The sequence below is a fragment of the Sinomonas halotolerans genome (assembly GCF_039615075.1).
GTDB lineage: Bacteria > Actinomycetota > Actinomycetes > Actinomycetales > Micrococcaceae > Sinomonas > Sinomonas halotolerans.
Genome location: NZ_JBDFRB010000014.1, coordinates 1 through 57,671, shown reverse-complemented (window position 1 = coordinate 57,671; position 57,671 = coordinate 1). Strand labels below are relative to the sequence as shown.

47 protein-coding genes and 2 tRNA genes (1 of these 49 running past the window's edge) are annotated in these 57,671 nt (G+C 70.4%); 20 read left to right on the top strand and 29 right to left on the bottom strand.

The window, feature by feature from the left end:
* From ABCQ75_RS13575 to rpsF, 5 genes are all read right to left on the bottom strand, one after another.
* On the bottom strand, nt 1-338 hold the beginning of the coding sequence (locus ABCQ75_RS13575) for a CE1759 family FMN reductase (RefSeq protein WP_345886004.1). Its footprint begins 343 nt before the window's first position; the window shows 338 of its 681 coding nt (coding positions 1-338); its start codon is at nt 336-338; its stop codon lies off the left edge, out of view.
* A gap of 179 nt (nt 339-517) precedes the next feature.
* Nucleotides 518-970 carry a 50S ribosomal protein L9 gene (gene rplI, locus ABCQ75_RS13570; RefSeq protein ID WP_345886002.1) on the bottom strand — a complete coding sequence of 151 codons (453 nt, stop codon included), beginning with the start codon at nt 968-970 and terminating at the stop codon, nt 518-520.
* An 18-nt stretch (nt 971-988) separates the two neighbouring features.
* Nucleotides 989-1,228: a 30S ribosomal protein S18 gene (rpsR, locus tag ABCQ75_RS13565; protein WP_010144869.1), complete on the bottom strand. Its 240-nt coding sequence runs from the start codon at nt 1,226-1,228 to the stop codon at nt 989-991.
* Nucleotides 1,229-1,292: 64 nt separating this feature from the next.
* Entirely contained in the window at nt 1,293-1,910 is a 618-nt protein-coding gene (locus ABCQ75_RS13560; RefSeq protein WP_345885992.1) for a single-stranded DNA-binding protein, read from the bottom strand.
* 66 nt (nt 1,911-1,976) lie between these two features.
* The gene (rpsF, locus tag ABCQ75_RS13555) at nt 1,977-2,282 is read right to left on the bottom strand and encodes a 30S ribosomal protein S6 (protein ID WP_345885990.1); all 306 of its coding nucleotides are present in this window, start codon (nt 2,280-2,282) and stop codon (nt 1,977-1,979) included.
* Nucleotides 2,283-2,546: 264 nt separating this feature from the next.
* On the opposite strand from rpsF, the gene ABCQ75_RS13550 reads away from it, so the two are divergent.
* On the top strand, nt 2,547-2,876 hold the full coding sequence (locus ABCQ75_RS13550; RefSeq protein ID WP_427916107.1) for a YnfA family protein: 330 nt from the start codon (nt 2,547-2,549) through the stop codon (nt 2,874-2,876).
* A gap of 82 nt (nt 2,877-2,958) precedes the next feature.
* Here ABCQ75_RS13550 and ABCQ75_RS13545 read toward each other — a convergent pair whose 3' ends face one another.
* The 6 genes from ABCQ75_RS13545 to ABCQ75_RS13520 form a co-directional block, all read right to left on the bottom strand.
* Nucleotides 2,959-4,230, bottom strand: coding sequence for a M18 family aminopeptidase (locus tag ABCQ75_RS13545; protein WP_345885987.1), 1,272 nt, complete (start codon nt 4,228-4,230; stop codon nt 2,959-2,961).
* Between the two features lie 10 nt (nt 4,231-4,240).
* Nucleotides 4,241-4,972, bottom strand: coding sequence for a glutamine amidotransferase (locus tag ABCQ75_RS13540; RefSeq protein ID WP_345885986.1), 732 nt, complete (start codon nt 4,970-4,972; stop codon nt 4,241-4,243).
* A gap of 44 nt (nt 4,973-5,016) precedes the next feature.
* Nucleotides 5,017-5,880, bottom strand: a complete 864-nt coding sequence (locus ABCQ75_RS13535) for an ABC transporter permease (protein WP_345885985.1) — start codon at nt 5,878-5,880, stop codon at nt 5,017-5,019.
* 12 nt (nt 5,881-5,892) lie between these two features.
* On the bottom strand, nt 5,893-6,831 hold the full coding sequence (locus ABCQ75_RS13530; RefSeq protein ID WP_345885983.1) for an ABC transporter ATP-binding protein: 939 nt from the start codon (nt 6,829-6,831) through the stop codon (nt 5,893-5,895).
* 27 nt (nt 6,832-6,858) lie between these two features.
* Complete coding sequence (locus ABCQ75_RS13525; protein WP_345885981.1) at nt 6,859-8,337, bottom strand: bifunctional phosphatase PAP2/diacylglycerol kinase family protein; 1,479 nt, start codon at nt 8,335-8,337, stop codon at nt 6,859-6,861.
* A 77-nt stretch (nt 8,338-8,414) separates the two neighbouring features.
* Nucleotides 8,415-9,758 carry an MFS transporter gene (locus ABCQ75_RS13520; RefSeq protein ID WP_345885980.1) on the bottom strand — a complete coding sequence of 448 codons (1,344 nt, stop codon included), beginning with the start codon at nt 9,756-9,758 and terminating at the stop codon, nt 8,415-8,417.
* A 136-nt stretch (nt 9,759-9,894) separates the two neighbouring features.
* On the opposite strand from ABCQ75_RS13520, the gene ABCQ75_RS13515 reads away from it, so the two are divergent.
* Nucleotides 9,895-10,722, top strand: coding sequence for a CPBP family glutamic-type intramembrane protease (locus ABCQ75_RS13515; protein WP_345885978.1), 828 nt, complete (start codon nt 9,895-9,897; stop codon nt 10,720-10,722).
* Between the two features lie 88 nt (nt 10,723-10,810).
* On the opposite strand, the gene ABCQ75_RS13510 is transcribed toward ABCQ75_RS13515, so the two are convergent.
* Complete coding sequence (locus ABCQ75_RS13510) at nt 10,811-12,817, bottom strand: penicillin-binding transpeptidase domain-containing protein (protein WP_345885976.1); 2,007 nt, start codon at nt 12,815-12,817, stop codon at nt 10,811-10,813.
* Nucleotides 12,818-12,985: 168 nt separating this feature from the next.
* Here ABCQ75_RS13510 and ABCQ75_RS13505 point away from each other — a divergent pair, with 168 nt between their 5' ends.
* Nucleotides 12,986-13,639, top strand: coding sequence for an aspartate/glutamate racemase family protein (locus tag ABCQ75_RS13505; protein WP_345885974.1), 654 nt, complete (start codon nt 12,986-12,988; stop codon nt 13,637-13,639).
* 102 nt (nt 13,640-13,741) lie between these two features.
* Here ABCQ75_RS13505 and ABCQ75_RS13500 read toward each other — a convergent pair whose 3' ends face one another.
* From ABCQ75_RS13500 to ABCQ75_RS13460, 9 genes are all read right to left on the bottom strand, one after another.
* A complete protein-coding gene (locus tag ABCQ75_RS13500; protein WP_345885973.1) occupies nt 13,742-15,424 on the bottom strand; it encodes an ATP-binding cassette domain-containing protein in 1,683 nt (560 codons plus the stop codon).
* Nucleotides 15,425-15,567: 143 nt separating this feature from the next.
* The gene (locus ABCQ75_RS13495) at nt 15,568-15,978 is read right to left on the bottom strand and encodes a DUF302 domain-containing protein (RefSeq protein WP_345885971.1); all 411 of its coding nucleotides are present in this window, start codon (nt 15,976-15,978) and stop codon (nt 15,568-15,570) included.
* Between the two features lie 46 nt (nt 15,979-16,024).
* Nucleotides 16,025-18,814, bottom strand: a complete 2,790-nt coding sequence (gene hrpB, locus ABCQ75_RS13490) for an ATP-dependent helicase HrpB (RefSeq protein ID WP_345885969.1) — start codon at nt 18,812-18,814, stop codon at nt 16,025-16,027.
* Entirely contained in the window at nt 18,811-20,274 is a 1,464-nt protein-coding gene (locus ABCQ75_RS13485) for a glycosyltransferase family 87 protein (protein WP_345885968.1), read from the bottom strand. Before ABCQ75_RS13485 ends, hrpB begins: the two co-directional genes overlap by 4 nt.
* Before the next feature lie 41 nt (nt 20,275-20,315).
* Complete coding sequence (locus ABCQ75_RS13480; RefSeq protein WP_345885967.1) at nt 20,316-20,597, bottom strand: hypothetical protein; 282 nt, start codon at nt 20,595-20,597, stop codon at nt 20,316-20,318.
* 186 nt (nt 20,598-20,783) lie between these two features.
* Complete coding sequence (locus tag ABCQ75_RS13475) at nt 20,784-21,635, bottom strand: trypsin-like serine protease (protein WP_345885966.1); 852 nt, start codon at nt 21,633-21,635, stop codon at nt 20,784-20,786.
* A 116-nt stretch (nt 21,636-21,751) separates the two neighbouring features.
* On the bottom strand, nt 21,752-21,973 hold the full coding sequence (locus ABCQ75_RS13470; protein WP_345885964.1) for a hypothetical protein: 222 nt from the start codon (nt 21,971-21,973) through the stop codon (nt 21,752-21,754).
* A gap of 746 nt (nt 21,974-22,719) precedes the next feature.
* Nucleotides 22,720-23,319, bottom strand: coding sequence for a histidine phosphatase family protein (locus ABCQ75_RS13465; protein ID WP_345885963.1), 600 nt, complete (start codon nt 23,317-23,319; stop codon nt 22,720-22,722).
* The gene (locus ABCQ75_RS13460; RefSeq protein WP_345885962.1) at nt 23,316-24,821 is read right to left on the bottom strand and encodes a CCA tRNA nucleotidyltransferase; all 1,506 of its coding nucleotides are present in this window, start codon (nt 24,819-24,821) and stop codon (nt 23,316-23,318) included. The genes ABCQ75_RS13465 and ABCQ75_RS13460 overlap by 4 nt, the downstream gene beginning before the upstream one ends.
* A 139-nt stretch (nt 24,822-24,960) precedes the next feature.
* On the opposite strand from ABCQ75_RS13460, the gene ABCQ75_RS13455 reads away from it, so the two are divergent.
* The 5 genes from ABCQ75_RS13455 to trxA all read left to right on the top strand — a co-directional run bounded on the left by ABCQ75_RS13455 (nt 24,961) and on the right by trxA (nt 30,771).
* Entirely contained in the window at nt 24,961-25,467 is a 507-nt protein-coding gene (locus ABCQ75_RS13455) for an NUDIX hydrolase (protein WP_345886024.1), read from the top strand.
* A gap of 10 nt (nt 25,468-25,477) precedes the next feature.
* Nucleotides 25,478-27,397, top strand: a complete 1,920-nt coding sequence (gene murJ, locus ABCQ75_RS13450; RefSeq protein WP_345885961.1) for a murein biosynthesis integral membrane protein MurJ — start codon at nt 25,478-25,480, stop codon at nt 27,395-27,397.
* 130 nt (nt 27,398-27,527) lie between these two features.
* A complete protein-coding gene (locus ABCQ75_RS13445) occupies nt 27,528-29,195 on the top strand; it encodes an ABC transporter substrate-binding protein (protein WP_345885960.1) in 1,668 nt (555 codons plus the stop codon).
* A 252-nt stretch (nt 29,196-29,447) separates the two neighbouring features.
* On the top strand, nt 29,448-30,413 hold the full coding sequence (trxB, locus tag ABCQ75_RS13440; RefSeq protein ID WP_345885959.1) for a thioredoxin-disulfide reductase: 966 nt from the start codon (nt 29,448-29,450) through the stop codon (nt 30,411-30,413).
* A gap of 28 nt (nt 30,414-30,441) precedes the next feature.
* Nucleotides 30,442-30,771 carry a thioredoxin gene (gene trxA, locus ABCQ75_RS13435; RefSeq protein WP_345885957.1) on the top strand — a complete coding sequence of 110 codons (330 nt, stop codon included), beginning with the start codon at nt 30,442-30,444 and terminating at the stop codon, nt 30,769-30,771.
* Nucleotides 30,772-36,084: 5,313 nt separating this feature from the next.
* Here the strand turns inward: trxA and ABCQ75_RS13430 are convergent.
* The 8 genes from ABCQ75_RS13430 to rpmH all read right to left on the bottom strand — a co-directional run bounded on the left by ABCQ75_RS13430 (nt 36,085) and on the right by rpmH (nt 41,835).
* A complete protein-coding gene (locus ABCQ75_RS13430; protein ID WP_345885956.1) occupies nt 36,085-37,347 on the bottom strand; it encodes a ParB/RepB/Spo0J family partition protein in 1,263 nt (420 codons plus the stop codon).
* 80 nt (nt 37,348-37,427) lie between these two features.
* Nucleotides 37,428-38,312, bottom strand: coding sequence for a ParA family protein (locus tag ABCQ75_RS13425; protein WP_427916104.1), 885 nt, complete (start codon nt 38,310-38,312; stop codon nt 37,428-37,430).
* Nucleotides 38,313-38,548: 236 nt separating this feature from the next.
* Nucleotides 38,549-39,256, bottom strand: a complete 708-nt coding sequence (gene rsmG / locus ABCQ75_RS13420; RefSeq protein WP_345885954.1) for a 16S rRNA (guanine(527)-N(7))-methyltransferase RsmG — start codon at nt 39,254-39,256, stop codon at nt 38,549-38,551.
* Between the two features lie 4 nt (nt 39,257-39,260).
* Nucleotides 39,261-39,860 carry a Jag family protein gene (locus ABCQ75_RS13415; protein ID WP_345885953.1) on the bottom strand — a complete coding sequence of 200 codons (600 nt, stop codon included), beginning with the start codon at nt 39,858-39,860 and terminating at the stop codon, nt 39,261-39,263.
* Nucleotides 39,857-40,822, bottom strand: coding sequence for a membrane protein insertase YidC (gene yidC, locus ABCQ75_RS13410; RefSeq protein WP_345885952.1), 966 nt, complete (start codon nt 40,820-40,822; stop codon nt 39,857-39,859). The genes ABCQ75_RS13415 and yidC overlap by 4 nt, the downstream gene beginning before the upstream one ends.
* Nucleotides 40,823-40,831: 9 nt before the next feature.
* Complete coding sequence (gene yidD / locus ABCQ75_RS13405) at nt 40,832-41,254, bottom strand: membrane protein insertion efficiency factor YidD (RefSeq protein WP_345885950.1); 423 nt, start codon at nt 41,252-41,254, stop codon at nt 40,832-40,834.
* Nucleotides 41,238-41,654, bottom strand: coding sequence for a ribonuclease P protein component (gene rnpA, locus ABCQ75_RS13400; RefSeq protein ID WP_345885949.1), 417 nt, complete (start codon nt 41,652-41,654; stop codon nt 41,238-41,240). Before rnpA ends, yidD begins: the two co-directional genes overlap by 17 nt.
* A 43-nt stretch (nt 41,655-41,697) precedes the next feature.
* Complete coding sequence (rpmH, locus tag ABCQ75_RS13395; RefSeq protein ID WP_084249685.1) at nt 41,698-41,835, bottom strand: 50S ribosomal protein L34; 138 nt, start codon at nt 41,833-41,835, stop codon at nt 41,698-41,700.
* A gap of 576 nt (nt 41,836-42,411) precedes the next feature.
* On the opposite strand from rpmH, the gene dnaA reads away from it, so the two are divergent.
* From dnaA to ABCQ75_RS13335, 12 genes are all read left to right on the top strand, one after another.
* Nucleotides 42,412-43,824 (top strand): chromosomal replication initiator protein DnaA, encoded by a 1,413-nt coding sequence (gene dnaA, locus ABCQ75_RS13390; protein WP_345885946.1) that lies wholly within the window; start codon nt 42,412-42,414, stop codon nt 43,822-43,824.
* A 541-nt stretch (nt 43,825-44,365) separates the two neighbouring features.
* Nucleotides 44,366-45,490 (top strand): DNA polymerase III subunit beta, encoded by a 1,125-nt coding sequence (gene dnaN, locus ABCQ75_RS13385; protein ID WP_345885945.1) that lies wholly within the window; start codon nt 44,366-44,368, stop codon nt 45,488-45,490.
* Between the two features lie 40 nt (nt 45,491-45,530).
* Complete coding sequence (gnd, locus tag ABCQ75_RS13380; RefSeq protein WP_345886023.1) at nt 45,531-46,463, top strand: phosphogluconate dehydrogenase (NAD(+)-dependent, decarboxylating); 933 nt, start codon at nt 45,531-45,533, stop codon at nt 46,461-46,463.
* 22 nt (nt 46,464-46,485) lie between these two features.
* The gene (gene recF / locus ABCQ75_RS13375) at nt 46,486-47,754 is read left to right on the top strand and encodes a DNA replication/repair protein RecF (protein ID WP_345885944.1); all 1,269 of its coding nucleotides are present in this window, start codon (nt 46,486-46,488) and stop codon (nt 47,752-47,754) included.
* Nucleotides 47,744-48,325 (top strand): DciA family protein, encoded by a 582-nt coding sequence (locus tag ABCQ75_RS13370; RefSeq protein ID WP_345885942.1) that lies wholly within the window; start codon nt 47,744-47,746, stop codon nt 48,323-48,325. Before recF ends, ABCQ75_RS13370 begins: the two co-directional genes overlap by 11 nt.
* A gap of 214 nt (nt 48,326-48,539) precedes the next feature.
* Nucleotides 48,540-50,615, top strand: a complete 2,076-nt coding sequence (gyrB, locus tag ABCQ75_RS13365) for a DNA topoisomerase (ATP-hydrolyzing) subunit B (RefSeq protein ID WP_427916106.1) — start codon at nt 48,540-48,542, stop codon at nt 50,613-50,615.
* A gap of 34 nt (nt 50,616-50,649) precedes the next feature.
* Nucleotides 50,650-53,241: a DNA gyrase subunit A gene (gene gyrA, locus ABCQ75_RS13360; RefSeq protein ID WP_427916103.1), complete on the top strand. Its 2,592-nt coding sequence runs from the start codon at nt 50,650-50,652 to the stop codon at nt 53,239-53,241.
* Nucleotides 53,238-53,867 (top strand): DUF3566 domain-containing protein, encoded by a 630-nt coding sequence (locus ABCQ75_RS13355; protein WP_345885940.1) that lies wholly within the window; start codon nt 53,238-53,240, stop codon nt 53,865-53,867. The genes gyrA and ABCQ75_RS13355 overlap by 4 nt, the downstream gene beginning before the upstream one ends.
* Nucleotides 53,868-53,941: 74 nt before the next feature.
* Nucleotides 53,942-54,015 (top strand) — tRNA-Ile (locus ABCQ75_RS13350).
* 31 nt (nt 54,016-54,046) lie between these two features.
* Complete coding sequence (locus tag ABCQ75_RS13345; RefSeq protein WP_345885939.1) at nt 54,047-54,166, top strand: DLW-39 family protein; 120 nt, start codon at nt 54,047-54,049, stop codon at nt 54,164-54,166.
* Nucleotides 54,167-54,189: 23 nt separating this feature from the next.
* Nucleotides 54,190-54,262: transfer RNA gene (locus ABCQ75_RS13340), tRNA-Ala, on the top strand.
* A 332-nt stretch (nt 54,263-54,594) separates the two neighbouring features.
* Nucleotides 54,595-57,671 (top strand): DUF6531 domain-containing protein (locus ABCQ75_RS13335; RefSeq protein WP_345885937.1); only part of this gene is annotated, 3,077 nt, incomplete at its 3' end.

Here is a 57,671-nt window from a genome sequence, read left to right as displayed (position 1 = left end):
TCGAGCGACTTGGGGTCGAGGAGGTCGATGAACGACTTGAAGAGGCCGCTGTAGGAGGCGCTGAAGACCGGGCTCACGGCGATCACGGCATCGGCGCTCTCGACAGCGCTGATCGCCTCCGCGAGGGACGGCGCCGCGTAGCCCGTGACGAAGTTGTTGGCGATGTCCACGGCGAGCTCCCGCAGCTCGAAGACCCTCACCGCAGGCTCGAGTCCCGCCTCGCTCGCGTACCGGACGGCGGCCGCGGAGAGCTGGTCCGCGAGGAGGCGGCTCGAGGAGGGCACTCCGAGGCCTGCGGAGAGGACGACGATGGCGGGGGCTTCGGGCGTGGCTTCCATGGTTCCTCGCTTCGGGGTAGGCCGCTGACTGCACGGTTCATGCGTTTGCATCTACCTGCCCAACGTCCCGGCGCCCAAGGCTATTCCCCGCAGTTCCAGGGCATGCAGAAGGGCCCCCACCGCAGTGCAGTAGGGGCCCTTCACGTCCAGCACCCCGCCGAGCGGGGCATCGCAGAGGACTACTTCGCGGCGACGACCTCGAGGGCCACCACAGCGGAGACGTCCTCGTGCAGGCGCACGGAGACCTCGTACTTGCCCGTGGTCTTGATCTGACCGGGCAGGGCGACGTTGCGCTTGTCGATGGCACCGAGGCCAGCGGCCTCGACAGCACCGGCAACAGCCTCGGCACGGACGGTGCCGAAGAGGCGACCCTCCTTGCCGGCCTTCACCTCGAGCCGAACCGGCTTCTCGGAGAGGGCAGCAGCCTGGGCCTGAGCGGCCTCGAGCGACTTGTGGGCGCGGGCCGCACGGGCGGCGCGGATCTGCTCGACCTGCTTCTCGCCACCCTTGGTCCAGAGCAGCGCGAAGCCGCGCGGCAGCAGGTAGTTGCGTGCGTAGCCGTCCTTGACCTCGACAACGTCACCGGCAGCGCCGAGACCCGAGACCTCGTTCGTCAGAATGAGCTTTGCCATGGTTTATTGCTTCCCTTCTCAGCCGCGGCCAGCGCCGGAGTAGGGGAGCAGGGCAACCTCACGGGCGTTCTTGATCGCCTGGGCGATCTTGCGCTGCTCCTGCACGGTCACGCCGGTCACACGACGGGCGCGGATCTTGCCGCGGTCCGAGATGAACTTGCGCAGCAGGGCGACGTCCTTGTAGTCGATGACGGTGATGTCAGCGGCCTTCAAGGGGTTGGACTTTGGTTTGGGCTTGCGGATTTCAGCCTTGGCCATCGTGGAGCTCCTTAGAGTCGTGGAGCCCGTGGTCTATGCCACGGGATGGTGGATTGAGTGTGGATCAGAAAGGCGGTTCGGAGTCGGAGCCGTTGCCCCAGCCTCCGGAGCTGCTGACGCCCGGGGTCGCCCACGGGTCGTCCTGCTGCTGCTGGGCGCCGCCGCCGGACCAGTTGCCGCCGGAGCCGCCGCCCTGGTTCTGGGAACCCTGGCCGCCGCCCCAGTTGCCGCCGGCGTTGCCGCCGCCGTACTGGCCGCCGCCACCGAAGTTGCCCCCGCCGCCACCGCCGAAGTTGCCCCCGCCCTGACCGCCGGAGCGCTGGGTGCGGTTGACCTTCGCGGATGCGTAGCGGAGGCTCGGGCCGATCTCGTCGACCTCGAGCTCGATGACGGTGCGCTTCTCGCCTTCCTTGGTTTCGTACGAACGGCTCTTGAGCCGGCCCGAGACGATCACGCGCATGCCCTTGGTGAGGGACTCGGCGACGTTCTCGGCGGCCTCGCGCCAGATGGACGCGCGGAGGAACAGGGTCTCCCCGTCCTTCCACTCGTTGCTCTGGCGGTCGAACGTGCGCGGCGTGGAGGCCACGGTGAAGTTGGCGACGGCCGAACCCGACGGGGTGAACCGAAGTTCGGGATCGTTCGTCAGATTGCCGATGACCGTGATGGTCGTCTCGCCTGCCATGCTTCCTCCTGGTTCCGCGCCTGCGTACTGCGAATCGTCGTACTGGATGAGGGGATCACGCCAAGACTACTCGGCGGACACCTTCTGGTCCTCGGGACGGATGATCTTGGTGCGCAGGATCGTCTCGTTGAGGTTGAGCTGGCGGTCCAGCTCCTGGGCCGTGGCCGGCTCAGAGGTGAAGTTGACGACCGCGTACACGGCCTCGTTCTTCTTCTTGATGTCGTACGCGAGGCGACGACGGCCCCAGATGTCCACCTTGTCGACGGTTCCACCGTCGGTGGTGATCACCGAGAGGAACTTCTCCAGCGAGGACTGGACCGAGCGCTCGTCGACCTCGGGGTCAATGAGAACCATCAGTTCGTAAGGACGCATAAGTGAACCCACCTCCTTTGGGCTAAGCGGTTGCGGTATCTCCGCAACAGGAGGTTCATGTGCGTGTGCCCGTGCATCCAGTGCCGCACCCGAAGGTCCGGCCTCTGGAACACAGACTGCACTATCCTACCGGATCGCGGCGAGCCGCCACGACCCGTATGTGGAGGACTCGCGCCAGCGGGTGCCTGTGGAGGACAAGTGCCGGGCAGCCGGCCGGCGCAGAAGGCCCGACCTGCGCACGGGCCTAGGCTGGCGGCTGTGAAGATCCTCGTCTCCTCCGCCCTCTTCGCCCTCGCCGCCGTCGCCGAGATCGGCGGCGCGTGGCTCGTGTGGCAGGCCGTGCGCGAGGGCCGGCCGTGGTGGTGGGCCGGGCTCGGCGTCATGGCGCTGGGAGCCTACGGGTTCGTCGCGGCCTACCAGCCGGATCCGCACTTCGGCCGGGTCCTCGCCGCGTACGGGGGCGTCTTCATCATCGGCTCCCTCGCGTGGGGCGTGGTGGTGGACGGCTTCCGGCCGGACCGCTGGGACCTCGCGGGCGCCGCGATCTGCCTGCTCGGGGTCGCGCTCATCATGTTCGCCCCGCGCGAAGGGTGAGAACCGGCCACGCGAGAAGTGAGAACTGGCCACGCGAGGGGTGAGATCTGGCCACGCGAGGGGTGAGATCTGGCCACGCGATTCAGCCGGCGAAGAAGCGCTCCGCAACCTTCGCCAGGCGCCACGGGTCCTGCACCCCGGCCAGCTCCCGCGCCGAGTGCATCGACAGGAGCGGGATGCCGACGTCGACCGTCCGGATGCCCAGCCGCGTCGCCGTGAGCGGGCCGATCGTGGAGCCGCACGGGAGGTCGTTGTTGGAGACGAACTCCTGGTACGGCACCTCGGCCTCGGCACACAGCCGCGCGAACAGCGCCGCGCCCGGGGCGTCCGTCGCGTAGCGCTGGTTCGCGTTGATCTTCAGGAGCGGACCGCCGTTGAGCACGGGGTGGTTCGCGGGGTCGTGCCGCTCGGCGTAGTTGGGATGGACAGCGTGGCCCGCGTCCGCGGAGAGGTGCCAGGAGGCGGCCAGCGCACGACGCCGGTCCCCCGCCGTCGCGCCGAGGGCGTCGCCGATGCGGGCCAGGACGTCCTCGAGGAACGGCCCGGAAGCGCCCGAGCGGGACGCCGAGCCGACCTCCTCGTGGTCGAACGCGGCGAGGACCGCGATCGAGTCCCCGGCGCCCTGCGACCCCGCGAGTGCCGTGAGGCCGGCATGCACCGAGGAGAGGTTGTCGAGGCGGCCGGAGGCGAAGAACTCCCCCTCGGCCCCGAATACTGCGGACTCCTGCGCGTCCGCCACGACGATGTCGAACCCGCCCACCTCACGGGCGTCCACCCCGGCAGCGTCCGCGAGGAGGCCGAGGAGGTCCGCCGAGCCCGGGTCGCCGAGCCCCCAGACCGGGTTCATGTGCTGCTGCCTTCCGAGGGCGAGCCCCTCGTTCACGTTGCGGTCCAGGTGGATCGCGAGCTGGGGGAAGCGCAGGAGGGGACCGGTCGCGACAAGGTGCGTGGCGCCGTCGAGCATCACGAGGCGGCCGGCGAGGCGGAGCTCCCGGTCCAGCCATGAGTTCAGCAGCGGCCCGCCGTAGACCTCCACCCCCGCCTGGAGCCAGCCGAGGCGGCCCGTGGTCGGCTTGGGCTTGAGCTTGAACGAGGGCGAGTCCGTGTGGGCGCCGAGGATGCGGAGCGGCGTGAGCGGGCCCGCACCGTCCGGCACGGACCAGGCGATGAGCGCGCCGTCCCGCACCACCGCGTAGCCGCCCGGCGCGGTGGGCCAGTCTTCTTCCTCGGAGAGCAGCCGGAACCCGGCGTCCCCGAGCCGGCGCGCTCCCTCCGCCGCGGCGTGGAAGCTCGAGGGCGAGGCCGTGACGAAGCGGCCGAGGTCCAGGGCGTGCAGGTGCGCGGCGGTAGGCATGGCCACCACTCTAGCCAGCGTGGATCCGCACAAAATTGCGCAGGACCTTCTGCGGCTCCGTGACCGAGGCGCCGCGGGCGCGCTCCTTGACGGCCTCCGCCTCCCGCGGCGGGAAGTACCCGGAATGCCGGTACGCGTCCACGCGCCGCTCGATCCCGGCCAGGTCCAGCTCCGGATGGAACTGCGTCGCGTAGAGGTTGCAGCGGAACCGGAACATCTGCACAGGGCACGTGTCCGAGCCTGCAAGCAGGACCGCGTCCGGCGGGAGCCGGCGCACGGCCTCCTTGTGCCCGACGTACGCGTCGAAGACCGGGTCGATGCCCGCGCACAGCGGGTCCGCGAGGCCCGCGGCGCTCAGCCGGACCTTGACCGGGCCCACGGCCTCGCCGAAGTTCCGGTCGACGACCGCGCCCCGGTGCGTGCCGAGGAGGCCGACGCCGTAGCAGGCTCCGAGGAACGGGAAGTCCTCGGCGACGATCCGGTCCAGAAGTGCCGAGATCTCGGCCTCGACGCGCCGTTGGACCCCGCCCTTGGACTCGTGCGGATCCGACGCCGTGAACGGGCTCCCGCCGAGCATCACGCCGGCGTAGTCCTCGAGCCGGATCTCCGGCAGGGGGCCGGCCTCGGCGCGCACGCGGTGCAGCTGCTCGGGCCCGAGGCCCGAGTACTCGCAGAAGGCGCGGTATTCGTCATCGGCCACGACATCGTGCTCGCGCGAGGCCAGGAGCAGGAAGGGCCTCATACGGCCATTGTGCGCCACAGCGGGCAGGAGTGGCACGAAGCCGGCTACACGTCCCGCTTTGCTAGGCTCACGAATGCCCCCGCCAGGAGCACGGCGACGTAGGCGGCGAGGACGAGCGCGCCCTGACCGGGCTCGAGCAGCCCCTCCGCCGGAACGTCCCTGCCCGCCTGCAGCATCGCGTTCGCAGCCGAGGTGGGCAGGTACTTGCGGGCCTCCTCGAAGAAGTCCCCCGGGATGAGCTGGGCGATGATCGGCAGGACGAACAGCGCCGCGACAAGCGTCACGATGGCCCCGGCGGAGTTGCGCAGGAGAGCGCCGAGGGCCAGCCCCATCGCCGCCACGGCGGCCACGAACGCGCCGTTGAGGAGGATGTCCCGCTGGACGCCCCACGAGGCGAGGTCGACCTGCACGTCGTAGGCCGCCATGATCGGCGTGGCCGCGAGGCCGCCGACGAGGGCCCCGGCGTAGGTCACGGCGAAGGCGAGCACGACGACGATGAGCAGCTTCGCGGCGAGGACCGGCAGGCGCCGGGGCACCGCGGCGAAGGTGGCCCGGGACAGGCCCGTGGTGAACTCCCCCGCGATGAGGATCACGGCGAGGGAGCCGACGATGAGCTGGCTGAAGGACACGCCGGCGGCGGGGACGGAGAGGAAGACGTCCGGGCCCTGCTGCGCGAAGGCAGCCGCGGCCTCCGGATCGGACTCGGCGGCCTGCTTGAACTGGCCCAGCCCCCACGCCTGCAGGGCCGCGAAGCCGACCATGAGGCCGGCGGCGCTGGCCAGGAGGACCGGGGTGGAGAGGACGGTGCGGGCCTTGAGGGCTTCCGCGGCGAGGACGCGGGGGAAGCTCGGGCCGATGAGCTGGCGGTCCGGTGCCGCCGGGGCCGGTTCGGTGCTGGTGGCGCTCACGGTGCGTCTCCCCTACTCTTCTGCGGACGACGGCGCGGGTGCGGCGTGGGCTTGGGACTGGTACTCGACGTCGTCCTTCGTCAGCTCGAGATAGGCCTCCTCGAGGCTGGCCCGCAGGGGCGTCAGCTCGTAGACGAGGACGCCGGCGCCCAGGGCGGTGCGGGCGATCTCGCGCGGCTCGAGGCCGGTGACCTCGAGGAGCTCGTGGTCGGGACTCTGCACGGCCACACCGTCGCGGGCCAGGAGCGCCGCGAGCTCCGCGGGGCGGTCGGTGCGGACCCGTGTCCGCGCCCGGCCCTGGCCGTCGAGGATCTCCTGGATGGGGGCATCGGCGATGATGCGCCCGCGGCCGATCACGATGAGGTGGTCCGCAGTCTGGGCCATCTCGCTCATGAGGTGGCTCGAGAGGAACACCGTGCGGCCCTCGGCGGCCAAGTGCCGGACGAGGTTGCGGACCCACAGCACGCCCTCGGGGTCCAGGCCGTTGACCGGCTCGTCGAGGACCACCACCTGCGGATCGCCGAGCAGCGCGGCGGCGATACCGAGCCGTTGGCCCATGCCCAGCGAGAAGCCGCGGACCTTCTTCCGGGCGGCGGCCCCGAGCCCGGTCAGCTCGATGACCTCGTCCACGCGCCGTGTCGGAATCGCGTGCGTGGCCGCGAGGGCGCGGAGGTGGTGGTAGGCGCTCCGGCCCGGGTGCACCGCCCGCGCCTCGAGCAGCGCGCCGATCTCGCGCAGCGGCGCCCGGTGCTGGGCGTAGGGTGCGCCGTTCACCGTGACGGTGCCCCGCGTGGGGGCGTCGAGGCCCATGATCATCCGCATCGTGGTGGACTTCCCGGCACCGTTCGGCCCGAGGAAGCCGGTCACGCGCCCGGGCTGGACCGTGAACGTCACCCCGTCCACGGCCGTCTTGGCCCCGTAGGCCTTGGCCAGGTCCTGCGCCTGGATCATCGCTCCCCCTTCGGCTGGATCCCGAGACTACTCTGCCAGCTCCGGCGCGAGCGGCGAGTACACCGTGAGGGCGCCCGGCTCCGTCCACAGCGCCGCGCGGCCCACCCCGGCGACCAGTTCGCCGTCGACCGCCAGCACGAGCGCACCGTCCCGCGCGGCGACGTCCACGCGCCGCGCCTCCCGCGTGGCCACCACGGGGCTGCGGGAGGTGGTGCCCGTGACCAGGGCGGCGACGAGCCGCAGCCGGGCGAGGGGCGGGTCCGCGCTGATCGAGCGGATGTCGAGGACGCCGTCGTCGAGGATCGGCCGCTCGAGCGGGGCGAGGTCCCGCGGCCAGTACCGGCCGCGGCCCACGTAGAGGGTCCAGAGGCGGTGCGGTGCGGAGTCTACGTCGAGGCGCGTGGGCTCCGCCCCGGCGAAGGTCCGCAGCGCGGCGACAGCGGCGGCCCCGCGCTTGCGCAGGAGCGGGACACGGCGCAGGAGGCGGTCGCGGCGGCGCACGAAGTCCGGGTACATGCCCACGCTCGCCGTGTTGAGCATGACCGCCGCGCTCTCCTGCTCCTCGGCACCGCGACCGCGGACCGCGAGCACGCGCCCGAGGTCGCAGCGGAGCGCGCGGCCCTCCTCGACCGCCTTGCCGACGTCCACGGGCTCGAGGGCGCCCACGTCCCGCGCGAAGTGGTTGAACGTCCCGCCCGGGAGCACCGCGAGCGGCAGGCCGGCGTCGGCGCAGGCTCCCGCGACAGGTCCCACTGTCCCGTCCCCGCCCCACACCCCGAGCGCGCGGACGCCTTCCCGCTGTGCGAGCGCGGCGGCCACCGCGGCGACGTTCTCGCCGAGGGCCAGCTCGCGCACGGCGGCTTCGGGGAAGAGGCGGGCAAGCGCGGCGCGCACGTCCTCCTGCGCCTCGCCGCTGAGCGGATTGACGACGACGGCGAGTCCCCGGCCGCGGGGCAGCGGCGGCGCGGGCGCGGTGGCCGGCTCCTGGGACGGGGGCTGCTCGGTGCGCGGCCACCACGAGCGGGTCACGAGCGCTGCGCCGGCGCCGAGGGCCGAGCCGAGGGCCACGTCGCTGGGCCAGTGCGCCCCGGTGTGGACCCGCGAGTACGCTACGGCGGCCGCCACGGGCGCCAGGGCGAGCCCGAGCGGCGGGCTCACCATGCCGACCCCGGTGGCAAAAGCCACGGCCGAGGCGGAGTGGCCGCTCGGGAGGGACGAGCTCGTGGGCTGCGGGTGCAGGAAGCGGTGCACGGGCAGGTGGTGCGGCTCGGGGCGGGCCCGGGGCAGGAGCGTCTTGAACACGAGGTTCACGCCCGCCGAGGCCACGGCCAGGGCCAGGAGCCCGTGCGCGGCGGCCCGACGCGGGGAGCCCTTGCGGAGGGCGAGCATGGCGGCCACAGCCATCCAGAGCCTGGCCTTGGTCGCCGCGCGCGTGAGCCAGGACAGGGCGGGATCCCACGGCCCGCGCGGCAGGGCGGCGACCCTCCGCACGATGGCCCGGTCCATGCCCGCCACGGCATGGAAGGGCCTCCCCGGCGGGCGGAGCCTACGGCGGGGACGGGGCGCTGTCATGGCGCACACCGCTAGGGCGTCCGCCCGGACGGGCTGTCCGGAGGCAGAGGCGCGGGCTGGCCGGGACTGGCGGGCATGACGGGGGTGCCGGGCTCGTCGGGACTGGCAGCGCGGTCCGGGGCTTCCTTCCGGGTGACGCCTGCGAGGAGGAGGGCCAGCGCGATGGGCGCGAGGATGGCCAGCAGGGCAAGGCGGAGGCCCACGTGGTCGCCGAGGAATCCGAGGAAGGGCGGGCCGGCGAGGAACGCGATGTACCCGATCGTGGAGACCACCGAGACGCGGTTGGCGGCGTGGCGGGGATCGTCCGCGGCGGCGGACATGCCGAGCGGGAAGGCCAGCGCGGCGCCGAGCCCCCAGAGCACGGCGCCGACAGCCGAGAGCCAGTAAGTGCCTGCAAGGGAATATGCCGTGAGGCCGATGAGTGCGGAGACCATGCTGATCCGCAGGGCGGCCACGCGGCCGATCCTGTCGATGATCCCCCCGCCGAACCAGCGGGCCAGGGTCATGGCCCCCACGAACACGCCGAACAGCAGCGCGCCAGCGGACTCGCTCGCCCTGAGCCCGTCCACGATCCCCTTGGAGATCCAGTCGTTCCCGGCGCCCTCCGTGAGGGTCGCACCGAGCACCACCACCCCGATCAGGAGCGTCCGGGGATGGCGCCATGCCGCGAGGGCCCCGCCCCGGCGGCCAGCGCCCGTGCCCTCAGGGCCCTGGGGTGCGGCGGAAGCGGGCGGCGAGGGGTCGGCGTCGTGCGCGAGGAACCAGCCCGGCACCACGACCACGACCGCGAGCACCACTGCGACGATCGCGAAGAGGTGCACGGGAAGCGCGATGTCCGCGGCGCTGAGTCCCGCCCCGACCATGGCCCCGAGGAATGCGCCGCCGCTGAACGCCGCATGGAACTGGGGCATGATGGTTCGCGCGAGCCGGTGCTCGACGTCTGCGCCCGCGATGTTCTGGGCCACGTCCCACAGCGCGACGCCCACGCCGAAGAGGGCCAGGCCCGCCGCGACCACGGGCACCGAGGCCATGAGCAGCCCGACGGCGATGACGGACCCGGCGACCGCCGCGACGAAGCCCCCGAGCCGGACGGTGTTGGCCAGGCCGATCCGCTCCGCGATGGTCCCCGTGAGCGGCATCGCCACGAGGGAGCCGACGGCGATGACAAGCAGGAGCGCGCCCATCTGGCCGGTGCTGAGGGCAAGGATGTCCGTGACCGAGGGGATGCGCGCGGCCCAGCTCGCGAAGACGAAGCCGTTGGTCGCGAAGACCGCGAACACCGCGAGGGCCGCCGCGCGCACCGCGTCCCGGCCCGAGGCCTCGCGCACCGCCATGGGTGGAACCGGTTCGCTCATAGCCGTGACAACCCCCATGTGCCGATGGGCAGCCGTGCCGGCGGGCGCGGCTGCAGCGCCGTCAGGACGGGCCTCCCGGCCCGCGGTCCTGCCGGAACACGCCCATGCTCTCACGCCCGTGGGTAGGCTGGGGGCCATGGTGCGCGCCAAGGTCCGCGAGGTCCCCGCCCCCACCCGGGTGGGCCCGCTGGGAACCGCCGCCGCCGCGCTCGTGGTGGGCTCCGCCGTCGTGCTCTACGTGTTCCGCGAACCGCTGCCCGGCTACGCCGTCATGGCCGCCGGGCTCGTGCTGGCCCTCGGCGTGGACCGGGCGCTGCTGCGCAGCCTCGCGCTCATCGCGGCGGGGCTCGTGATCGTCTCGACCATCTCGGTGGAGGCGGACATCTCCTACCCGAACATGGCGCTCATGGGCACCGTGCTCTCACTCGCCGTGGCCGTGCCGTACCTCGTGTCACGGTACGTCTTCCGGGAGCGGGCGGTCTCCTTCCCCTGGCGGGCCGGGCACCGGTGGAGCCGCGTGCAGTGGGCCTACCTCGTGTTCGTCATCGCCGCGGCGTGGCTCATCCTGCCGTTCTACTTCATCACATCCGGCGCCTACCGGAACTGGCCCGCGGTGGCGGCCCCGGACGAGATCGCGCGGCTGTTCGTGGGGGTCAACGCCGTGGGGATCTGGGACGAGCTCTTCTTCGTGTGCACTGTCTACGTCCTGCTGCGGCGGCACTTCCCGGACTGGCTCGCCAACGTGCTCATGTCCGTCGCGTTCGTCGCGTTCCTGTGGGAGCTCGGGTACCGCGAGTGGGGGCCCGCGCTGACCATCCCGTTCGCCCTCCTGCAGGCCTTCACGTTCTCCATCACGCGCTCGCTCGCGTACGTCGTGACGGTGCACCTGCTGTTCGACCTCGTGGTGTTCCTCGTGATCGTCCACGCCCACCACCCCGAGGCCCTGCCCATCTTCCTCGTCTGAGCCCCCGGGTTATCCGCAATTGTTGGGTTGAACAGGGTCGGGACGCCGTGCACCCTGCTCAACTCAACAATTCGCGGAGAAGGGGCGGTCAGCGTGCCGCGGTGAGGAAGCGGTCCAGGAGGGGCCCCGAGACGGTCGCGCCGAGCCCGCCCTCCTCGACGAACACCGCGACTGCGAGGTCCCCGTGCGTCCCGATGATCCACGCGTGCGTCTTGGGCGGGTCCGCGGACCCGAACTCCGCTGTGCCTGTCTTCGCGCCCACCGGCGCGCCCGGCACGTCGGCGAGGAAGCCGGCGTGCCCGCTCGTCACGACGGCGCGCATGAGGTCCCGGAGCACGCCCGCCTCGGCGCCGGTCAGCGGTGGGCCGGGCTCCGCCGCTGGGCTCGCGGTGGGTGCCGGCGTGGTGGGGCCCGACGACGGCGACCCGGCCGCCCCCGTCGGGCCGCCCGCCGTCGTGCTCCCCTGGGTCCCGCTCCCGACCGGGGCGAGGACGAGCCGGGCGGCGACCGGGGCGCCCTTGGCGACCGAGCCGGCCATGACCGCGGCCGCGAGGGGAGAGAAGAGGACCCGGCCCTGCCCGATCATCGACGCCGCGTGCTCGGTCCCCTCCGCGCTGCCGGGGACGGAGCCGAGGAACGCCGCAGCGCCGAGCCCGGGGTGGTCCACGGCCACGCCGAGGGAGGTCGCCGCGGATTCGAGCTGGCCCTGTGAGACCGTCTCCCGCTGCGCGATGAACGCGGTGTTGCACGAGTGCGCGTAGGCGTCCCGCAGTGTGATGTCCCCGAGTGAGGCCGCAGGATAGCCCGGGGCGTTGCGGAACGTCCGCCCCTCCACGGTGAGGGCCTCGGTGCACTCCACGCGGGTGGCGGCGGTCGCGCCGTTGCGGACCATGGCGAGCGCGTCCACGGTCTTGAAGATCGAGCCGGGGGCGTACTGGCCCAGCATCGCGGTGTTGTAGCCGTCGCTGCCCGGGCCGGACGCGGCGGCGAGGACGGCTCCGTCCGATGGGCGCAGCGCGACGATGGCCGACGCCGGGCCCACACCCGCGAGGGTGTCCTCCGCGAGCTTCTGGAGGGCAGGGTCGAGGGTCGTGCGCAGGGGCGTGCCCGCGACCGGCGCGGCCTCGAAGAGCGTGCGCCGCGCGTCCGGCGCAGCGCTGAGCTGCTCCGCGGTGAGGCCGGCGGGCTGCGCGTACACGGTCACGCCGTCCTTGCCGCGCAGCTGGGAGTCGTACTGGGCCTGGAGCCCGCCCACGCCGGTCTCGTCCCCGGCCTGGAGGGTGCCGTCCGAGGCCTCGATCTGCTCCGCCGTCGCCTGGCCCACCGTGCCGAGCAGCGCGCGGGCGAACGTGCGCGTGGGCGCGAGGGCCAAGGTGTCCTTGACGGTGATGGCACCGGGGACTGCTGCGATCTGCCCGTCCGTGGGGGTCCGGCCGGGCGCGTCCCGCAGCACGATCGCCTCGACGAACGCCTTCTCGCCAGCGGCCGCCGCCTGCTGCGCGTACGCGGCCGCGTCGATGCCCACGAGCTTCGCGAGCGCCCTCGCCGCCGCGTCGAGCCTGTCCGCGGTCACCTTCGCCTTGTCGATCCCCACGCGCAGCACCGGCCGCGCGGTCACGAGCTTCGCGTCACCCGCGCCGAGGATGTCTGCACGCTCGGGCGCCGTGGCGGCGAGGACGAGGACCTCGTCGGTGCCCAGCTGGGGCGCGAGGGCCTCCGGCCGCCACAGCGTGCGCCACTCGTCGCCCTCCCGGGCGAGCTGCGCCGTCGTGCGGTATTTCCATTCGTGGCCGCCGAGGGTCCACGTGTAGTCGAGGTCGACGTCGGCACTGTCGCCGTCCAGCCGCGGCTCGCCGGCGCTCACGGCCGGGGTGGCATCGCCCAGCCCCTCGACGGCGGCCGCCAGCTGCTCCTGTGCCGTGGAAGGCTCGACGCCCTGCAGGGGCACGGCCCCGACGTCGAGCGCCGAGACCGCGGCGGCGAGCCGGCGGGCGGCCTCCCGGGCCGCGTCCTGGCGGCCGTCGTCGCACGAGGCGAGCGCCGCGGCCGCCAGGGCGGACGCGAGCAGGACCGAGACCACGCGAAATCTCCCCATGGCGCCCAGCCTACGGCGGCGCCCGGCCTGGGGCGCTGCGCGTCGCGTGGCGGGTGGGCGCGATCGCAGCAGACGACCGTTGGCGGCGATCGTTACTGGCGCGTCACGGCGACGAAACGCGGCGCGCCTAGCGTGGGCGGTGAAGCACCACATCGACGAGGGGGAACCATGCGAGTCGCGCTCATCCGCGCCCTGACCACATCCGATCCGAGGCTGCGCCACGCGCAGGCCCATGCGCTCGAGCAGGCCTACGGGCTCACGGTGGTCTCCCGGGCCATCGCCGACCAGCCGACCGGCGTCCACGACGGCTGCACACTCGCCCGGGCCGCGCCGAAGGTCCTCGCGCTCGCGCGGGAGATGGAGGCCGGAGTGGATGCCGTGCTCATCAGCTGCACCGCGGACCCCGGGCTCGCCGAGGCGCGGAAGGCCCTGGGCGTTCCCGTGGTGGGGGCCGGCTCCGCCGGTGCGGCGTCCGCGCGCGCCCTCGGCGGGACCGTCGGGGTGCTCGGCGTGGAGGGAACCATCCCGGCCGCTGTCCTCGACGGGCTCGCGGGGCATCCCTCACTCACCGCGACCGTCCAGGGCGTGACGGACCCGAGCGGGTTCCACTCGCCGTCCGGCGCGCTCGAGGCGGCCGAGGAGGCCCGGCGGCTGCGGGACGCGGGGGCGGACGTGATCCTGCTGGCCTCCGCCGCGCTCACGAGCATCGGCCTCGCCGACCACCTGCGGGCCGCCCTCGGCGTGCCGGTGGTGGATCCCGTGGTCGCGGCTGGGGCGGCGCTCGTCGCGGCCGTCGCCGCTCGGGGGTCTGCGGCTGCGTGAGGGGGACGCGTGCCCAACTGCACAACCCAGGGCGGCCGCAGGGCCTGAACGGCCCGTGAGGCGCCATTGTTGTGCAGTTGGGGACGCAGTACGGCCCGAGGCCTACCGCTCCCGCTCCACCCGGCCCTCGTCCCACACGGGCTCGGAGGCCTCGCGCACGGCGCCGTCCGCGCCGAAGACGAGGAACCGGTCGAAGGACTTCGCGAACCAGCGGTCGTGCGTCACGGCGAGGACGGTGCCCTCGAACGCGTCGATGGCCCGCTCGAGCGCCTCGCCCGAGTGCAGGTCGAGGTTGTCCGTCGGCTCATCGAGGAGCAGGAGCGTCGCGCCGGAGAGCTGGAGCAGGAGGATCTGGAACCGGGCCTGCTGGCCGCCGGAGAGGGACTCGTACTTCTGCTCCGACGCGCCGGCCAGGCCGTAGCCGTCCAGGGCCCCGGCGGCGGCCTCGCGGGCCAGGCCCGAACGGTGCTCGTCGCCGCGGTGCAGGATCTCCAGCAGGGTCCGGCCCGCGAGGTCCGGGCGCGAATGCGTCTGGGCGAAGTATCCGGGCCGGATCCGGGCCCCGAGCTTCACGGTGCCCTCGTGCGGGACGGGAGCGATCTGGACATCCGAGACGGGCAGGTGCTCGCGCTCGGGGTCGGTGCCGCCCAGGGCGAGCAGGCGCAGGAAGTGGCTCTTGCCCGAGCCGTTGGACCCGAGCACGGCGACCCGGTCGCCGAACCAGATCTCGGCGTCGAAGGGCTTCATGAGCCCGGTCAGGCCGAGCCTCTCAGCGACCACAGCCCGCTTCGCCGTGCGCCCGCCGCGCAGCCGCATGCGCACGTTCTGCTCGACCGGCAGGGCCTCGGGCGGGCCGGCGGCGAGGAACTTCTCGAGCCGGGTCGTGGCCGCGTGGTACCGGTTGGCCATGTCGGAGCGGAACGCGGCCTTCGTCTTGTACATCGTCACGAGCTCCTTGAGCTTCGTGTGCTCCTCGTCCCAGCGCTTGCGCAGCTCCTCGAAGCGCGCGTTCCGCTCGGCCCGGGCGTCCACGTAGGAACCGAACCCGCCGCCGTGGATCCAGGCGCTCGCGCCGTTGATCCCCGGCTCGAGCGTGACGATGCGCTCGGCGGCGTTGTCGAGCAGCTCGCGGTCGTGGCTGATGAAGAAGACGGTCTTGCGGGAGTCGGCCAGCTTGGCCTCGAGCCACCGCTTGCCCGGGACGTCGAGGTAGTTGTCCGGCTCGTCGAGCAGGAGAAGGTCGTCGGGGCCGGCGAAGAGGGCCTCGAGGACCAGCCGCTTCTGCTCGCCGCCCGAGAGGGTCGACGCCGCGCGGTGCTGGGCGCGCTCGTACGGCACCCCGAGTGCCGCCATCGTGACCTCGTCCCAGACGGTCTCCCATTCGTAGCCTCCGGCGTCCCCCCACTCGGCGATCGCGTGGGCGTACGTCATCTGGGTGGGCTCGCCGTCGTCCTCCATCATGGCGAGCTCGGCGGCGTCGAGTGCGCGGCCTGCGGCGGCGAGGTCCGACGGCGCGGCCCCCAGGAGCAGGTCCCGCACCGTCGAGTCGTCCCGGACGTGCCCGATGAACTGGCGCATGACTCCCATGGAGCCCGAGCGGCCCACGGTGCCCTCGTCCGGGACGAGGTCCCCGGCGATGATCTTGAACAGCGTGGTCTTCCCCGTCCCGTTGGGGCCGATGAGCGCGGTCTTGGACCCGTCGGGGACCTTGAAGGACACACCGTTGAGCAGCTGGGTGCCGTCGGAGAGGAAGTAGTCGATGCCGGAGAGGTCGAGGTGGGCCACCGGGCAAGTCTAGGGCGGACCTGTCTCCCACCCCCCACGCGTGGCCACCTTTCGCCCAACACGCGGCCACCTCCCGCCCAACAAGCGGCCACCTTTCGCCCAACACGCGGCCACCTCCCGCCCAACAAGCGGCCACCTCCTGCCTACCGGGACGAGACGGCAGCGAGGGCGGCGCGGAGGCGAGTGCCGGCGTCGTCCGCAACCTCCTGGACGTGCCCGCTCGAGCTGAGCTGGACCATGGTCTGCGGGTCGATCGCCTCGATGGTCGTCGCCTCGGCACCGGGCGCGCGGCGCACGACGACGTTGCACGGCAGCAGCGCGCCCATCTCCGGCTCCGCGGCGAGGGCGCGGCTTGCGAGGCTCGGGTTGCAGGCGCCGAGGATGATGTAGTCGCCCACGGCGTCGCCGGCCTCCGGGCCGAGCTTCTGGTTGAAGGTTGCGCGGACGTCGATCTCGGTAAGGATGCCGAAGCCCTGGTCGGAGAGGGCGGCGCGGACGGCCTCGATCGCGTCCGTGTAGGGCAGGGGAACCTGGGTGCTGAGGGTGTAGGCCATGCCGCTACGCTGCCAGCTGCGCCGGGGACGGGACAAGGGGCGCCGGCTACATCCGCCGCTTCGTCTTCGCGGTCGCGACCGCCGTCCACGGGTCCTCGGGCCAGGGGTGCTTCGGGTACCGGCCGCGCATCTCTGCGCGGACCTGCGCGTAGGGTCCGGACCAGAACGAGGCGAGGTCTGCGGTCACCGCGAGCGGCCGCCCGGCCGGGGAGAGGAGGTGGAACAGCACGGGCACGCGGCCGTCCACGAGGCGCGGCGTCTCCGCCCAGCCGAAGCACTCCTGGAGCTTGACGGCCACGACCGGCGCCGGCCCGTTGCCCTCCTCTCGCGTGGCCACATCCCGCCCCTCGCGTGGCCACATCCCGCCGCGCTCCTCGACCGGCGGGTACTCGATCCGCACGCGCGAGCCGCTCGGCACCTCGAGCCGTTCCGGCACGAGCTCGTCGAAGCGCGCCGCGTCGGGCCACGGGAGGAGGCGGCGCAGCGGATCCGCGAGGTCGACGGCGCGTGCCGGGGTTCCGTCCGCGAGGGCATCGATCTCCGGCGCGAGCCACTCGTCGAGGCGTGCGAGCAGGGCCGGCTCCGCGACGTCCGGCCACGGATCGCCCAGCTGCCCGCGCACTAGTGCGAGCCGGCGGCGCAGCCCGTCCGCCGCATCCGACCACCCGATCACCCCCAGCCCCTCGGCCGTGAGGGCGCGCACGACGGCGGCGTGCCCCTCCCCGCGCCCGGCCCGCACCGGCGTCGACTCGAGCTGGATCGCGCCGAGCCGCCTTTCCCTCCGCGCCACGACCTTCCCGCTCTCGAACCGCGCCTCGACCCGGTCCGTGAGCAGGTGTGCGGCCACGGCCTCGGCGGTCTCCCGGCTGATCGGCGCGGCGGCACGCACGACGGCGCCCGTCCCCGCCGCGTCGCGTCCCGCCGCCCGCGCGGCGTCGGCGATGGCGAGCCACTCACGCCCGGCAAGGGGGCTTCCGGCCGGGAGGCCCGCGCGGGTGCCGGAGGCGAGGAGGTACTGCTCGCGGTCGCCGGGGACGCGCCGGGCCACCATGGCGGGGAAGGCGAGCCCGACGACGATCCCCACCGTATCCGCTGCGCTGGCCACGCGCGGGGTGGGATCTGGCCACGCGTCGGGCGAGACCTGGCCAGGCGTGGGGTGAGAGGTGGCCACGCGCGGGGTGGGATCTGGCCATGCGTCGGGGGTGCGGGCTGCGGCGAGGCGCTCGAACCGCCGGACATCGTCGGCCCACGCCCGGGCCTGCGGGCTGCGGCCGGAGCGGGCGCCGCGCCGGAGCTCGGCCAGCAGGCGCTCGAGGTCCGCGCCGGGCGGCCGGAGGTCGCGGGCCACCATCGCCACGGTCTCGGCCGCCGCCCGCGGACCCACGAGCGCGGCACCCTCGAGGAGCGCCCGGGCGAGCCGCGGATCCGCCGGGATGCGCGCGAGGGAACGTCCGAGCGGGGTCGCGCGGCCGGCATCGTCCACGGCTCCGATCCACGCGAGCGTGCGCACCGCGTCCGCCAGCGCTGCTGTGGGAGGCGCGTCGGGGAGCGCGAGCCCGGCCCCGCCCGGCGCGCCCCAGCAAGCGAGCACGAGGGCCGCCTCGGTGAGGTCCGCGGAGGCGATCTCCGGCGTCGACTGGGCGGGGAAGGCCGCGAACGCGCGCTCGTCGTAGCAGCGCACCACCCGGCCCGGGCCCTGCCGCGCCGCGCGTCCCGCGCGCTGCTCCGCCGAGGCACGCGAGCACGAGACGGTCACGAGGCCGGACATCCCCCGCGATGCGTCCCGCCGCGGCTCCCGCGCGAGCCCCGAATCGACCACGAGCCGCACCCCGGGGACCGTGAGCGAGGACTCGGCCAGCGCGGTCGAGACGACGATCCGCGGCGGGTCCCCCGGCCGCCGTCCCGACACGGCGCGGTCCTGCTCCGCGGGAGGGGCCTGACCGTGGAGCTCGAGGATCTCGGTGCCGGCGGCGCGGGCGCGGAGCCTCCCGGCAACGTGGTACACCTCCCGGGCCCCAGGCACGAAGACGAGCGCGTCGACGTCGCGACCACGCGCGCGCTCGGCCGTGGACTCGGCCAGGGCCACGTCCGCGACGTGGTCGAGGAACGCTCCCGTCACCCCGCGCTCGTCCAGCCGCGGCGCCCTCGACGCCGCCCAGCCCACCTCGAGCGGGTGCAGGGCGGAGGGGCAGTCGACGACGGGGGCCGGGCCGCCGCCGTCGCCCTCCCCGGTCGCCGGGCCGCCGAGCAAGGCGGCGAAGCGGGCGGCGTCCAGAGTTGCGGACATCGCCACGAGCGTGAGGTCGCCGCGGAGTGCGCGGACCTCGGCGAGCATGCCCACGAGGAGGTCGGTCTCGAGGCCGCGCTCGTGGACCTCGTCGAGCACCACGGCCGCGACGCCGTCGAGGCCCGGGTCCGCGAGCAGCCGGCGCAGGAGGACGCCGGGGGTGACGAACTCGACGAGCGTCTCCGGGCCCGTGTGCCGCTCGCCGCGGACCGTGTAGCCGACACGTTCGCCCAGACGGGTGCCGTCCAGCGTGGCGAGGCGCTTCGCGGCCGCGCGCACGGCGACGCGCCGCGGCTGGGTCACGACGACGCGCGGCGGGGGCCCGGCGTCGTGCTCAGCCGATGCCCGACGCGCCGATGCCAGGGCGAGGTTGGCCGCGAGCGGCGGGACGAGCGTGGTCTTGCCCGAGCCGGGCGGGGCCTGCACCACGGCAGCCGGTCCGCCGCCCGCGACCGCGTCGTGGAGCACCGCCTCGAGCTGCCCGAGCGCCTGCGCGAAGGTGAGGCCGGCGCCGATCCGGACGAGGCCGAAGGGCTGCGGGTCGGTCACCGGTCCCTGACGGGGCCCCGCCGGCCCCTGGCCCAGCTGGAGGCCGAGGCCAGCGTGAGCGCGTCCGGGGCGCCGTCGAACTCGCCGCCCTGGGGATCGTCCTGACGGCTGAGCCGGACGGGGTCCCGGGCGGGGTGGTAGATGTCGATGACAACCCGCGCGCACAGGTACAGGAGGGCTCCCATGTGAGCGAGGACCGCGCCGACGTAGTACGGGGAGTCGATGTTGTTCTGCGGGGAGCCGCCGCTCGTCCACTGGCCGAGGTACATCCACACGGCACCCCAGTGCAATGCCTCGACCACCATCCAGACCGTGAAGCTGCGCCAGCGTGGCCGGGCAAGGGCGAGCAGCGGGATGAGCCACACGACGAACTGGGGCGAGTAGACCTTGTTGGTGAGCACGAACGCGGCCACGATCAGGAACGCGAGCTGGGCCAGCCGCGGCCGGCGCGGGGCGTGGAGGCCCATCCCGGCGATGGCGGCGCACGCCGCGAGGAAGGACGCGGTGGCGATCGCGTTGATGCCGGGCGCGTCGAGCATGACCCACTGGAGCCGCTCCGCGATGAGGTTCCAGGCGAAGTAGACCGAGGAGAACCCCGCGGGGCGTTCTCGCGTGAACTCGAGGAAGTACGCCCAGCCTGCCGGATTCATGAGGTAGAAGGGCAGGTTGACGGCGGTCCACGCGGCGGCGGCGCCGGCGGCCGTGAGGACGAGGGGCCTGTACCTGCCGGTGCGGACGGCGAGGACGAGGACGGCTCCGAGGATCACGATGGGGTAGAGCTTGGTGGCCGTGCCCAGACCGATGAACACGCCGGCCCACAGGGGCCGTCTCCGGGCGAAGGCGAGGATCCCGAGCGCGGTGAACGCCACGGCCCACATGTCCCAGTTGATGAAGCCGGCGAGGATGGCGCCGGGGGCGATGGCGAGCATCGCGGCGTCCCAGGGTCGGCGGCGGTTGGAGCGCGCGGTCGCGACGACGGCCACGAGCCACATGACCGTGATGAGCACGGCGTTGAGGTCGAAGTACGCAGTGGCGCGGGCCTCGGACACCACGGTCCCGGGCACGAGGAGCGCCGTGGCCCCGGCGATGAGGCCCATGACCACGGGGTACTCGAAGAGCGCGTCCGGGGTGAAGAAGGGCAGGACGCCCTCGGCGAGCCCGCGCTCCTTGAACAGCGTGGGCAGGTCCGAGTAGCACGTCGCGTAGAAATGGGTGGGCGTGGTCCAGCCGTTGACCCGGCAGTAGCCCTTGAGGACCACTCCGAGGACGGCGGCGAGCGTGGTCAGGACGATGAGCACGCGCTCGGGGGTCCAGAATCCGCTGCGGACGATTCCGGGCGCCGCGTGTTCCCCGAGCGGGCCGCCCACGGCCTCCGAGAGCGTGCCGAGGAGGGGGTCGTTGCGGGTCGGTGAGATCACCGCGTGGTGGTGGGTGGCGCTGCCGTCCTGCCTCGACTCCATGGCCCCGAGCTTACCGGCGGCCTCTTGACAGCGCTCGTTCCTCAGTGCAGCGAGCGGTCCTGGCTCATCCGGCGGAACACGTCCTCGTTCCTCGCCTCGAGGTAGGCGGCGTCCCAGCGGGCGCGGGGCTTCCCGGCACTAGGCATGACGGCGGGCCCTGCCTCCGCGGCAGGGCCTGCGACGGCGGGCCTCGCCTCTGCAGGCCCCGCGTCAGGCCGTGGCCTCGCCCCGGCCAGCGGATGCCACGCTGCGATGCGGGCGGCAGCGGCGCGCAGGGCTGCGATGGGGTGGCTGGACAGGCGGGGGCTGGGGTGCAGGGTCATCGGCGTCACGGGATCGAGGACGGACACATCGCCGCCGCTCCGGAGGGGCCGGCAGCACGGCGCACCATGACGCCACGGTTCGAGACCTGCCGCGATGATAGGGCCGGACTGTGACGTGCGCCACGACCCGCGCGGGCCCTCCTTGGGAGGACCTCTCTGGGAGGTCCTCCCGGGCAGGCCGGTCACCTACGGGGTCGGAACCCCTTCGTCAGCCAGCCAGTCCTGGACCGTGGGGATGTCCACGCGCTGGTAGCCGTCGATGTAACGGCAGTTGGAGGTCAGCCCGTAGCTCGTCACGCCCACGATCTCGTGGCCGAGGAAGACGGGCCCGCCCGAGTCGCCGAAGCAGGTCCCGCCCGTGCCGCGCGTGTCGTGCTCGTTGCCGATCGTCTGGAACACCTGCGGCATGACGCGCTGGAGCGGCATGTCCACGTAGCGGCGGATGAGCGGGTAGGACATCGGTGTGGGCTTCTGCGGTCCGCTCGCGGGCTTGCGCACCTCCGTGCCGTAGCCCACGGCCGTGACGATCGTGGACGGGATGTCGCCCGGCGCGATCTCGTCCAGCGTCCCGAGGCCGGCGATCCCGTAGACCGGGAGCCCGCTCACCGGCGCATCGAGGACCACCACGCCCACGTCGTTCCACGAGTCCAGATCCTGGAACCCGGAGTAGTCCGGGTGCGTCACGGCGGTCCCGGCGATCTCGCCCGCGAGGTCCGCTTCGGTGAACCCGGCCTTGGGGTCGGCGGCCGCGGGCAGGCCGGACGGCGGCTCCTCGGCGACCACGGAGTCGAAGGTCACGAAGGTCTTCCCGTCCGTCCCGTCCGTGCAGTGGGCTGCCGTGAGCAGCACGGTCGGCGAGACGAGCGCGGCCGAGCAGCGGTAGCGTCCACCGTCCGCGTAGTAGAGGATCATCGCGACGCCGGCGTGCGTCTCCCCGTCCGGCGTGCCGCCGGTGCTGGCCTGGGCGGGGCCGGCTGCCACCGCGAGGCCGAGCGCCGTGGCGATGGCAGCCGTGACGGCAGCGATCTTGGTCTTCATTGCAGGTTCCTTCCCCCGAAGTGTGCGAAAGACATTCTTCACACGTCGGGGTCTGCTGGCTAGGTCCCATCAGAGAACCGCATGGATCCCAGCACGGGCCAGCCCAGAGGACCGGTTCAGCCGAGCGGGAGGCGGAGGAAGCGGCGGTAGACGGCGTCGCGGTGCCGCGCCATCCGCTCCTCGTCGGGACGGCTCGCGCGCAGCAGCACAGCGAGGGCGTCGCGCAGGTGCGTGACCATGGTCTTCACCTCCGTTCGCTGGTTCCGGCGCACGACGGCGGTGCGTGCAGCTTGGCTTGAGATCAGGCTTGCGCTGGGGGTGCGCAGGGCGGAGGGCATGTGTCTCCTCGGACGGAACAGCACAGGACAGGACGGGGACGGGACGGCCCGCGCGAAGGTACGGCGGAGAGGGCATGCCGGAGCAGGCAGAGGGTAGGCCGTTGGCCGGAGCCGATTCACCCGAAGTCGGGCACACTCCACCCGAATTAGAGCCAAGGGGATGAATCGGATCAGAAGTGGAATTACCCATTCAGCGGCAGGAGAATGGCGCACTCCATCAGGGAAAAGAATTCCTCTAGGAATTCGCCCCGAAGAGAAAGCACTGGCCCTCTCTCCGATCGTCGGCCCGGTGGAGGACAGGGATGCACAGAAGCCTTCCGCCGGCCCGCGAGGCCCGGGAGACCCAGCCTGGCCGCCAAAGGATCCAGCCTGCCACAGCCTTCACCGGCATGGCGGGCCTTCTGCTACACCATCGGTGCGTGCGCTGGCCCGTTGTGCAGGGCAGGGCCTGTTGTGCAGGGCAGGAACTGCGAGAACCGCGCCACGAGAACGAGTGCGGGACCCCAGGCCCCGTGCGCTCCAGGTCTAGGCGGTGAAGATGCCGGCAGTGGGCTCGCGACGGTCCGTGCCATTCCAACCGCGGATGAGGTTCGCGATGATCATCATGGGACCCAGCCTCCTTTGCTGCCAGCAGAACGCCCCGGATTCGGGGCACATCACAAAGCTAGGCTATTCCCGCGGATAATTTCAAGCCGGAAATCAGAATTCGCAGAGATTTTCTTCGGGGCGGCCGGAGCGCGGGGACTTCAGAGCCCCCAAGCCTCGATGGCCGGCGTCTTCTTGTCCCACCCCAGGCGGCAGGCCTTCGCCGTGCCGAGGATGAAATGCCGGCCTGCCGCGGCATCGAGCCCGAGCCAGCGCGCTGCGAGGATGCGGCAGAAGTGCCCGTGGGCCACGACGAGCGCGTTCTCGACGCCCGAGGCGCGCACGCGCTCGACGATCCGGTCCGCGCGGCCGCCGACGGCCTCGAGCGCCTCGCCGTTCGGGACCCCGTGGGTCCAGATGAGGTAATCCGGGTTCTCCTGGCGGATCGCCGCCGAGCGGATCCCCTCGTAGTCGCCGTAGTCCCACTCCACGGCATTCGGCTCAGTCTGCGCATCGGCGAAGCCGGCGAGCTCCGCCGTCCGCCGGGCACGCTGCAGCGGCGAGGTGAGGACCAGGCCGAAGTCGACGCCGTCGAGCGCCTCCCGCGCGTCCCGCGCCTGCTGCTCGCCCTCCTCGGTGAGCGGGAGGTCGGTGAGGCCCGTGTACTGACCGCTGCGGGACCACTCGGTCTCGCCGTGGCGCAGCAGCCAGAGGCGGGTCAGGCCGTAGTCCTCGGCCCCGGGAAGCCCCATGCCGCTCATTCGCCCTCTCCGTTCCTGCTGTCCTTCACGTTCTCCCGCTCGTCCACCGCGTGCGATGCCTCCGGCTGCTCGGCCCACCAGGCCGCGAGCCGCCGGCTCGCCTCCTCCTCGCCGAGGGGTCCGTGCTCCATGCGCTCCTCGAGCAGGAACCGATAGGCCCGACCCACCACGGGGCCCGGCCGGATCCCGAGGAGCGCCATGATCTGCTGCCCGTCCAGGTCCGGGCGGATCGCCGCCATCTCCTCGCGCTCGGCCAGCTCGGCGATGCGCTGCTCGAGGTCGTCGTAGGCGAAGGAGAGCCGGTCCGCCTTGCGCTGGTTGCGCGTCGTGACGTCCGAGCGCGTGAGCCGGTGCAGCCGCTCGAGGAGGGGCCCGGCGTCGGTCACGTACCTGCGCACGGCTGAGTCTGTCCAGCCCGCGTCCCCGTAGCCGTAGAAGCGCATGTGCAGCTCCACGAGGCGGGCCACGGCCTTGATGGTGTCGTTGTCGAACCGCAGCGCCTTCATGCGCTTCTTCACGATCTTCGCCCCCACCACGTCGTGGTGCCGGAAGCTCACCGCGCCGCCCGGCTCGAAGCGGCGCGTGGCCGGCTTCCCGACGTCGTGCATGAGCGCCGCGAACCGCAGCACGAAGTCCGGGCCGGGCACGGGACCGTCCGCGTCCGTCTCGAGCGCCGCGGCCTGCTCGAGCACCTTGAGCGAGTGCTGGTAGACGTCCTTGTGGCGGTGGTGCTCGTCAGCCTCGAGCCGCAGCGCCGGTACCTCCGGGAGCACGCGGTCCCCGAGGCCCGTCTCCACGAGGAGGTCGATCCCGGTGCGGGGCGCGGCGCCGTTGACGAGCTTCACGAGCTCGTCCCGGATCCGCTCGGCGGAGATGATGTCGATGCGGTCCGCCATCGCCGTCATCGCCTCGCGGACCTCTGGGGCCACGTCCACGCCGAGCTGGGACGCGAAGCGGGCCGCGCGCATCATGCGCAGGGGGTCGTCGGAGAAGGAGAGCTCGGGCGCGCCCGGGGTGCGGAGGATGCCGGCGTGGAGGTCCCGGACCCCGCCGAACGGGTCCACGAGCTCGAGCTCAGGGAGGCGCAGGGCCATCGCGTTCATGCTGAAGTCGCGCCGTTCGAGGTCGTCCACGAGGTCCTTGCCGAACGCGACGACCGGCTTGCGGGACTCCGGGTCGTAGGCCTCGGCGCGGTATGTGGTGATCTCGATCTGGTGGGCGCCGCGGCGCAGGCCGATCGTTCCGAACTCGCGGCCGATGTCCCAGTGCGCGTCCGCCCAGCCCCTGACGGCGGCGAGCGTCTGGTCCGGGGTCGCGTCGGTCGTGAAGTCCAGGTCCGGCGACGTGCGGCCCAGGAACAGGTCGCGCACGGGCCCGCCCACGAGGGACAGCTCGAACCCGGCATCGGCGAACCGCTGGCCGAGCTCGAGCACCACCGGGTCCACCCTGAACTGCACGCCGGTCTGCTGGGTTCCCTCGGGGGTGCTCTCATGCGCTGCCATAGTCCTTAAATCTTGGCAGATCCCAGCGCGCCGCTCCGCCACCGGGCGCGGGGCCGTCCGGTCTGCCCCGGGGTTGGCTAGAGTGGACCGCATGGTCATCCCGTTGCCGAGCGATCCTCAGAAGAGGAGGAGTGCGCCCCTGCCGTCGGCCATCGGGCCGCACGTCGCCCCGGCCGGACAGCCCTACCCGTCCTCCCTGCCCACCGTCGAGGAGGTCTCGGCGGGCGGCGTCGTCGTGGACACCACGGACCCGAACCTGCCGGTGGCGATCATCGCCCGCGTCAACCGCGGCGGCCGGCTCGAGTGGTGCCTGCCCAAGGGCCACCCCGAGGGCCGCGAGACCAACGAGCGCGCCGCCGTGCGGGAGATCAGCGAGGAGACCGGGATCCACGGCGAGATCCTCGCCCCGCTCGGGAGCATCGACTACTGGTTCACCGTCACAGGCCACCGGGTCCACAAGACCGTGCACCACTACCTCCTGCGCGCCGTGGGCGGGGACCTGACCATCGAGAACGATCCGGACCACGAGGCCGTGGACGTGGCCTGGGTGCCCATCTCGGAGCTCACCCGCCGCCTGTCCTTCCCCAACGAGCGCCGCATCGCGGACCTGGCCCGCGAGGTGCTCCCGGAGCACCTGCTCTCGTGAGGCCGTAGGGATGGCCGCGTCGAGACCCGCCCCCGCTTCCGAGGCCCGGTCCAGCGCGATCATGGCCGCGGGCACACTCGTGTCCCGGGCGCTCGGGTTCGTGCGCTCGTGGATGCTGATCGTCGCCCTCGGCCTCGGCGCAACGGTAGCGGACACGTTCGTCAACGCGAACAACTTGCCGAACCTGATCTTCCTGCTCGTGGCCGGCGGCGTGTTCAACGCCGTCCTCGTCCCGCAGATCATCCGGGCCAGCCGGGCCCCGGACGGAGGCGCGGACTACATCTCGCGGCTGCTGACCCTGGGCGTGCTCGTGATGCTCGGGCTCACGGCGGCGGTGACCCTCGCGGCGCCGATCGTCATGCAGCTCACCACGGCCGGCTACAGCCAGCAGCAGCTCGCGCTGGCCACAGTGTTCGCGTACTGGTGCCTCCCACAGATCTTCTTCTACGGCCTCTACGCCCTCCTGACGCAGGTCCTCAACGCCCACGGGGCGTTCGGCCCTGCCATGTGGGCCCCGATCGTGAACAACATCGTCGCGATCGGCGGCCTGGGGATGTTCATCTGGATCTTCGGCGCGAGCGCCGCGAATCCGCACACCCTCGACTCCTGGACCCCCCTGCACACGGTGCTCGTGGCCGGCGTCTCGACCCTCGGCGTCGTGGTCCAGACCGCGCTGCTCCTCATCCCCGTGCACCGCCTCCGGCTGGGGCTGCGCCCCGCGTTCGGGTGGCGCGGGGTGGGTCTCGGGCAGGCGGCCCGGCTCGGCGCGTGGACCCTCGCGACCGCCGCCGTGGGCCAGCTGACCTTCCTGTACGTCATGAAGATCGCCTCGCTGCCCGGTGCCGAGCGCGAGCGGCTGCGCGCGGCGGGCGACCCGGCGTGGCAGGGCATCCCCGGCAACACGGTGCTCGAGATCGCCTCGCAGCTGTACCTCCTGCCGCACTCGATCATCGCCCTCTCGCTCGCCACGGTCCTGTTCAACCGCATGACCAAGGCCTCCCAGGAGGGAGACCGGCGGGGCGTCCGCGAGGCCCTCTCGCACGGGCTGCGCACCATGGCCGTCGCCACTGTCTTCAGCGCCCTCGCCCTCTTCGCGCTCGCCGCCCCGCTGGGCATGTTCTTCTCGGGTGGCAAGGCGTCCGACGGCGTCATGCTGGCCCAGACGCTCAGCATCCTCGCGCTCAGCACGCCGTTCATGAGCGCGAACTTCATGATGGCCCGGGTCTTCTATGCGAACGAGGACGCCCGCACCCCCTTCTTCATCCAGCTCTGGCTCGCCGGCCTGAATGTGGCTGGCGCGTTCGGGATCCAGTACCTTCCGCCGCGGTACATCATCTTCGCGATCGCCGGGCTCTACACGGTGGGCAACATCTTCTCGGTGGTGATCAGCGGGCACTACCTCCGGCGGCTGCTCGGCCACCTCGACGGCGCCCACGTGGCCCGCTCGTACATCCGGATGGGCTACGCGGCGGCGGGCTCGGCGCTCGTCGGCGCGGCCGCTGTCGCGCTCCTGGGCGGGTACAGCCCGGACGGGTTCATCTGGTCCTCGAGCTGGGCGGCCCTCGTCGCGGTCGCCGCGATCGGGGTGCCGATGTTCGCGGTGTACGCCCTCCTGCTGCGCGCCTTCCGCGTCACCGAGCTGCGCGATCTGGTGGGGCCCATCCTGGGACGGCTCGGCAGCCGAGGGGGGACCCCGGCGTCGTCCGCGGACGACGCCGGTGCTGCCGCCCGCCCCGCGGACCGCCCCGCCCCCGTGCGCCCGGAGGTGGAGACGCTCTCCGACGACACCGGGATCATCCCCCGCATCTCGGGCCAGTTCGACCCGAGCATGTACCGCGCGCGCCCGGACACCACGCGGATCGAGGTGCTGCCTGGGCGCCGCACGTTCCAGGGCCCGCCCGGCCAGAACCCGCATTTCCCCGAGCAGTGAGCCGACGCGGTCTGTTCCCCGAGGGCGGAACCTGGACCGCCTCCCGGGGTTGGAAGGGGCGGGTCCGCTAGGATCACTAGCAGCACTCGGTGCGGCACCGGCCCGCCCGGCCAGCGACCAGGAGGTTTCCGTGTCCCAGTCCATCGACGTCGGCGCTGTGCTCGGGGGGCGTTACAAGGTCACGTCCTCGATCGTGGAATCCCACGATGGCGATCTTGTCCTCGACGGCGTGGACCAGGTCCTGAACCGTCCGGTCAGCATCCTCGTCTCCGCTCCGGGCCACGCCGACCAGCTGGCGCAGAGCGCGCGCGAGGTGGCCACAGGCGAGCGGCACGGGACGGTGCAGATCCTCGACCTCGGCACGAGCCACGGGGCCACCTACCTCATCACGAACCACACGTCTCCGGCGGCGCTCCTGGACCTCATCGTCCCGCAGGACGTGCCGTACGTTGAGCCGTTCTTCACCGACACGCTAGGGAGCGAGATCTTCGGCGAGCAGCGCTCGCTCGAGCCCGAGACGTATGAGGGCACCGTGGATTCCGGACGCCCCGAGGAGTACATCAGGTACGAGGACTACCCGCAGGGCGGTCCCGCCCGGACGCACGACGCCGGGACGGCGCCTTCTGCGCGGTCCGGCGGCGGGGCGGGGGCTGCGGGGGCTGCGGGTGCAGCGGCCGCAGGCGCCGCGGGCGCTGGTGCCATTCCGCCGCAGCCTCCTGCCCCGCCTCGGTCGGCCGGTGGCGTCGGGACCGGTGCCGCCGGGGCAGGTGCAGGGCAGCGCCCGGGTTCCGCGCCAACGGCGGCGCATCCGGTCCAGCAGGGTCAGGCAGGCCGGCCGGGACAGGCGGCCGGCCAGGCAGGCCGAGGTGATCAGGCTCAGCGCCCGGGCGTGGGTGCGGCAGCAGCCGGTGCGGCGGCAGCCGGGGCCGGGGCCGCTGCCTCGGAGAAGGTCTCGCTGTGGCCGTCCCAGGGTTCGGCAGGCGGGACGGCCCCGCACGCGGTGCAGCAGCCTCAGCGCCCTGGCGCCGCGGGCCCCTCGGCCGCTCCTGCCGGCCGGCCCGCGGGGACGTTCCCGCAAGCCGCGCGCGTCGTCCCCCAGTCCGAGTATGAAGAGGACTACGAGGATGACGAGCCGAAGCAGCGCTCGGTCCCGTGGCTCGTCGGCGGCGTTCTGGCTGTCGTGCTCGTGGCGGCCCTGATCTTCGCGTTCACCACGCTCGGGGGCCTCTTCCAGCCGCAGGCGGCCAGCACGCAGTCGGAGCAGCAGACGGAGGGACAGACGGGCGGCGAGACGGAGGGCCAGGGCTCCGGATCGCCTACCGCCGAGGAGACGGAGGCCTCGGCCGCCCCGCCCGCAGTCGACTCGGTGACGCGCGTGAACCCAGGCGAGTTCGAGTTCGCAAGCTCATTCGACAATGATCTGCCCAAGGCGATCGACGGGAACACGGCAACGTACTGGTCCGGGATGGAATTCGCCTCGCCGGACTGGGGCGGGTTTGTCAAGAGTGTCGCCCTTGCCGTGAAGCTCAAGGAGCCCGCGAAGGTCTCCCAGGTGATGATCCAGCAGTCCGGCGGCTCCGGCGGCAACGTGAGCGTGTACACGAACAGCGCCCCTGATCTCACGGGTGCCAAGCTGGCCGGGACTACGTCCTTCACCGGGCCCCAGATCTCCGTTCCGGTCGCCAACACTCCCACCGCGGAGTACGTGATCATCCAGGTCAACGCGCTGCCGCGCCTCTCGGCGCCGCAGACACAGTACGACTTCGGCCTCCGCCTCGCCGAGGTCACGGTGCAGTAGCGCAGGGATCATCCCCTCTGCCCAGAGCGCCCGTCACCCTGCCACGGTGTCCGGCGCCTGAGCTGGCCACTCGAGACCAGTACGGCCCCGGTCCTCCGACCGGGGCCGTACTGCGTGGGCGGTGTCCAGCTAGGCCGCCCCGCGGGCGCTCGGTACGCTGGGACCGGACGAAGCCGCGGAATACAGCCCTCTGAGGGCGCGTTGTCACTGCCGAGACCGCGGAATGACCACATCAGAAAGAGGACACAGCCAGTGAGCACTGCCGCAGACATCCGGGATGTCATCATCATCGGCTCGGGCCCCGCCGGGTACACGGCCGCGATCTACACTGCGCGAGCCAACCTCAAGCCGTTGATCTTCGCGGGTTCGGTGACTGCGGGCGGCGAGCTCATGAATACCACGGAGGTCGAGAACTTTCCCGGCTTCCCAGAGGGCGTTCAGGGCCCGGAGCTCATGGACAAGCTCGAGCAGCAGGCCGCGAAGTTCGGCGCGCAGATCGAGTTCGAGGACGTCGAGTCCGTGGACCTCGAGGGCGAGGTCAAGACCGTGACCCTTGCGAGCGGCGAGTCCTACAAGGCCCGCGCCGTCATCATCTCCACCGGGTCTGCCTACCGCGAGCTTGGGCTCCCCAACGAGAAGCGCCTGTCCGGACACGGCGTGAGCTGGTGCGCCACGTGCGATGGCTTCTTCTTCAAGGACCAGGACATCGCCGTCATCGGCGGTGGCGACTCGGCGATGGAGGAGGCCCTCTTCCTCACCAAGTTCGCACGCTCCGTCACCGTAGTGCACCGCCGTGAGGCGCTGCGCGCGTCCAAGATCATGGCCGAGCGCGCGCTCGCCCACGAGAAGATCCGCTTCGCGTGGAATTCCGAGGTCGCTGACGTCGTGGGCGAGAACAAGGTGACTGGGCTCAAGCTCCGCAGCACGGTGGACGGCACCATTTCGGACCTTGCCGTGACCGGCGTATTCGTGGCCATCGGCAACGACCCGCGCACGGACCTCGTCAAGGGCGTCCTCGACCTGACGGCGGAAGGCACGATCGCCGTCGAGGGCCGCACCTCCAAGACCACCATCCCCGGCGTCTTCGCCGCGGGCGACGTCGTGGACCCCACGTACCGTCAGGCCATTACCGCAGCGGGCTCTGGTTGCGTTGCGGCTATTGATGTCGAGCACTACCTCGCCGATGTCGAGGCTCCGGTCCTCGCTTCGCAGGCCTGACAAACTCCCCACAGATCGGAAGGCAGAGATGAGCAACGCCAAGGACGTCACGGACGCAGACTTCACCGACCAGGTGCTTCTTTCAGAGAAGCCGGTCATCGTCGATTTCTGGGCCGAGTGGTGCGGCCCATGCCGCAAGGTCGGCCCCATCCTCGATGACATCTCGGTCGAGTATGCGGACCGGGTTGAGGTCGTGAAGGTGGACGTCGACAACAACCCGAACATTGCGGCGGAGTACGGCATCACCTCCATTCCTGCGATCTACCTCTTCGAGAAGGGCAAGGTCACCGGTACGGTGATCGGTGCCCGCCCGAAGCAGTACTTCGAAAAGGAGTGGAGCGAGGTTCTCACCAAGTAGGACCCCACCCAGAAGGAGCGGACGCCTCGGGGCTTCCGCTCCTTCTGCGTTTCACGTGAAACATCCATGTCCTCTTTGGCAGTGCACGAGCAGAGAAGGGGCCGTCTATCGCAGCGACCGGCGCAGCTTCCACCCGATCTGCGATCGCCGTTCTGCCGCGCACAACTCTTGCGCGGGCCGTTGCCCGCCGGCACGGCCGAACGTGGAGGTCCTGTTCCGTCGATCAACTCGAATCGCGTTGCTTTCCATGACCCTCCCACCGACTCCTGACTGCGACCTTCGCGCCTGCTCGCGCCCGCGACTTCCCTGCTGCGTGCTCGCCCGGGCGCGGGAGGCCCCCGTTCGGCAAACCAAGACGGCCCTCCCTGGCCGATCACAACTCAGGTACAACACGATGAGCTTGCGGCGTGACATGGCTCGATGAGCTCGCAGTACCCTGCTTTGTTCCTATGTCCGGCGGCACTCTGGTCACCGACGCGACGTACCCCCGATGCTGAGACCGAAGCTCCTTGCGAAGCCGCGGTGCCTGAATGTGTGCGAATTTTGGGATGTGTGCAGAGTCTTCCCGTCCTTCACTCAGGCCCTGTGCAGAATCAGTAGGGTCCTCCGCCGCAGAATCAGTAGGGCCCTCCGCCCTTCGCTCAGCTCCTGTACGGGATCCGTCGTGGCCAGAGCCCTTCCTGATCCATTCGAGTCTGATCCATTCGAGTCTGACTCCTTGCTCGCACGTGGCAGGTCCGGTTGAAGATCTCTCCGTTGACCGATTCGCAAGCGCAGCCCGACCCCGCTCTCATGGGCGCCACTCCTGCGGTCGATCATAGGGACAGGGTCGTCGGCCCATTACTGAGCTCCATCGACCCCAATCGACCCAATACGCGACGCGGCCAATACAGCGAAACCCGGTCAGGGAAGCTTCGTACAGTGGCATTGCCGCTGTTGATCCTCGCGTGCATTGAGCCCGACGTCCCCTTCTACGCCAATTCCGAAGGTCTCGACGGGGGCCGGCGCCGCCGCGACATTCTCGGGTACCTGAAAGTTCAGCAGATAACCCGAACGAGAAAGTTCAGTAGACAACCCGAACGAGCCAGCGCACACCTTGAAGGGCCAGCGAACCGGATTGAGTGGGGAGCCAAGAATAGCCTCCCCGGTCGCCTCGTCTCAGCACTCGATCCTGACCGGCCAACCAGGTTCCGGAATGATCGCTTCGTCTCAACCCGCCCCGCGCTTCGAGCACCTTGGGCTTCTCAGCTGAGCGCCGCCCGAACTCGGCTGGGTGGGGGGCGGGCGCGTTTCACGTGAAACACGGTGGTTCTGTTTCACGTGAAACAAGGGCCGGCGCGCCAGACCTCCGAGAGAGTCCGCAAAGCCGGATGCGCGAAATTGTCCCGACCCTTCCGGTATCTCTAGGCTCTCTCACACCTCGCCGTGCCACTCTCCTTCGGGCTTCGTTCTGCCTCGGGTGCGACGCTTAGGGTTTCAGGTGAGGGCAGGCGCTTCCGATGTCCGAACCGATTGGGTGCCACTCCTTTCTGCGCGGCGACAGTGGTTCTCATTCAAGCAGACGCGAAGACCGCGAAGTGCCACGCTTTCAACGCGCCGTGAGCACCCGCGCCTCCCTTCGGAGCCCTCTCTATACACAACTTCGAAGACTGTGGACGGCGGCGCATACACTGCCTGCGCGGCCTCGAACCACACAGGCTCCTGCGGCTCGTCCTGTCTTGCCAAAGACAGAGCACCTTCGACCCATGCGGGTCCGCATGCGGAACCTAGGCCTGATCGAGCGTCACGCCGCTAGCGGGCCGAACATCTCATGGCTGTCGCTTCCGGCCACATCACGCCCGAGCTCCCCATAATCCACACACAGCGCCGTGCCAGGCAGGCCGCCCGCTCATTCGACAGAGAGCGCGCCGGCAGTAGCCGCCCATACGGCGTGAAAACATACGGTGCCGGCCACCGTGTGCCGTCAGCGCGCTCGCCCTCGACCAGATGTCTCCGCAGTGGTGGCGGCGGCTCCTACGACGCTTGTCCTCACCGGGCATTTCAGAGGGGCCCAGACATCCAGAGCCGCGAGACACGGGAGGAAGTTGAGGTGCCGGCACGCGGCTGATCCTCAACAGTCACGCTGCGAATTGCATGTATCCGTAGAAGCAGCTTCCTCGTTGGAGCCCGGCCCCGACCACGCGATGTGACCGGTCCCCGTCCCCCGGCGGATGCTAGAGACACACCTGGTAGCACCAAGTCATCAAGCGCGGGCGCTGCAGACCGATTGCCCCATGCGTCTCCTCGTCGAACTCTCAGGGGAAGCCCTCGTCGCCGTTCCTGGTGGCACGGACCCAGCAGCTGCACGCCCCGCTGCGACACCAGGGGCACGGCAGCTGCACGGCCCCGGGCGACACCGGCCGCTGCCCGGGGCTCCGGGCCTACACCGTGAGCTGCACAGCATGGAGGGACCATCGGCACGGTCCGTGTACCGCCCCTTTTTGGGACGAAGACGCCAGCTCCCACTCCCCTGAAATCCACATCCTCAGCCGGGCTCCACGGCTGTCCCTTTGAATTATCCACAGCCTGATCCACAGCCTCCGTCCACACCTTATCCACAGGGCTCATGGATCAGTCCGTGACGCCGCGCTCACTGAGGCCCATGAGCACGGCGATCTCTTGAACACCGAGGACCCCACAATCTGGCGCCTCTTAGGACATCCAGACGGCCCTTCTGCTGGTTTTCGGGGATAAAGCCAAACGCTCTGGGCAGATTTCCCCGCCGGTCGCGTCCGGTCCCCTGCATGGACCCTTGCACGCTAGGGCGGGGCTCTTTGAACACCTCCGCTCTCACACTCGAGCGCAGGTCCGAGGCACATTGACCGTCGCTCGTCTTCGTTGACCGTCCACAAGGTTATCCACAGGATGCGCCGCGATCTGCGCCTCGACTACCCGGGGGTATCCACAGCAGTTGTGGAACCCATTGCGCGCCAAAAACTGGTCGGTTCTGGCCCCGCTCACTCGGCGCGCAGGAGACGGCAATTCGTTCTGCACCCCAGCCGTCGCTCCGTAGGTACCGCGCGTTCGCGCTGGGGGTTGAGCGCCCGGGATGCTAAGCAACGGTGCAGTCCGCCAAGAGGCGCCGACGTAGTCCGGCGGTAGCCCGAGTCAGACTCTGAACCGCTTCGTACGACAGGGGCGAACGTGCTGTGGCGCCCTTACCGGAAGGGCAGCCGGCCCTCGCCATCCGAGTTCGAGAACTACTGGGCTGCCAAGCCTCACCATTCGGCCCGCAGAGCTCCCAGGGAGCGAAAGTTGTGAGGACGACCAGCGCTGAGACATATATGGGGCTCTGTTCCATCCTGATCTGTGGTCGACGACGGCGCTTGAGGGTGGGCGTTTCATGTGAAACTTCCTTCCATGCGCTGGCAGGAACTGAGGAGAGGCCGGGGACAGGATGTTTCACGTGAAACACCATGGCGCCGAAGGGCCCAGGCGCACCGCAGAGGACGGCCGATTCGCGGTAGCAGCGAGCCTCCCGTTTCACGTGAAACATTGCCGCTGCGCGGCTGTCGGCCCGAGTGCCCGCGTGCTCGGACTTTGCCTCTTGCAGCCAAGAGTTCGGGACAGCAGCTTCGAACGCCCTCAGCGTCGACCACCGCCTTGTCGCTCTTTGCGTTCCCCGCCTGCTGGCTCGGGATTACGTCGCCTCGGTCTTCCCCATTGCTCAGTTGTGGTTTTGCTCTAGCTGCAAACAGGGCGTGGTTCTCTGAACTGCACTCCATTTCGGATCGATGTTTCCGACGGGGCGTTCTTGGTCACGCGGACAGTGTGCCTGCACACGGCGACCCAGCCAGCGCAGCCCGCTACCGGGGTCACGTGGCGGTCACACCGCGCGCAGTGCGTCGGTCGCGTCACTTGCGGGTCATCCCTGCGGGGCAGATCCGTTCCTCGAGCAGAACCGCACGGTGTTACAGCGGACTTGTTCGTCATGGACCGATGGCGTTGCCGGAATTGCCCCGAACGCACTTCCGGCTGGGGGCCGCGCCGGCTGCGCAGACCAATGGATACAGGAAGGATCCTGCACGACAGAAGCCGTCGGCGTCATCATGAGGTGGAATCTTCATCAGACTCAGACGTAGGTGTCCGAACGGGAATCAGATCGCCTTCGCTCAGGGCGGCGCTGGGATGGTCCAGACCCAGGGTTGCGGGTCCACGCCTGACTGCGCGGAATCCGGAACGCATTCGCCCGATAGTCTGCGGAAGACCCACCCGAGGAGACACGTTCATGATCGCTGGAGCGAGACCACCGCCGTCACGCCTGGCATCCGGGCGAGACGGTGAAACCCCACACTGCACCGCGTTGCGTTTGCACCGAACATCCGAAATAGCGCGCACAATTAGGAGCACCAAGAACCGCATCGACTTCTCTTCCGCAAACACGATGTAGTACACCGATCGCCGCAGCGTGGTTCCCCTGAGGTCCCTCACAGAACCCCTGCTCCCATGGCACCTAGCGCGCACTTAGTCTCCCGACACGGCTGGGACACTAACCGAAAGCCCCTGCTGACGGACGATTTGACGGAGACATCAGGCCCGTTGAGGGAAGGTTGGGCGGAGACAGACGAAGGCGTAGACGGACAGACGCAAAGGAACAGCTGCACCCAACGCAAACCGAGTGGTCTGGATGCGGCGGTAGCAAGTCCGCGTACCCCAATTGCGCTCGCTCAGATCACCGACGAACGTACCGAGGCTGTTGCGCAGCTGGACCGGCGCCGTGAACCCGATCCAGCGACGGACTCAGGGATAGGTATGAAAGAGCAAACGCGCGGCGGGCGCCATGTGCGCAGGGAGTTTCAACACTCCCCTGTCCACGAACTCTCCTGACTCTGGCCATGTTGAACCATTTCCGTGCCTACGCCTGGATGCAGGGTCACAGCCTCCGCGGACGGGATCCCTTGCCAGTGCGCCTAGGATAAAGATCCCTGCGCTCAAGCTTCGCAGCCCCGCGGAGGAAACACTTCGCATCCGAAAAACCGGCGAGCTCGTTCGCGTTTCACGTGAAACATCCCCCGCGGCGCTCGGACGCGGGCGCTGGCCCACCACCCGGCCAGCACCAAAGCAGCACCAGAGCCGTCGAGCACATCGGGGGCCCACAAGGAACGACACCCCTGTGGAAGCGCAGAGGCCCGGGATGGTCCTGGAAGCCACCGTTCCGACACAGCGCGCACCCGCGTACGGACGCGCACCCCATAGAGGATGGGCGCCTCTCCTCGCGGAGAGACGCCCATCCGAGCCACGTGGAGCGGGCGGATCAGTCGGTTGAAGGGAGGATCAGGCCTCTTCGGGACTGATGAGCGACATGATGCGGTTTAGGTCCTCGACCGATCCGAACTCGATGCTCACCTTCCCCTTGCGGGCGCCCAGGGTGATCTTCACGTTGGTGTCGAGCCGGTCAGCGAGCGAAGATGCGAGGAAATCAAGGCGCTCATGCCGCGCATTGGGCCTGACGGACGGGCGCTGCTGCTCCTTCGGAGCCTCATAGAGCGCAACCGCCTCCTCCGTTCCGCGGACCGAGAGGCCCTCGGACACCACTCGCTGAGCCATGCGTTCGATCGCAGCCTCATCCGGAAGGGAGAGGAGCGCACGCGCGTGCCCTGCCGTGATCACACCGGCCGCCACGCGGCGCTGGACGAGGGGCGGCAGGCGGAGCAGGCGGATGGTGTTGGACACCTGGGAGCGGGAACGGCCGATCCGGTCTGCGAGCTCCTCATGCGTAGCTCCGAAGTCCTCGAGGAGCTGCTGGTACGCCGCAGCCTCTTCGAGAGGGTTCAGCTGGCTGCGGTGGAGGTTCTCGAGGAGCGCGTCCCTGAGCAGGTTCTCATCGCCGGTCTCGCGGATGATGGCCGGGATCGTCTCAAGGCCAGCCTCGCGGGTCGCGCGCCAGCGCCGCTCACCCATCACAAGCTCGTAGGGTTCGCTACCCGATTCGCTTGATCTCCGAACTACGATCGGCTGGAGAACGCCGATCTCGCGTACGGAATGCACCAGCTCGGCCATCTCGTCCTCGTCGAAGACGGACCGGGGCTGACGTGCGTTGGGGCGGATGTCTCCGACACTCAGCTCGGCGAACTGTGCACCCGGAACCTCGACGAGGTCGAGATCCTCGTCCCCCGCCTGCCCGGCAGCGGCATTCTTCGCAGTGCCCCCAGCCTTCTTCGGGGCGGGGCGGACACCCTCAGAGGCAGCGGTCTTGGGCTTCGTCGCCTTCGACTTGTCCTCCGTCGTGACAGACTTCGCTGCATTCCGCCCGCGGCCCCCAGTATTGTCCGGCGTGACCGTGTCCGCCGACTCGCCCTGGGCTACGACCGAATCGATCACCTGTGCGGTGTCCTCATCCGCCGGACCGCCGGGCGCAGACTCGTCCTTGGCCGACGCGTCAGGAGCAGTGGCAGTCGACGGTTCACCGCGGTGCCCTGAGTCCGGGAAGAATAGATCGACAGGGCGCGACGGGGTCGCGGTGCCTGCCGCTGGCTGGCCAGTGCTCGGAATGAGGGCCCCCAGCCCCCGCCCGAGACCACGGCGCTTGTCACTCATAGCGCATATCCTCCCTTAGAACCCGCCCATACGGGCAATCGACTCGCTGCGTGTGATGTGGCGCAAAACCGGACGGCCGGCTAGCGCTCGGCAATCTCCGCTGCCGCCTCAAGGTACGAGAGGGCGCCCGTCGACGACGGATCGTACGTCATGACCGTCTGCTGGTAGCTGGGCGCCTCGGAAATGCGCACCGACCTCGGGACGACTGCGTCGAGCACCTGCTGCGGGAAGTGCTCGCGGACCTCGGCCGCGACCTGGGCAGCGAGGTTGGTCCGGCCGTCGTACATCGTCAGCAGGATGGTCGACACCTGGAGGTCCGCATTGAGGTGCTTCTGGATCATCTCGATGTTCTTCAGGAGCTGGCTCAGGCCCTCCAGCGCGTAGTACTCGCACTGGATCGGGATCAGGACTTCGCCAGCCGCGCAGAATGCGTTCACGGTGAGCAGGCCAAGGCTCGGAGGACAGTCGATGAAGATGAAGTCCAGCCGAGGCTTGCCGTCGGCCTCGCGCTGCTTCGCGTAGTTCGCGATCGCACGGCTGAGGCGCTGCTCGCGGGCGACGAGGGAGACGAGCTCGATCTCCGCACCCGCGAGGTGGATCGTCGCGGGCGCACACTCAAGATTCTCGACGTCGGGGCAAGCGGCCACGACGTCCGCGAGGGCCACGTCATTGATGAGGACGTCGTAGATGCTCTCGACATCCGCGTGGTGCTCGATGCCGAGGGCCGTCGAGGCGTTCCCCTGAGGATCGATGTCGATCACCAGGACGTTGAGGCCGGCCGTGGCGAGCGCTGCCGCGATGTTGACGGCGGTGGTGGTCTTCCCGACCCCGCCCTTCTGGTTCGACACCGTGAAGACCCGGGTCTTCTCCGGCCGCGGCAGCTCGCGCCCGATCAGGCGCTCACGCCTTCTGGCCTCGCTTGCCAGCTGGGTCGCGATAGGGCTCTCATCGTCGATGGAATCCACAACCGTCGGTCCCTTCAGAGAATCAGTTTCACGTGAAACGGATGCATGCTGGTCAACCGCAAACGGTTGAGGGGGGACGGCGGGGCCCCCAAAGATCGAAGAACGTGCCGACCCGAGCGTCAGGAACGGTGGAATCCTCTGGGTCGAAACCTCTCCACCGCTCACTGTTCCTCGCTTTCGCCTCGCACGGGATGCCTCCCTCTAGCCTAGCGGCTGCTCGCCCCCTCCCGAGGAGGCTAGGCAGATCCGACAGCGATCCGTACCACCGTGGTCGGCTCCTCGAGGAGACCGTCCCCCACGGTGTGGACCTCGACAGAGTGGCCCTTGTGCTTCCTGATCACCTTCGCTGCCTTCTCGACCTCCTCAGCCGCGCTGCGGCCTTTGATGGCCACGAGCGAGCCCTCGCCGCCGAGCAGCGGGAGCGTCAGCGGGACGAGGGTCGAGAGGGCGGAGACCGCCCGTGCCGTCACGAAGTCGACCGAGACCTCGTCCGCAACCTGCTCGGCACGCCCGCGCAGGACCCTGACGTTCGTCAGCCCGAGGTCCTCGATGACCTCCTCGAGCCAGATCACACGCCGCTCGAGGGGTTCGATGAGCGTGAGGGAGAGGTCCGGACGAGCGATCGCCAGGCAGAGGCCGGGCAGTCCAGCTCCACTGCCCACGTCCGCGACCCATGCGCCGGCCGGGAACTCGGACTCGATGACCGCGCAGTTCAGCACATGTCGGCTCCACAGGCGCGGAACCTCTCGCGGACCGATGAGCCCGCGCTCGAGCCCCGAAGTCGCCAGATGCCCGACGTAGCGCCGGGCGAGATCGAGCCGATCGCCGAACAGCCGCTCAGCGGCTGCCTCTTCGCCGGGGGCAAGCTCCGGCACTGTGCCTGCGGACTCCGCAACGGCGTCGTGCGCCGCGGCGTCCCCCGCCCCGTCCTGGACTCCAGCCATCAGCTCAGCCGGCCGAGACGACGATGTGCCGGCGCGGGCCCTCGCCCTCGGACTCGCTCACGAACCCGAGGTCCGCCACGGCGTCGTGGACGATCTTCCGCTCGTAGGAGCTCATCGGCGCCAGGTGGACCGGGCCATTGCCGGCCTTCACGTCCGCGACAGCCCGCTCCGCGAGGTCCTGGAGGGTCGACGAACGGTCGCCGCGGTAGCCGTTGACGTCCAGCACGAGCCGCGAGCGGTAGCCGGTCGCTGCGAGGACCGACAGGCGCGTGAGCTCCTGCAGGGCTTCGAGGACCTCGCCGTCCTTGCCGACGAGGACGTCGAGGCCCTCGGCCTCGTCCTCGGCCACGACCGAGAGGTACGTCCGGCCGTTGCGCACCTCGATGTCGAGGTCGCCGTCGATGTCCGCGATGTCCAGGAGCTCCTCGAGGTAGTCAGCCGCCACCTCGCCCTCCTCCTCGAGGCGGTTCGCCGGCGTCTGGCCGGCGCCCTCCTCGGCCTGCGCGGCCGCCTCGTCCGAGGCCTCGGCGGGCACGTCGGCGTGCTCCGGCGCGGTCTCCTCGGGCGTCAGGGCTTCCTCGGTCACGGAGTTCTCGGAGCTCATGCCTTCTTCTTCCTGTTCTTCCGCTGCGGCTGCTGGCGCTGCGTCTTGGGAGCGGGCGGCGGGGGCATGTCCTCGGGCTTCATCGCCTTGCCCGTGGTCACGTCGATGGGCGCGAGGCCCTTCGCGATGCGGCGCTCGTTGAGGGCCTTGGCGGCGGGCGAGCCGGGAGCGGGCATGCGGCGGATCACGTAGAACTGCTGGCCCATGGTCCACAGGTTGGAGATGGTCCAGTAGATGAGGACGCCGATGGGGAAGTTGATGCCGCCGATGCCGAAGACGAGCGGGAGGATGTAGAGCAGGATCTTCTGCTGGCGCATGAAGGGGCTGGCCATGGCCTCTTCGGACATGTTCTTGGCCATGATCTGCTTCTGCGTGATGAACTGCGAGGCCGTCATCGCGATGATCATGAGGATCGAGAGGACCGCGACCGCCACGGCGTCGCCGCCGCCACCGTGCAGGAGCGAGGCCGAGAGCGGGGCGCCGAAGATGCTCGAGGCGTCGAACTGCCGCACCTGGTCGTGGGTCATGGCACCGATGCCGGTCGTGTCCTGGTTAGCCTTCGAGATGCCCGAGAGCACCTGGAAGAGCGCGAAGAAGAACGGCATCTGGATGAGCATCGGCAGGCACGCCGAGAACGGGTTGGTGCCGTGCTTCTTGTACAGCGCCATCTGCTCCTGCGCCATGGCCTGGCGCGAGAGCTGGTCCGTCTTGCCCTTGTACTTGGCCTGGAGCTTCTGCAGGTCAGGCTGCAGGAGCTGCATGCCGCGCTGGGCCTTGATCTGCCTGACGAACACCGGGATGAGGGCGGCGCGGATCACGAGCACGAGCCCGATGATCGACAGCGTCCACGTCCATCCGGACGCCTCGGGCAGGCCCAAGAACGTCAGCCCGTCGTGGAAGGCCACCATGATGAAGGAGACCAGCCACTGGAACGGGAACATGATTGCCCCGAAGAAGTCCATCCGTTTTCCCTACATTCCTCGTGTCGTCGTGGCCGGGTCCTCGCCGTCCTCCGGCTGGTCGGTCCAGTAGCGGTCCGGGTGGTTCAGCACCACGATCCGCGGGATGCGGTCCTCTGGCCAGTGCCGGTGGCCGTCCGGCACGGGGTCGAGCCCCCCTGGGTTCCAAGGGTGGCAGCGCGCCAGGCGACGGACCGCCAGATACGATCCTCGCACAGCCCCGTGCACCGTGACGGCCTCGAGCGCATACGCCGAGCACGAGGGGAAGAACCTGCAGACCTGGCCGTAGAGCGGCGAGACCACCGCGCGGTAGGCCTTCAGGAGCAGGATGAGGACGCGCTGCGGGAACGTCCACACCGCGCGCACGACGGCGAGTCCCCACTCCTGCGCGAGGCCTCGCCTCGGCGGGCGGGCGGGCTCAGCGACCGTCGCCATCGTCCGTCCTCTCCTGGGCCCACGGCGTCCGGGCCGTCTTCTCGTCTGCCGCTGCGGCAGGGCGCAGCCGCTTGAGCGCGCCCCCCAGTGCCGACTCGTAGTCCCGGCACAGGTCCGCCCACGTCGCGTCGGCAGAGGCCGGGAGGGCACGGACCACCACATCGACTCCCCGGGGGTGCCGGCGGACAGTCGAGGCCGCAGCCTCCCTCAGCCTCCTCTTAACGAGGTTGCGGGTGACCGCGTTCCCCACAGCCTTGGAGACGATGAAGCCGAACCGCGAGGGCCGGCCGTCAGAAGCGGCCGCATACAGCACGACGTTCCGGCGCCCTTGGCGGACGCCGGAACGTACGGTATGCGTGAAGTCTGCGCCGGTGCGCAGGCGGTGGGTCGCGGCGAGCATGACTCAGCGCGTGCCTACGCCGGGACCGGCACTGGTTACGTGCTCAGGCCGAAAGCTCTGCGCGGCCCTTGCTGCGGCGGGCGGCCAGGATGGCACGGCCGGCGCGGGTGCGCATGCGAAGGCGGAAGCCGTGCTTCTTGGCACGACGGCGGTTATTCGGCTGAAAAGTCCGCTTGCTCACTTCTCTCACTCCAGAAGATCGAGGGCGCCTGCCGGATGACGGAAGTATTGGCGGACGCTGAATGTTCGGGGCCTGCCGCCCCGCCGCGCCTCATGCCGTCCGCACCTCCGGCCGCCGGCAGGACCGGCGTTCTCGAGGGGCTTCCGTGGGCATGCGACAGGACAGTAGGCAGACACAAAGGACTTAACGACGTTAGGGCACGCGCGGCCGCGGAGTCAATTCGAAAGGGTGCGCAAAGGGCGCCGCTCCACTGCTGGGGTTGTCCCCAGCCTGTGTCCAACGGCACTCCGCAGCCTGTGGACAGCGCCGTCAGCGGGGCTCCGGGAAGAACTGCACCAGTGTAATTCATCCCCAGCCAGATCCCAGTTGTCCACTGGGTTGTTCCATCATCTAGGCTGTCTGAGTGCTCCCCGTCCACGCCTGTGGGTATCCCTGTGGATTCAGCGGTGGACAGCGGCCCTCCCACAGTCTGGGACGCCCCCTTCCGAACGGCGGAGCACGACGGCGTCACACGGCGCCACGGTGATGGGGGCTTCACCGGGAACGGCGAGGCACAGAAGCAAGTGAGAGGAGCCCATGGGCACGGAGGAGGCCAACGAGGCCAACACGCTCGGCAGTTCGTGGCGCCGGGTCGTCCGGCTCCTCGAGGAGGACGAGCGCGTCTCACCGCGCCAGCGCGGATTCGTCTCACTCGCACAGGCCCAGGGACTCATCGGCTCGACGCTCCTCGTCGCGGTCCCCAATGAACTCACCCGCGAGGTTCTCCAGGGGCAGGTCAAGCAGGCCCTCGACGATGCCCTGCGATCGGTCTTCACCGAGGACATCCGGTGCGCGATCGACGTCGACACCGAGCTCGTGCCCGTGCGCGAGGAGTCCTTCGAACCGGTCGAGCGGCCCGAGATCCGGCAGGAGGTGCGGCCCGCGCCCACGCCGCCGAGCACGTCTCAGGAAGTCAGCCGCCTCAACCCCAAGTACGTCTTCGACACGTTCGTGATCGGCGCGTCGAACCGGTTCGCCCACGCGGCCGCCGTGGCGGTGGCCGAGGCGCCCGCCAAGGCCTACAACCCGCTCTTCATCTACGGCGACTCGGGTCTGGGCAAGACCCACCTCCTGCACGCGATCGGCCACTACGCGCGCCGGCTCTACAACGGGATCCGCGTGCGGTACGTGAACTCGGAGGAGTTCACCAACGACTTCATCAACTCGATCCGCGACGACGAGGGCACGAGCTTCAAGACCACGTACCGCAACGTGGACCTGCTGCTGATCGACGACATCCAGTTCCTGGCCGGCCGCAACGCCACCCAGGAGGAGTTCTTCCACACGTTCAACGCGCTGCACAACAGCAACAAGCAGGTGGTCATCACCTCGGACCAGCCGCCGAAGATGCTCCACGGCTTCGAGGACCGGATGAAGTCCCGCTTCGAGTGGGGCCTCCTGACGGACATCCAGCCGCCCGAGCTCGAGACCCGCATCGCGATCCTGAGGAAGAAGGCCACGAGCGACGGCCTCTCCGCTCCGGATGACGCGCTCGAGTACATCGCCTCCCGCATCTCCGCGAACATCCGCGAGCTCGAGGGCGCGCTCATCCGCGTCACGGCCTTCGCGAGCCTGAACAAGCAGCCGGTCGATGTGGCCCTCGCCGAGATGGTGCTCAAGGACCTCATCACGGACGACTCCGCACTCGAGATCACGGCGGAGCAGATTCTTGCCGAGACCGCGGCCTACTTCAAGCTCACGGTCGAGGAGCTCAACAGCAAGTCCCGGACCCGGACGCTCGTCACGGCGCGGCAGATCGCGATGTACCTGTGCCGGGAGCTCACCGACATGTCCCTGCCCAAGATCGGGCAGGTCCTCGGCGGCCGCGACCACACCACGGTGATCCACGCGGACCGGAAGATCCGCGAGCTCATGGCAGAGCGGCGCGCGATCTACAACCAGGTCACCGAGCTCACGAACAAGATCAAGCAGGCCCAGCGCGGCGCCTGACCGTCTGGTGCCTGCCCGGCGCTGCAGGGACCCCCGGGCGCGCTCGCGCGCGGGTGCGCGTTCCTTATTAACAGTGTGCTGTGGACAACCCTGTGGACCGTTAAGTGCACATCAGGCCCCAATGGGCTTAAAACCCTCCGGGCAGCTGTGGAGCATCCGAATCACATGTCTGCGGCCCTCCACAGGCACCCACCCGAGTGTCCGCACACGGTCAACAACCCATGAACAGGCTGACCCCGCGGGATTCCGCGGCGCACGCCGGTTTTCCACAGTTTCCACAGCAGTTATTAACACCACGAACTACAAGAATGCTCAGATCCCGTCGGACAACAGTTGGCAAGCCCGCCCGTCCGGCCTCCGATCGTCCGACCATCGGCGCTGCTCCAGCGCCACACCGTGGCGTCCAGCCCGTTGATCCGCCCCCAGCTCATGGGGCTAAGCTGTGGTCAGCGCTCCGAGGCCGCACAGACGTGTGATTCACGGACCGTGGCCCCCTGCGTCCCGACGGGCGCTGACGTGACTGAAAGGCTGAGCACCAGACGTGAAGTTCCGAGTCGAACGGGATGTCCTCACCGAGGCCGTGAGCTGGGCCGCCCGCTCGCTCTCCCCGCGTCCGCCCGTCCCCGTCCTGGCAGGCCTGCTGCTCACGGCCCACGACGGCGTCGTGAGCCTCTCGAGCTTCGACTACGAGACCTCGGCCCGGCTCGAGATCCCCGCGGAGATCAGCCAGGAGGGCACCATCCTGGTCTCCGGCCGTCTCCTCGCGGACATCTGCCGCAGCCTCCCCGCAGCGCCGGTCGACGTCGAGACGGACGGCACCAAGGTCACTCTCACGTGCCGCCGCAGCTCGTTCCACCTCGCCACGATGCCCGAGGGCGAGTACCCGGCCCTTCCCGAGCTGCCGCCGATCACCGGCGCGGTCTCCGGTGACGCCTTCGCCAAGGCCGTCTCCCAGGTGATCATCGCCGCGAGCAAGGACGACACCCTGCCGATCCTCACGGGCGTGCGGATGGAGATCGAGAACGACCTCATCACGCTCCTCGCCACGGACAGGTATCGCCTCGCCATGCGCGAGCTGCCGTGGTCCCCCGCCTCGCCGGAGACCTCCACGGCCGCGCTCGTGAAGGCCAAGACGCTCAACGAGGTCGCGAAGACCCTCGGTGGCGCCGGCAGCCTGAACCTCGCCCTCTCCGAGGACGACAGCCGCCTGATCGGCTTCGAGAGCGGGGGCCGCACCACCACCTCGCTGCTCGTGGACGGGGACTACCCCAAGATCCGCTCGCTCTTCCCGGACTCCACGCCCATCCAGGCTGTCGTCTCGACCCAGGAGCTCGTCGAGGCCGTGCGCCGCGTCTCCCTCGTGGCCGAGCGCAACACCCCGGTGCGCCTCGCCTTCACGGACGGCCTCGTGACGCTCGACGCCGGCACAGGCGAGGACGCCCAGGCCTCGGAGGAGCTCGAGGCCAAGCTCACCGGCGAGGAGATCACGGTCGCGTTCAACCCGCACTACCTCATCGAGGGCCTCGGCGTGATCGAGACCCCGTTCGTGCGGTTCTCGTTCACGAGTGCGCCGAAGCCGGCCATGATCACGGCCCAGCGCGAGATCGACGGCGAGGACGAGATCGACTACCGCTACCTCGTCATGCCGGTACGCCTCCCCAACTGACCGGATTCCCCGGCCTGACGGCATTCCCACCGACCCACCCCTGCAGAGGCCACCCGCCCCACCGGCGAGAACGGAGCGACGTCACGTGCACATCGGACTGATCGGCCTGGGCAAGATGGGCTTCAACATGCGCGAACGCCTCCGCCGCGCCGGGATCGAGGTCACGGGCTACGACCGCAATCCCGAGATCACCGACACAGCCTCGGTGGACGAGCTGATCGCCGCGCTCCCGAGCCCGCGGACGGTCTGGGTCATGGTCCCGGCCGGCGCGGTCACGGACGCCGTCATCACCGAGCTCTGCGAGAAGCTCTCCGAGGGCGACCTCGTGATCGACGGCGGCAACTCCCGGTTCACCGAGGACGAGCGGCACTCCGCACAGCTCGCCGCGAAGGGGATCCGGTTCGTCGACTGCGGGGTCTCCGGCGGCGTCTGGGGCCTCGAGAACGGCTACGGGCTCATGGCCGGCGGGGACGCCGCGGACATCGAGCGCGTGCTGCCCGTGTTCGACGCGCTCCGCCCCGAGGGCGATCGCGCGGACAGCTTCGTCCACGTGGGCGGGACCGGCGCGGGCCACTACGCCAAGATGGTCCACAACGGGATCGAGTACGGGCTCATGCAGTCCTACGCGGAGGGCTACCAGCTCCTCGCCGCGAAGGACATCATCACCGACCTCCCCGGCACGTTCCGTGCCTGGCAGAAGGGCACCGTGGTCCGCTCGTGGCTCCTGGACCTCCTGGTCAAGGCCCTCGACGAGGACCCGGGCCTGGCGAACATCGACGACTACGTCGAGGACTCGGGCGAAGGCCGCTGGACGGTCGAGGAGGCCATCGCGAACGCCGTGCCCGCGCCGGCGATCACTGCCGCGCTCTTCGCCCGGTTCGAGTCCCGCGAGGACTCCTCCCCCGCCATGAAGATGGTCTCCGCCCTGCGCCAGCAGTTCGGCGGGCACGCCACGCGTCCAGCCGGGCAGTAGACCGAGGAGCGCATCGCCCACGGTGTACGTCGAACGCCTCTCCCTCACGGACTTCCGCTCGTACGGGCAGCTGGACCTCGAGCTCTCCCCCGGCGCGACGGTGCTCGTCGGCCCGAACGGCGTGGGCAAGACGAACCTCGTCGAAGCCCTCGGGATGCTCTCCACGCTGAGCTCCCACCGCGTCAGCTCGGACGCCCCGCTCGTGCGCTTCGGCGCCGAGCGCGCGGTGGTGCGCGCGGGATTCGTCCGCGGAACGCAGCGCACAGTACTCGAGCTCGAGGTCAACCCCGGGCGGGCCAACCGCGCGCGCATCAACCGCGGCAGCCCGCTGCGCGCGCGGGACCTGCTCGGCATTGCCCGCACCGTGCTGTTCGCCCCTGAGGACCTCGCCCTCGTCAAGGGCGACCCCTCGGCGAGGCGCCGCTTCCTCGACGAGCTCCTCACCGTTCTCGTGCCGCACCACGCCGGGACCCGCGCGGACTACGAACGGGTCCTCAAGCAGCGCAATGCGCTCCTCAAGAGCGCGCGCGCGTCGCGGTTCTCCCGGCGCCCGCCGGCCCCTGACGCGCACGGGGCCACGGTCGAGTCGACCCTCGACGTGTGGGACGCGCACCTCGCCGAGGCCGGCTCCCGGCTGCTCGAGGCCCGGCTCGAGCTCGTGGAGCGGCTCGGACCGCATCTCGACGCCGCATACGCGCAGCTCACGGACGGCTCCAAGGTGGCCCGCGCCGTGTACCGCTCGAGCGTCGAGGGCGCCGTCCAGGACGAGTCGTGGCCCGGCACCCCGGATGACAATGCCTTGGACGACGTTGCGCCTGGCAACATCGGGACGGAGGACGACGGCGGCGCGGTCGTCGGGACGCTCTCGGGACTCGGCGCGCCCGCGATCGCGGAGCGCTTCCTCGCGGCGCTCGCCGAGGCCCGGCCGCGAGAGCTCGAGCGTGGCCTGACACTCGTGGGCCCGCATCGCGACGACCTCGAACTGCTCCTCGGCCCCGCACCCGCGAAGGGGTTCGCCTCGCACGGCGAGACGTGGTCCTTCGCGCTCGCGCTGCGCCTGGCCTCCTACTACGTCATGCTCGACGACTCGACGGTGACCGGGGACGAGCCCATACTCGTCCTCGACGACGTCTTCGCCGAGCTCGACGCCGCGCGCCGGGCGAGGCTCGCGGCGATCGTCGCCAAGGCGGAACAGGTCCTCGTGACGGCAGCGGTCGACGCCGACATCCCGGCGGAGCTCGCAGGCCGCCGCGTGCAGGTGGTACCGGGAGGGCTCGGCGATGGATCCTGAGCGGGACGTGCCGGAGCCGGGCCCAGCGCCCGGGCCAGCGCCCCAGGAGGCGGGGGACGGAATCGACGCCGCGCGCGCCGCGCTCAACCGCGCGCGCGAGGCAGCCGAGGCGCGCGGCGAGGTGCGCGTGCGGGCCACCGGCCCCCTCGTCCGGGACACGAACGCACCGGCTGCGAAGCCGACGCGGCGCCCGCGCACGTCCAACCCCTACGGCGGCAGGGATCCGCTCGGGCTCGGGAACGTGGTGAACCGCGTGGTCGCGGAGCGGGGCTGGTCCTCGCCGGTTGCGGTCGGCTCCGTCATGTCCCGCTGGCGCGAGCTCGTGGGCGAGGACATCGCCTCCCACTGCACCCCCGAGAGCTTCGAGGGCACGGTCCTGAGGGTCCGCTGCGACTCGACCGCATGGGCCACCCAGCTCCGCCTGCTGAGCACCGCGCTCCTGGACAGGTTCCGGCGGGAGCTGGGCGAGGGGGTCGTGACCTCCCTGCACGTGCTCGGCCCGTCCGCACCGAGCTGGCGCAAGGGCCCGCGCCACGTCTCCGGGCGGGGCCCGCGCGACACCTACGGCTGATCCCGTGGACGGCGCGTGGGGCCCCCGGGAGGCCGGGAGGGACACTCCCCCTTGGGCAGGGCTCGGCGGGCCTCGCCATGCGCCCTTAGCGGGCTGCTGAACGGCATGTCGGCCTGACACTGTCCGTTCTGGCGCGGCCAGACCGGTAGAATCGACGTGTTAAGCCTTCCGAACAGAAGAGGGGTCGAGACCGCCCGTGGCTGACGAGAGTGCAGTGAACCCGAGCGCGCAGCAGGATGTGGACCGTGCATCCGGGCCGAAGGACTACGGAGCCAGCAGCATCACCGTGCTCGAGGGCCTCGAGGCAGTCCGCAAGCGCCCCGGCATGTACATCGGCTCGACCGGTCCGCGCGGCCTCCACCACCTTGTGTACGAGGTCGTGGACAACTCGGTCGACGAAGCCCTGGCCGGATACTGCGACCACATCAAGGTCACGCTCCAGGAGGACGGGGGCGTGCGGGTCGAGGACAACGGCCGCGGCATCCCCGTGGACATCCACCCCACCGAGGGCAAGCCCACGGTCGAAGTCGTCATGACGATCCTGCACGCCGGCGGCAAGTTCGGCGGCGGCGGGTATGCGGTCTCGGGCGGCCTGCACGGCGTGGGCATCTCCGTGGTCAACGCGCTCTCGAAGCGGGTGGACACCGAGGTGCGCCGCCAGGGCCACGCATGGCGCATGTCCTTCCGGGACGGCGGCAAGCCGGTCGGGGAGCTCGTCAAGGGCGAGGCGACGGACGCCACCGGCACCACCCAGACGTTCTACGCGGACCCGGCGATCTTCGAGACGGTCGAGTTCGACTTCGAGACCCTCCGCGCGCGCTTCCAGCAGATGGCCTTCCTGAACAAGGGCCTGCGGATCACGCTCATCGACGAGCGCCGCGGCGACGAGGAGGAGGCCGAGCTCGCCGGGGCGGGCCACGCCTCGGGCGAGGCGGGCGACGGCGGCGAGCCTGCGCCGTCGGACGCCCCCGCACCGGGGCCGCACCGCCGCGTCGTCGACTACAAGTACGACGACGGGCTGCTCGACTACGTCAAGCACCTCAACTCCTCGAAGAAGTCCGAGGTGGTGCACGAGGACGTCATCGCGTTCGAGAACGAGGACACCGAGCGGAAGATCTCGGTGGAGATGGCGATGCAGTGGACCACGGCCTACTCGGAGAGCGTCCACACCTACGCCAACACGATCAACACGCACGAGGGCGGCACCCACGAGGAGGGCTTCCGCGCCGCGATGACCTCGCTCATCAACCGGTACGCGCGCGAGAAGTCGATCCTCAAGGAGAAGGAGGAGAACCTCTCCGGCGACGACATCCGCGAGGGGCTCACCGCCGTCATCAGCGTCAAGCTCGCCGAGCCGCAGTTCGAGGGCCAGACCAAGACCAAGCTCGGCAACTCCGAGGTCAAGGGGTTCGTGCAGCGGGTCGTGACGGACCAGCTCGGCGACTGGCTCGAGCGCAACCCCGGCCCGGCGCGGGACGTGATCCGCAAGGCCATCCAGGCCTCCCAGGCGCGCATGGCCGCGCGCAAGGCCCGCGACAATGCGCGGCGCAAGAGCCCGCTCGAGTCCTTCGGCATGCCCGGCAAGCTCTCCGACTGCTCGAGCAAGGATCCGAGCGAGTGCGAGGTCTACCTTGTGGAGGGCGACTCGGCCGGCGGCTCGGCCAAGCGCGGCCGCAACCCGCGCACCCAGGCGATCCTGCCCCTGCGCGGCAAGATCCTCAACGTGGAGCGCGCGCGCCTGGACAAGGCGCTCGGCAACGCCGAGGTCCAGTCGATGATCACGGCCTTCGGCACGGGGATCGGCGAGGACTTCGACATCTCGAAGCTGCGGTACCACAAGATCGTGCTCATGGCCGACGCCGACGTGGACGGCCAGCACATCACGACCCTGCTCATGACGCTCCTGTTCAGGTACATGCGCCCGCTCATCGAGAACGGCTACGTGTACCTCGCGCAGCCGCCGCTCTACCGGATCAAGTGGTCCAACCACGCGCACGACTACGTGTTCAGCGACCGCGAGCGGGACGAGACGATCCGGGCCGGGATCGCCAACGGGCAGCGGCTGCCCAAGGAGAACGGCATCCAGCGCTACAAGGGCCTCGGCGAGATGGACTACACCGAGCTGTGGGACACCACGATGGACCCCGACCGGCGCACCCTGCTGCAGGTGACCATGGAGGACGCGGCCTCCGCCGACCAGACGTTCTCGGTGCTCATGGGCGACGACGTCGAGTCGCGCCGGCACTTCATCCAGCAGAACGCCAAGGACGTCCGGTTCCTGGACATCTAGTCCGGGCCGGTCAGGAATCTAGAGGAGACGATCTGTGAGCGACGAGACTCCCGAGAACACCGGGACGGGCCCGGGCGCCGAGGGCGGCGCCTTCGGCGGCGGCGAGGGGACCGTGATCGACCGCGTCGAGCAGGTGGACCTGCAGACCGAGATGCAGCGGTCCTATCTCGACTACGCGATGGCCGTCATCGTGGGCCGCGCCCTGCCGGACGTCCGCGACGGCCTCAAGCCCGTGCACCGCCGTGTCATCTACGCGATGTACGACGGCGGCTACCGCCCCGACCGCGCGTTCAACAAGTGCGCGCGCGTCGTCGGCGACGTCATGGGCACGTACCACCCGCACGGCGACATGGCGATCTACGACGCCCTCGTGCGCCTCATCCAGGACTGGACGATGCGCTACCCGCTCGCCCTCGGCCAGGGGAACTTCGGCTCCCCCGGCAACGACGGCGCCGCGGCCCCGCGGTACACCGAGACCAAGATGGCGCAGCTGGCCATGGAGATGGTCCGGGACATCGACGAGGAGACGGTCGACTTCCAGGACAACTACGACGGCAAGAATCAGGAGCCGTCCATCCTGCCGGCCAGGTTCCCCAACCTGCTCGTCAACGGCTCGGCGGGCATCGCCGTCGGCATGGCCACCAACATCCCGCCGCACAACCTGCGCGAGGTGGCCTCCGGCGTCCAGTGGTACCTCGAGAACCCCGAGGCGACCCGCGAGGAGCTCCTCGAGGCGCTCCTGGTCCGCATCAAGGGCCCCGACTTCCCCACCGGCGCGACGATCCTGGGCCACAAGGGCATCGAGGAGGCGTACCGGACCGGCCGCGGCTCGATCACGATGCGCGCGGTGGTCAACGTCGAGGAGCTCCAGGGCCGCACGTGCCTCGTCGTGACCGAGCTGCCCTACCAGGCCAACCCGGACAACCTCGCCATCAAGATCGCCGAGCTCGTCCGCGACGGCAAGATCACCGGCATCGCCGACCTCCGCGACGAGACCTCCGGCCGCACGGGCCAGCGCCTCGTGATCGTCCTCAAGCGGGACGCCGTGGCCAAGGTCGTGCTGAACAACCTGTACAAGCACACGCAGCTGCAGGAGAACTTCGGCGCGAACATGCTCGCGATCGTGGACGGCGTGCCGCGCACGCTCTCGCTCGACGCGTTCGTGCGGCACTGGGTGACGCACCAGCTCGACGTCATCGTCCGGCGCACGCGGTTCCGCCTGCGGAAGGCCGAGGAGGAGATCCACATCCTCCGCGGCCTGCTCAAGGCCCTCGACATGCTCGACGAGGTCATCGCGCTCATCCGCCGCTCCCCCACGGTGGACGAGGCGCGCGAGGGCCTCATGTCCCTGCTCGAGATCGACGAGCTCCAGGCCCGGGCGATCCTCGACATGCAGCTGCGCCGCCTCGCGGCCCTCGAGCGGCAGAAGATCCAGGACCGCAACGACGAGCTCGAGGCGATGATCGCCGAGTACAACGAGATCCTCGCCGACCCGGTCCGCCAGCGCCAGATCATCTCCGAGGAGCTGCAGGGGATCGTCGACAAGCACGGCGACGACCGCCGCACGCAGATCCTGCCCGGGTTCGACGGCGACATGAGCATCGAGGACCTCATCCCCGAGGAGGAGATGGTCGTCACCATCACCCGGGGCGGGTACGTCAAGCGCACCCGCAGCGACCAGTACCGCCAGCAGATCCGCGGCGGGAAGGGCGTCCGCGGGGCCCAGCTGCGCGGGGACGACGTGGTGGAGCACTTCTTCGTCACGACGACGCACCACTGGCTCCTGTTCTTCACGAACCTCGGGCGCGTCTACCGCGCCAAGGCGTACGAGCTCGCCGAGGGCGGGCGCGACGCCAAGGGCCAGCACGTGGCGAACCTGCTGGCGTTCCAGCCGGACGAGCGGATTGCGCAGGTCCTCGACCTCCGCGACTACGAGCAGGCGCCGTACCTCGTCCTCGCCACGAAGGGCGGGCTCGTGAAGAAGACCCGCCTCGAGGACTACGACACGAACCGCTCCGCCGGCGTGATCGCGATCAACCTCCGCGACGGCGACGAGCTCGTCTCGGCGCAGCTGGTCTCCGAGACCGACGACCTCATGCTCGTCTCCCGCAACGGCCAGTCCCTGCGGTTCACGGCCGATGACGAGGCGCTGCGCCCCATGGGCCGCGCCACGAGCGGCGTCACGGGCATGAAGTTCAGGGACGACGACGAGCTCCTGGCCGCGGACGTCGTCACCGAGGGCTCGTTCGTCTTCATCGTGACGGAGGGCGGCTACGCCAAGCGCACCTCGGTGGACGAGTACCGGGTCCAGGGCCGCGGAGGCCTCGGCATCAAGGTCGGCAAGTACCAGGAGGAGCGCGGCCACCTCGTCGGCGCCCACATCGTCCACGAGGAGGACGAGGTGCTCGTGGTCATGGAGGGCGGCAAGGTAGTCCGCTCGTCCGTGACCGGGGTCCCCGCCAAGGGTCGCGACACCATGGGCGTCATCTTCGCCAAGCCGGACAAGGGCGACCGCATCATCGCCGTCGCCAAGAACTCCGAGCGCGCGCTCGGCGAGCAGCTGGCCGAGGACGATGCCGTAACGTTGGCTGAAGACCAAGCCCAGAATCCGGGAGGTAACGAGTGAGCACGCCCGAGAATCCGCGCTCGAACGACGGCGGGTTCCTGCCCGCCTCGGTGCGCCAGCCGCAGCGCCCGGCCGGCCAGCCGTCGTCGTCCGGCTACGGCACGGGCGCGCAGCGCCCCGCCGAGCGCCCGCTCACGGCCGGCGGCGCGCAGCGCGCCACGGGCCCCCGCCCCGCACAGGGACGCCCGCCCGCCGCACGTCCCGGCCAGCCGGGCCAGCGCCCGGGCCAGCAGGGCCTTGTGCGCCCGGCCCCGAAGGCCAAGCAGCGCCGCGCCCGCCTGCTCGTGAGCAAGGTGGACCCGTGGAGCGTGCTGAAGATGGCGTTCCTCCTGTCCGTGGCGCTCGGGATCGTCACGGTCGTGGCCTCGATCGTGCTCTGGACGGTTCTGGACATCACCGGGATCTTCGACCGGATCAACGGCCTCCTCGGCGAGGTGGCCGGCACGGAGAGCGGCGGGTTCGACCTCAAGAAGGTCGCCTCCCTCGGCCAGGTCGCCTCGTTCGCCACGATCATCGCGGTGGTGAACGTCGTGCTCCTCACGGCGCTGGCGATGCTCACCGCGGTGCTCTACAACATCGCGGCGACGCTCGTGGGCGGCATCGGGGTGACCCTCACGGACGACTGACGGATTTGGCCTCGGGCTGAGGTGTGCGGTAAAGTCATATCTCGGCCCGAGGGCATTGAACTCAGGTCCCATGAGGGCGTATAGCTCAGGCGGTTAGAGCGCTTCGCTGATAACGAAGAGGTCCCAGGTTCAAGTCCTGGTACGCCCACGGAAACCTTACTTCCACACCGGAGGTGCTCGTGAAGAAGCTGATTGCCCTGGCGATCGCTGCTGCAGCGGGCGCCTTCCTGTATCGGAAGGCGAAGGAGTCCGAGGCCCAGAAGGATGTCTGGAGCAGCTCGACCGACACGGTCGAGTAGCACCGGCGCCGGGCCAAGCCCTCGGGGGCATGGCGCAATTGGTAGCGCACCTGCTTTGCAAGCAGGGGGTTAGGGGTTCGAGTCCCCTTGCCTCCACCGAGAGAAGAATGAAGGAAGCCAGGCGTCCAAGACGCCTGGCTTCCTTCATTTCCAGATCAGACGGGGGGTATTCTGCCGCCCCTTGACAGTGCGCCCCTTACTTTCGGGACTATGGCCGACAGCCTTTCCGGCGCTACTTGGGCCGGTGGCCGATGTACTCGTCTTTCGCCGGCTGCAGTTGCCGCGCGGGGCGTGCGGGCAGCGGCGGGGGTTGGGTCTTTCCCTTGGAATCCCGCGGAATACGGCCCGCTTTGAGCCGGTGAAGGTGTCCACGCGCGAACCGTTTGTCTGGTCCGCGGTGCCATGGGGCGGTGCTCTCGGCTCTGGTCTTGCTGGCGGGCCCGCTCCCGGCCCATGCCAACCAGGGCACGGTGATCTCGAGCCTGACGCTTAGTGCGGACACGACCTGGACCACTGCGGGGTCGCCGTACTGGGTCCAGAACAGGCTGACCGTCGGGGCGGGGGTCAGGCTGACGATCGAGCCGGGCGTGGTGGTGAAGATCGGCAACCCGGCGGACGCGTTTGGCCGCATCGACGTGAAGGGGCAGCTGGTCGCCCGCGGGACGCCCGCAGCGCCGATCGTGATCACCTCGCACCGGGATGACTCGGTCGCTGGGGACACGAACGGCGACGGCGGGGCGACCGCCCCGGCACGCGGGGACTGGTACCACATCTACTTCACCACCGATGCCACGGTGCAGTCTGTGATCGACCGGTCGGTCATCCAGTACGGGGGCTCTGGCTCGGGCGGAGTGTGCGGGCCATACGCCGAGCTCAAGCTGGCTTCGAGCGCCTCACTGTCCTTGACCAACAGCGATCTGCTTCAGTCACAGTACGCAGGGGTGCACATCGCCTCGGGTGCCGGGGAGGTGCGGATTGCCAACAACAAGTTCTACGAGAGCTACTGCGGCGTCTCCGGCCCGAGCGGCACTGTCACGGAGAACGTCTTCGAGAGCACCCTCTCCCGCTACAGCGCGGCGTTCCTGGGGTCAACGGCAGTGAAGTTCTACGACAACTATGCCGCCAAGCCGGTCTATGGAGGCAGCTCACCCGGCTCGACCCGGGAGCAGCTGGACCTGCGGGGCAACTCCCTGATCGGCGGGGTCAAAGACGAACCCTCCAACCAGGACCCCCAGGATCTGGCGCATAACTGGTGGGGGCACATCCTTGAGGATCCACCCACTGGTTGCTGGGATTCGAAGGAGACCTACATCCCCGCGGTCACCTATGCCCTGATCGACGGGAACTCGTGTGCCGCACAGTGGAAGCAGACGATCACTGGGTACTTCACGAAGGTGCTGCCGGCGTTGGCGGAGGCGCCGCCTATGCCCTCGGCCGGGGTCAGCGGGGCCGGGACGTATGCCGGCTCGGTGTCGGATGGGCAGCTGTACGGCCCTGACGGGGGGTCGGAGTTCGCTGCAGCGCCGTCCGGGTCGATGGCGGACCCGGTGAACACCGCGACGGGGGCCTTCACCCATGCCGAGACGGATCTGGGGATGGCGTCGGTGACGGGGAACCTGTCCGTGAACCGGTTCTACACCTCGGCCGACAGCGCGGAGGGTCCGTTCGGGAAGGGCTGGAGCCTGGGCTACGACATCCGCCTCGCCGTCGCTGCCGGGGAGGCGGTGCTGAAGGCCGGGACCGGGCAGCGGGTCCTGTTCACGGAGAACTCCGACGGCACCTACACACCCCCGCCCGGGGGGACCGCGTCCTTGGTGCGGAACCAGGACGGGACCTTCACCGCTGTGACCCGTTCCGGCCTGGCCCATGTGTTCGACGCCTCCGGGAGGCTCACCGCGCTGACGGACTCCTCAGGCCGCGGCCCGAGCTATGCGTACGACGCCGGGGGCCGGCTGACCACAGTCACGGACGGGGGGCGGTGGATCGCCTTCACGTGGGACACCACGGCGGGGAGGATCACCCGGGCGCAGACCTCGGCCGGGCAGGCCACCACCTACTCCTACACCGCAGGTCTCCTGACCGGGGCCACCGACGCCGCCGGCGGGACCACCGTCTACGCCTACGACGCCGGCGGGAGGCTGGCAGAGATCACGTCCCCCACGGGGCGGACGGTGGTGCGCACGGCCTACGACACCTCCACTGGGAGGGTCGCGGAGCAGTGGGACGGGCTCGGCCACCGCTCCGCCTTCGCCTGGGACCCGGCCACCTCGACCGCGACGATGGCCGACCCGAGGGGCGGGGTGTGGAAGGACGTGTACGCCGGCAACGTGCTCCAGCGCCGGGTCGATCCCACGGGGCGGAGGACGGACTACCAGTACGACGCCCAGCTGCGCCTGTCCGCCACCTACGCCGCGGACGGCACCCGGACCGCCTTCGCGTACAGTCCGGCAGGTGACCTGAAGACGTTCCAGGGCGGCACCGGGACCGTGCGCTCCGAGTACAACGCCGCGCACCTGCCCACCACCACGGTCAACGCCCGCGGCCACACCAGCACCCGCGGCTACGACGCGGCCGGGAACGTCACCTCGGCCACCGACTCGCTGGGCAACGTCTCCACGCTCGAGTACAGCGCCGAGGGGGATCTGACCCGGACAGCCTCGCCGCTGGGCTCGGTGCAGTCGATGGCCTACGACGCCGCCGGCCGTGTCACGGCGGTGACCAGCCCCCGCGGGAACGCGCCCGGCGCGGACCCGGCGCAGTTCACCTGGCGGTACGAGTACGACGCCCTCGGCCGGACCATCAAGGCCACCGACCCGGCCGGGCAGTACGAGAGCGTCGACTACGACGCCGACGGCCGGGTCACCAAGGCCACCGACACCAAGGGCCGCTCCACCGCCTACACCTACGACAGTGCCGGACACCTCACCTCCGTGCAGGGCCCGGACTCGAACGTGCCGCCGACCACGATGGCCTACGACGCCAACGGCAACACCACCAGCGTGACGGACTCGATGGGCAGGACCGTGGCCTTCGGGTACGACGCGGCGAACCGCGCCACCTCGGTCACGAACCCGCTGGGCACCTACACCCTCACCTACACGGCCCGCGGGCAGATCGCCGCCGTCACCGACCCCCAGGGCACCGTCACCGCCTACACGTACGATGCCGCGGGCAGGCTGACCAGGGCGGACCTGCCGGGCACGGACAGCGACGTCACCTACACCTACGACGCCAACGGCAACCGCGCCTCCATGGCAGACCCGAACGGCACCACCACGTACGCCCACGACTCCCTCGACCGGCTCACCACGGTCACCCGGGCCGGCAGGGTGTTCACGCTCGGCTATGACGCCGCCTCCCACCTGACCAGCCTCACCAGCCCCGACGGCGCCGTCACGGCCTACGTCTACGACGCCGACGGGCGCGTCACCCAGGTCAGGAACGGCGCCGCCGTCGTGGCCGACTACACCCACGACCCCGAGGGGAACACGCTCACCGTCACCCG

Excerpts from the sequence above, each read along its gene's own strand:
- rplI (WP_345886002.1), bottom strand. The coding sequence starts at position 970 with ATGGCAAAGCTCATTCTGACGAACGAGGTCTCGGGTCTCGGCGCTGCC.
- rpsR (WP_010144869.1), bottom strand. The coding sequence starts at position 1,228 with ATGGCCAAGGCTGAAATCCGCAAGCCCAAACCAAAGTCCAACCCCTTG.
- ABCQ75_RS13560 (WP_345885992.1), bottom strand. The coding sequence starts at position 1,910 with ATGGCAGGCGAGACGACCATCACGGTCATCGGCAATCTGACGAACGAT.
- rpsF (WP_345885990.1), bottom strand. The coding sequence starts at position 2,282 with ATGCGTCCTTACGAACTGATGGTTCTCATTGACCCCGAGGTCGACGAG.
- ABCQ75_RS13545 (WP_345885987.1), bottom strand. The coding sequence starts at position 4,230 with ATGCCTACCGCCGCGCACCTGCACGCCCTGGACCTCGGCCGCTTCGTC.
- ABCQ75_RS13540 (WP_345885986.1), bottom strand. The coding sequence starts at position 4,972 with ATGAGGCCCTTCCTGCTCCTGGCCTCGCGCGAGCACGATGTCGTGGCC.
- ABCQ75_RS13530 (WP_345885983.1), bottom strand. The coding sequence starts at position 6,831 with ATGATCCAGGCGCAGGACCTGGCCAAGGCCTACGGGGCCAAGACGGCC.
- ABCQ75_RS13525 (WP_345885981.1), bottom strand. The coding sequence starts at position 8,337 with ATGGACCGGGCCATCGTGCGGAGGGTCGCCGCCCTGCCGCGCGGGCCG.
- ABCQ75_RS13520 (WP_345885980.1), bottom strand. The coding sequence starts at position 9,758 with ATGAGCGAACCGGTTCCACCCATGGCGGTGCGCGAGGCCTCGGGCCGG.
- ABCQ75_RS13515 (WP_345885978.1), top strand. The coding sequence starts at position 9,895 with ATGGTGCGCGCCAAGGTCCGCGAGGTCCCCGCCCCCACCCGGGTGGGC.
- ABCQ75_RS13510 (WP_345885976.1), bottom strand. The coding sequence starts at position 12,817 with ATGGGGAGATTTCGCGTGGTCTCGGTCCTGCTCGCGTCCGCCCTGGCG.
- ABCQ75_RS13505 (WP_345885974.1), top strand. The coding sequence starts at position 12,986 with ATGCGAGTCGCGCTCATCCGCGCCCTGACCACATCCGATCCGAGGCTG.
- ABCQ75_RS13495 (WP_345885971.1), bottom strand. The coding sequence starts at position 15,978 with ATGGCCTACACCCTCAGCACCCAGGTTCCCCTGCCCTACACGGACGCG.
- ABCQ75_RS13485 (WP_345885968.1), bottom strand. The coding sequence starts at position 20,274 with ATGGAGTCGAGGCAGGACGGCAGCGCCACCCACCACCACGCGGTGATC.
- ABCQ75_RS13480 (WP_345885967.1), bottom strand. The coding sequence starts at position 20,597 with ATGACCCTGCACCCCAGCCCCCGCCTGTCCAGCCACCCCATCGCAGCC.
- ABCQ75_RS13475 (WP_345885966.1), bottom strand. The coding sequence starts at position 21,635 with ATGAAGACCAAGATCGCTGCCGTCACGGCTGCCATCGCCACGGCGCTC.
- ABCQ75_RS13470 (WP_345885964.1), bottom strand. The coding sequence starts at position 21,973 with ATGCCCTCCGCCCTGCGCACCCCCAGCGCAAGCCTGATCTCAAGCCAA.
- ABCQ75_RS13465 (WP_345885963.1), bottom strand. The coding sequence starts at position 23,319 with ATGAGCGGCATGGGGCTTCCCGGGGCCGAGGACTACGGCCTGACCCGC.
- ABCQ75_RS13460 (WP_345885962.1), bottom strand. The coding sequence starts at position 24,821 with ATGGCAGCGCATGAGAGCACCCCCGAGGGAACCCAGCAGACCGGCGTG.
- murJ (WP_345885961.1), top strand. The coding sequence starts at position 25,478 with ATGGCCGCGTCGAGACCCGCCCCCGCTTCCGAGGCCCGGTCCAGCGCG.
- trxA (WP_345885957.1), top strand. The coding sequence starts at position 30,442 with ATGAGCAACGCCAAGGACGTCACGGACGCAGACTTCACCGACCAGGTG.
- ABCQ75_RS13430 (WP_345885956.1), bottom strand. The coding sequence starts at position 37,347 with ATGAGTGACAAGCGCCGTGGTCTCGGGCGGGGGCTGGGGGCCCTCATT.
- rsmG (WP_345885954.1), bottom strand. The coding sequence starts at position 39,256 with ATGGCTGGAGTCCAGGACGGGGCGGGGGACGCCGCGGCGCACGACGCC.
- ABCQ75_RS13415 (WP_345885953.1), bottom strand. The coding sequence starts at position 39,860 with ATGAGCTCCGAGAACTCCGTGACCGAGGAAGCCCTGACGCCCGAGGAG.
- yidC (WP_345885952.1), bottom strand. The coding sequence starts at position 40,822 with ATGGACTTCTTCGGGGCAATCATGTTCCCGTTCCAGTGGCTGGTCTCC.
- yidD (WP_345885950.1), bottom strand. The coding sequence starts at position 41,254 with ATGGCGACGGTCGCTGAGCCCGCCCGCCCGCCGAGGCGAGGCCTCGCG.
- rnpA (WP_345885949.1), bottom strand. The coding sequence starts at position 41,654 with ATGCTCGCCGCGACCCACCGCCTGCGCACCGGCGCAGACTTCACGCAT.
- dnaA (WP_345885946.1), top strand. The coding sequence starts at position 42,412 with ATGGGCACGGAGGAGGCCAACGAGGCCAACACGCTCGGCAGTTCGTGG.
- ABCQ75_RS13370 (WP_345885942.1), top strand. The coding sequence starts at position 47,744 with ATGGATCCTGAGCGGGACGTGCCGGAGCCGGGCCCAGCGCCCGGGCCA.